The 57671-nt window shown below is 73.4% G+C and carries 46 protein-coding genes, 1 tRNA gene and 1 pseudogene (1 of these 48 running past the window's edge); 28 read left to right on the top strand and 20 right to left on the bottom strand.

The features are described 5' to 3' along the window. The 11 genes from IF88_RS0113710 to IF88_RS0113660 form a co-directional block, all read left to right on the top strand. A protein-coding gene (locus IF88_RS0113710) for a carbohydrate ABC transporter permease (RefSeq protein WP_030710757.1) crosses the window boundary here: on the top strand, positions 1-116 show its 3' end. It extends 826 nt beyond the left edge of the window; the window shows 116 of its 942 coding nt (coding positions 827-942); its start codon lies beyond the left edge, outside the window; the stop codon is at positions 114-116. After that, positions 113-952 carry a carbohydrate ABC transporter permease gene (locus IF88_RS0113705; RefSeq protein ID WP_030710755.1) on the top strand — a complete coding sequence of 280 codons (840 nt, stop codon included), beginning with the start codon at positions 113-115 and terminating at the stop codon, positions 950-952. The genes IF88_RS0113710 and IF88_RS0113705 overlap by 4 nt, the downstream gene beginning before the upstream one ends. Positions 953-957: 5 nt before the next feature. Then, positions 958-2223, top strand: a complete 1266-nt coding sequence (locus IF88_RS0113700) for a 6-phospho-beta-glucosidase (protein WP_030710753.1) — start codon at positions 958-960, stop codon at positions 2221-2223. Further along, positions 2214-3209 carry an N-acetylglucosamine kinase gene (locus IF88_RS0113695; RefSeq protein WP_030710752.1) on the top strand — a complete coding sequence of 332 codons (996 nt, stop codon included), beginning with the start codon at positions 2214-2216 and terminating at the stop codon, positions 3207-3209. Before IF88_RS0113700 ends, IF88_RS0113695 begins: the two co-directional genes overlap by 10 nt. A 209-nt stretch (positions 3210-3418) precedes the next feature. Continuing rightward, entirely contained in the window at positions 3419-4828 is a 1410-nt protein-coding gene (locus IF88_RS0113690; protein WP_420710948.1) for a hypothetical protein, read from the top strand. Positions 4829-4941: 113 nt separating this feature from the next. After that, complete coding sequence (locus IF88_RS0113685; RefSeq protein WP_030710748.1) at positions 4942-5946, top strand: glutamate ABC transporter substrate-binding protein; 1005 nt, start codon at positions 4942-4944, stop codon at positions 5944-5946. 128 nt (positions 5947-6074) lie between these two features. Then, entirely contained in the window at positions 6075-7364 is a 1290-nt protein-coding gene (locus IF88_RS0113680) for a hypothetical protein (RefSeq protein ID WP_030710746.1), read from the top strand. Further along, on the top strand, positions 7361-10489 hold the full coding sequence (locus tag IF88_RS0113675) for a tetratricopeptide repeat protein (RefSeq protein ID WP_030710745.1): 3129 nt from the start codon (positions 7361-7363) through the stop codon (positions 10487-10489). Before IF88_RS0113680 ends, IF88_RS0113675 begins: the two co-directional genes overlap by 4 nt. Before the next feature lie 3 nt (positions 10490-10492). Continuing rightward, the gene (locus IF88_RS47775; protein WP_234323519.1) at positions 10493-12142 is read left to right on the top strand and encodes a protein phosphatase 2C domain-containing protein; all 1650 of its coding nucleotides are present in this window, start codon (positions 10493-10495) and stop codon (positions 12140-12142) included. 33 nt (positions 12143-12175) lie between these two features. Beyond that, entirely contained in the window at positions 12176-13501 is a 1326-nt protein-coding gene (locus IF88_RS0113665; RefSeq protein ID WP_030710741.1) for a VWA domain-containing protein, read from the top strand. A gap of 44 nt (positions 13502-13545) precedes the next feature. Next, positions 13546-14616, top strand: coding sequence for an FHA domain-containing protein (locus tag IF88_RS0113660; RefSeq protein ID WP_030710739.1), 1071 nt, complete (start codon positions 13546-13548; stop codon positions 14614-14616). Here IF88_RS0113660 and IF88_RS0113655 read toward each other — a convergent pair whose 3' ends face one another. Further along, positions 14617-15606 carry a methyltransferase domain-containing protein gene (locus tag IF88_RS0113655; protein WP_030710737.1) on the bottom strand — a complete coding sequence of 330 codons (990 nt, stop codon included), beginning with the start codon at positions 15604-15606 and terminating at the stop codon, positions 14617-14619. Positions 15607-15719: 113 nt separating this feature from the next. Here IF88_RS0113655 and IF88_RS0113650 point away from each other — a divergent pair, with 113 nt between their 5' ends. Continuing rightward, positions 15720-16124: a globin gene (locus tag IF88_RS0113650; protein ID WP_030710735.1), complete on the top strand. Its 405-nt coding sequence runs from the start codon at positions 15720-15722 to the stop codon at positions 16122-16124. Between the two features lie 44 nt (positions 16125-16168). Here the strand turns inward: IF88_RS0113650 and IF88_RS0113645 are convergent, their stop codons facing one another. The 8 genes from IF88_RS0113645 to IF88_RS0113605 form a co-directional block, all read right to left on the bottom strand. Continuing rightward, positions 16169-16891, bottom strand: a complete 723-nt coding sequence (locus IF88_RS0113645; RefSeq protein ID WP_030710733.1) for a hypothetical protein — start codon at positions 16889-16891, stop codon at positions 16169-16171. Continuing rightward, a complete protein-coding gene (locus tag IF88_RS0113640; RefSeq protein ID WP_051836834.1) occupies positions 16888-17406 on the bottom strand; it encodes an acyl-CoA thioesterase in 519 nt (172 codons plus the stop codon). The genes IF88_RS0113645 and IF88_RS0113640 overlap by 4 nt, the downstream gene beginning before the upstream one ends. Positions 17407-17416: 10 nt before the next feature. Beyond that, positions 17417-19081, bottom strand: a complete 1665-nt coding sequence (ettA, locus tag IF88_RS0113635) for an energy-dependent translational throttle protein EttA (RefSeq protein WP_030710729.1) — start codon at positions 19079-19081, stop codon at positions 17417-17419. A 545-nt stretch (positions 19082-19626) separates the two neighbouring features. After that, a complete protein-coding gene (locus tag IF88_RS0113625; protein WP_030710728.1) occupies positions 19627-21114 on the bottom strand; it encodes a bifunctional phosphatase PAP2/diacylglycerol kinase family protein in 1488 nt (495 codons plus the stop codon). Positions 21115-21217: 103 nt separating this feature from the next. Next, positions 21218-22378, bottom strand: coding sequence for a thioester domain-containing protein (locus tag IF88_RS0113620; RefSeq protein WP_234323518.1), 1161 nt, complete (start codon positions 22376-22378; stop codon positions 21218-21220). 188 nt (positions 22379-22566) lie between these two features. Next, positions 22567-22974, bottom strand: coding sequence for a single-stranded DNA-binding protein (locus tag IF88_RS0113615; protein ID WP_030710724.1), 408 nt, complete (start codon positions 22972-22974; stop codon positions 22567-22569). Positions 22975-23073: 99 nt separating this feature from the next. Beyond that, the gene (locus IF88_RS0113610; RefSeq protein WP_051836832.1) at positions 23074-24936 is read right to left on the bottom strand and encodes a GTPase; all 1863 of its coding nucleotides are present in this window, start codon (positions 24934-24936) and stop codon (positions 23074-23076) included. A 4-nt stretch (positions 24937-24940) separates the two neighbouring features. Continuing rightward, positions 24941-26557, bottom strand: a complete 1617-nt coding sequence (locus tag IF88_RS0113605) for a dynamin family protein (protein WP_030710721.1) — start codon at positions 26555-26557, stop codon at positions 24941-24943. 332 nt (positions 26558-26889) lie between these two features. On the opposite strand from IF88_RS0113605, the gene IF88_RS0113600 reads away from it, so the two are divergent. Continuing rightward, positions 26890-26962, top strand: a tRNA-Arg gene (locus tag IF88_RS0113600). Positions 26963-27349: 387 nt separating this feature from the next. Then, a complete protein-coding gene (locus tag IF88_RS0113595; protein ID WP_030710720.1) occupies positions 27350-28690 on the top strand; it encodes a phosphoribosyltransferase family protein in 1341 nt (446 codons plus the stop codon). 21 nt (positions 28691-28711) lie between these two features. Here IF88_RS0113595 and IF88_RS0113590 read toward each other — a convergent pair whose 3' ends face one another. Together IF88_RS0113590 and IF88_RS0113585 are read right to left on the bottom strand one after the other, a co-directional pair. After that, entirely contained in the window at positions 28712-28957 is a 246-nt protein-coding gene (locus tag IF88_RS0113590) for a hypothetical protein (RefSeq protein ID WP_030710719.1), read from the bottom strand. A gap of 76 nt (positions 28958-29033) precedes the next feature. Then, complete coding sequence (locus IF88_RS0113585; protein WP_030710714.1) at positions 29034-29498, bottom strand: phospholipase; 465 nt, start codon at positions 29496-29498, stop codon at positions 29034-29036. A gap of 193 nt (positions 29499-29691) precedes the next feature. Here IF88_RS0113585 and IF88_RS0113580 point away from each other — a divergent pair, with 193 nt between their 5' ends. After that, entirely contained in the window at positions 29692-30174 is a 483-nt protein-coding gene (locus tag IF88_RS0113580; protein WP_030710712.1) for a hypothetical protein, read from the top strand. A 51-nt stretch (positions 30175-30225) separates the two neighbouring features. Here the strand turns inward: IF88_RS0113580 and IF88_RS0113575 are convergent, their stop codons facing one another. Beyond that, entirely contained in the window at positions 30226-30996 is a 771-nt protein-coding gene (locus IF88_RS0113575) for an alpha/beta fold hydrolase (RefSeq protein WP_030710711.1), read from the bottom strand. Positions 30997-31188: 192 nt separating this feature from the next. On the opposite strand from IF88_RS0113575, the gene IF88_RS0113570 reads away from it, so the two are divergent. From IF88_RS0113570 to IF88_RS0113550, 5 genes are all read left to right on the top strand, one after another. Continuing rightward, on the top strand, positions 31189-31602 hold the full coding sequence (locus IF88_RS0113570; RefSeq protein ID WP_030710710.1) for a GNAT family N-acetyltransferase: 414 nt from the start codon (positions 31189-31191) through the stop codon (positions 31600-31602). Positions 31603-31680: 78 nt separating this feature from the next. Further along, the gene (locus IF88_RS0113565) at positions 31681-32943 is read left to right on the top strand and encodes a S8 family peptidase (protein ID WP_234323517.1); all 1263 of its coding nucleotides are present in this window, start codon (positions 31681-31683) and stop codon (positions 32941-32943) included. A 252-nt stretch (positions 32944-33195) separates the two neighbouring features. Continuing rightward, positions 33196-34488, top strand: coding sequence for a hypothetical protein (locus IF88_RS0113560; protein WP_234323516.1), 1293 nt, complete (start codon positions 33196-33198; stop codon positions 34486-34488). 85 nt (positions 34489-34573) lie between these two features. Next, positions 34574-35638: a WxL protein peptidoglycan domain-containing protein gene (locus IF88_RS0113555; protein ID WP_030710705.1), complete on the top strand. Its 1065-nt coding sequence runs from the start codon at positions 34574-34576 to the stop codon at positions 35636-35638. A gap of 60 nt (positions 35639-35698) precedes the next feature. Further along, the gene (locus IF88_RS0113550; protein ID WP_030710703.1) at positions 35699-36865 is read left to right on the top strand and encodes a hypothetical protein; all 1167 of its coding nucleotides are present in this window, start codon (positions 35699-35701) and stop codon (positions 36863-36865) included. Positions 36866-36971: 106 nt separating this feature from the next. Here the strand turns inward: IF88_RS0113550 and IF88_RS0113545 are convergent, their stop codons facing one another. The 4 genes from IF88_RS0113545 to iolC are packed head-to-tail and all read right to left on the bottom strand — an operon-like array spanning position 36972 to position 42164. Further along, a complete protein-coding gene (locus tag IF88_RS0113545; protein WP_030710701.1) occupies positions 36972-38471 on the bottom strand; it encodes a CoA-acylating methylmalonate-semialdehyde dehydrogenase in 1500 nt (499 codons plus the stop codon). A 12-nt stretch (positions 38472-38483) separates the two neighbouring features. Beyond that, entirely contained in the window at positions 38484-40358 is a 1875-nt protein-coding gene (iolD, locus tag IF88_RS0113540) for a 3D-(3,5/4)-trihydroxycyclohexane-1,2-dione acylhydrolase (decyclizing) (RefSeq protein WP_030710694.1), read from the bottom strand. Continuing rightward, the gene (gene iolB / locus IF88_RS0113535) at positions 40355-41176 is read right to left on the bottom strand and encodes a 5-deoxy-glucuronate isomerase (RefSeq protein WP_030710692.1); all 822 of its coding nucleotides are present in this window, start codon (positions 41174-41176) and stop codon (positions 40355-40357) included. Before iolB ends, iolD begins: the two co-directional genes overlap by 4 nt. 7 nt (positions 41177-41183) lie before the next feature. After that, complete coding sequence (iolC, locus tag IF88_RS0113530; protein WP_420710946.1) at positions 41184-42164, bottom strand: 5-dehydro-2-deoxygluconokinase; 981 nt, start codon at positions 42162-42164, stop codon at positions 41184-41186. Positions 42165-42198: 34 nt separating this feature from the next. On the opposite strand from iolC, the gene IF88_RS0113525 reads away from it, so the two are divergent. From IF88_RS0113525 to IF88_RS0113515, 3 genes are all read left to right on the top strand, one after another. Beyond that, positions 42199-43113 carry a sugar phosphate isomerase/epimerase family protein gene (locus IF88_RS0113525; RefSeq protein ID WP_030710689.1) on the top strand — a complete coding sequence of 305 codons (915 nt, stop codon included), beginning with the start codon at positions 42199-42201 and terminating at the stop codon, positions 43111-43113. Positions 43114-43132: 19 nt separating this feature from the next. Further along, positions 43133-44146, top strand: a complete 1014-nt coding sequence (locus IF88_RS0113520) for a Gfo/Idh/MocA family protein (RefSeq protein WP_030710688.1) — start codon at positions 43133-43135, stop codon at positions 44144-44146. Between the two features lie 242 nt (positions 44147-44388). Beyond that, positions 44389-44589: a helix-turn-helix transcriptional regulator gene (locus tag IF88_RS0113515; RefSeq protein WP_030710687.1), complete on the top strand. Its 201-nt coding sequence runs from the start codon at positions 44389-44391 to the stop codon at positions 44587-44589. Positions 44590-44683: 94 nt separating this feature from the next. On the opposite strand, the gene IF88_RS0113510 is transcribed toward IF88_RS0113515, so the two are convergent. Then, positions 44684-46951: an MMPL family transporter gene (locus IF88_RS0113510; protein ID WP_030710685.1), complete on the bottom strand. Its 2268-nt coding sequence runs from the start codon at positions 46949-46951 to the stop codon at positions 44684-44686. Positions 46952-47081: 130 nt separating this feature from the next. Here IF88_RS0113510 and IF88_RS0113505 point away from each other — a divergent pair, with 130 nt between their 5' ends. From IF88_RS0113505 to IF88_RS0113495, 3 genes are all read left to right on the top strand, one after another. Further along, the gene (locus IF88_RS0113505; RefSeq protein WP_234323515.1) at positions 47082-47741 is read left to right on the top strand and encodes a TetR/AcrR family transcriptional regulator; all 660 of its coding nucleotides are present in this window, start codon (positions 47082-47084) and stop codon (positions 47739-47741) included. A 186-nt stretch (positions 47742-47927) separates the two neighbouring features. Beyond that, entirely contained in the window at positions 47928-48161 is a 234-nt protein-coding gene (locus tag IF88_RS0113500; protein ID WP_030710681.1) for a heavy-metal-associated domain-containing protein, read from the top strand. 127 nt (positions 48162-48288) lie between these two features. Beyond that, positions 48289-50586, top strand: coding sequence for a heavy metal translocating P-type ATPase (locus IF88_RS0113495; protein ID WP_030710679.1), 2298 nt, complete (start codon positions 48289-48291; stop codon positions 50584-50586). Positions 50587-51023: 437 nt separating this feature from the next. On the opposite strand, the gene IF88_RS0113490 is transcribed toward IF88_RS0113495, so the two are convergent. Together IF88_RS0113490 and IF88_RS0113485 are read right to left on the bottom strand one after the other, a co-directional pair. Further along, positions 51024-52313 carry a citrate synthase gene (locus IF88_RS0113490; protein WP_030710677.1) on the bottom strand — a complete coding sequence of 430 codons (1290 nt, stop codon included), beginning with the start codon at positions 52311-52313 and terminating at the stop codon, positions 51024-51026. Positions 52314-52495: 182 nt separating this feature from the next. Continuing rightward, the gene (locus tag IF88_RS0113485; protein WP_051836826.1) at positions 52496-54754 is read right to left on the bottom strand and encodes an ATP-dependent RecD-like DNA helicase; all 2259 of its coding nucleotides are present in this window, start codon (positions 54752-54754) and stop codon (positions 52496-52498) included. A gap of 332 nt (positions 54755-55086) precedes the next feature. Between IF88_RS0113485 and IF88_RS0113480 the strand changes: the two are divergent. After that, positions 55087-55590: pseudogene (locus tag IF88_RS0113480) on the top strand (GNAT family N-acetyltransferase); the annotation flags it as partial. Here IF88_RS0113480 and IF88_RS0113475 read toward each other — a convergent pair. Continuing rightward, positions 55496-56476 carry an EamA family transporter gene (locus IF88_RS0113475; protein ID WP_051836824.1) on the bottom strand — a complete coding sequence of 327 codons (981 nt, stop codon included), beginning with the start codon at positions 56474-56476 and terminating at the stop codon, positions 55496-55498. The pseudogene IF88_RS0113480 and the gene IF88_RS0113475 sit on opposite strands and share 95 nt — an antisense overlap. Positions 56477-56558: 82 nt before the next feature. Here IF88_RS0113475 and IF88_RS0113470 point away from each other — a divergent pair, with 82 nt between their 5' ends. Then, positions 56559-57455, top strand: a complete 897-nt coding sequence (locus IF88_RS0113470; protein ID WP_030710667.1) for a LysR family transcriptional regulator — start codon at positions 56559-56561, stop codon at positions 57453-57455. Positions 57456-57671: the final 216 nt, after the last annotated feature.

The raw sequence follows: 57671 nt of genomic DNA, 5'->3' as shown, positions 1-57671 counted from the left end.
AGCGCTTCGACTACGGCACGGCGTGTGTCGTCGCGCTCGTCCTGTTCGCCCTCTCCATGACCTTCACCGCGCTCCTGATGCGGCGCCGTGGCGGACTGATCGGAGCAGGCGAGTGAACGCGCACGCACGCAAGGCCGTACTGCACTGGATCGGCGTCCACGCGCTCGGCGTGGCCGCGGCCCTCTTCTTCGTCCTCCCCTTCGTCTTCATCCTGCTCACCTCCCTGATGGGCGACCGCCAGGCACTCACCCGCGACCTGTGGCCCGACACCTGGGAATGGGACAACTACGCCACGGTGTGGAACACGCCCGGCTTCCTGACCTGGTGGCGCAACACCCTGCTGTACGCCGGACTCGGCACCCTGTTGACCGTGGTCTCCTCCGTGCCCGTCGCCTACGCCCTGGCCAAGTTCCGCTTCCGCGGGCGGCGGCTCTCGCTGCTGCTCGTGATCGCCATGATGATGCTGCCGCCGCAGGTGGTCGTCATCCCCATGTACCTCTTCTGGGCCAAACAGCTCGACCTGTCCGGCACCCTGTGGCCGCTGATCGTCCCGATGGCCTTCGGCGACGCCTTCTCCATCTTCCTGCTCCGCCAGTTCCTGCTGACCATCCCCGACGAGTACCTGGACGCGGCCCGCGTCGACGGCTGCGGCGAAGTGCGCACCCTGCTGCGCGTGGTGCTGCCGATGGCCAAGCCCGCAATCGCCGCCGTCGCGCTCTTCCAGTTCTTCTGCGCCTGGAACGACTACTTCGGCCCGCAGATCTACGCCTCCGACAACCCGGCCGCCTGGACCCTCAGTTACGGACTGGAGTCCTTCAAGGGCGCGCACCACACCAACTGGAACCTGACCATGGCCGCGACCGTGCTGGTCATGGCCCCGGTGATCGTCCTCTTCTTCTTCGCCCAGAAGGCGTTCGTCGAGGGAGTCACCCTGACCGGCGTGAAAGGCTGACGGCAATGAAACTCGCAGTGGTGGGCGGTGGTTCCACCTACACCCCCGAACTGATCGACGGCTTCGCACGGCTGCACGACACCCTGCCGGTCACCGAACTCGTCCTGATCGACCCGGCCACCGACCGCCTCGAACTCATCGGCGGCCTCGCCCGGCGGATCCTCGCCCGGCAGGAACACCCGGGCCTGGTCACCACCACCGCCGACCTCGACGCGGGAGTCGACGGGGCCGACGCCGTCCTGCTCCAGCTGCGCATCGGCGGACAGGCCTCCCGGCTCCAGGACGAGACCTGGCCCCTGGAATGCGGCTGCGTCGGACAGGAGACCACCGGCGCGGGCGGACTCGCCAAGGCGCTGCGCACGGTCCCCGTGGTCCTCGACATCGCCGAACGGGTCCGGCGGACCAACCCGGACGCGTGGATCATCGACTTCACCAACCCGGTCGGGATCGTCACCCGCGCCCTCCTGCAGGCCGGGCACAAGGCCGTCGGGCTGTGCAACGTCGCCATCGGCCTCCAGCGCAAGTTCGCGGCCCTGCTGGACCTGGCCCCCGGCGACATCCACCTGGACCACGTGGGCCTCAACCACCTCACCTGGGAACTGGGCGTGCGCCGCGGCGGCCCGGACGGCGAGGACCTGCTGCCGGGCCTGCTCGCCGCGCACGGGGAGGCGATCGCCGGGGACCTGCGCCTGCCGCGGGCCGTGCTGGACCGGCTCGGCGTCGTGCCCTCGTACTACCTCCGCTACTTCTACGCCCACGACGAGGTCGTACGGGAACTCGGCACGAAGCCCTCGCGGGCCGCCGAAGTCGCCGCGATGGAGCGGGAACTGCTCGCCCTGTACGGGGACCCCGCGCTGGACGAGAAGCCGGCGCTGCTGGCCAAGCGGGGCGGCGCCTTCTACTCGGAGGCCGCCGTGGACCTGGCCGCCTCGCTGCTGGGCGACGGCGGCCCGGCCCTCCAGGTCGTCAACACGTACAACAACGGCACCCTGCCCTTCCTCCCCGACGACGCGGTCGTCGAGGTGCAGGCGCGCGTCGACGCCTCGGGCCCCCGGCCGCTGCCGGCCCCGCGGCTGGACCCGCTCTACGCCGGGCTGGTCTCGCACGTGACCGCGTACGAGGACCTCGCGCTGGACGCGGCGCTGCGCGGCGGGCGCGAGCGGGTCTTCAAGGCCCTGCTCGCGCACCCGCTGGTCGGCCAGTACGACCTGGCCGAGGGACTGACCGACCGGCTCCTCGCGCACAACAAGGAGCACCTGGCATGGGCGTGAACCTCTGTTCCGTCCTGGCGATCGACGCGGGCAACAGCAAGACGGACGTGGCCCTGCTCGGCCCGGACGGCTCGGTGCTGTGCTCCGGGCAGGCCGGCGGCTTCCAGCCGACCCTTACGGGGGTGGCCGCGGCCGTCGACGTACTGGCCGAGGCGATGGCCGACGCCGGGCTGGACCACCGGAAGGGCCGCGGCCTCGGGCCCTGCGCCGAACACGTGTCGGCCTGCCTGGCCAACGCGGACTTCCCGCTGGAGGAGTGGCAGCTGGCGCGCGAGATCAAGCGACGCAACTGGGGGCGCGTGACGGAGGTGCACAACGACACCTTCGCCCTGCTGCGCGCCGGCCTGCCCGTGGGGGCCGAACCGCGCGGCGTCGCGGTGGTGTGCGGGGCCGGCATCAACTGCGTCGGGATGACCCCGGACGGGCGGACCGCCCGCTTCCCCGCGATCGGGCGGATCTCCGGCGACTGGGGCGGCGGGGGCGGACTGGCCGAGGAGGCCATGTGGTTCGCGGCCCGGGCCGAGGACGGGCGGGGCGAGCCGACGGAACTGGCCCGGGCGCTGCCCGCGCACCTGGGCCACGACTCGATGGCCGCGCTGATCGAGGCGCTGCACCTGGGCCGGATCCCGGCGGGGCGGCGGCACGAGCTGACCCCGGTGCTGTTCGCGGTGGCCGCCGCCGGGGACCCGGTCGCCCTCTCGCTGGTGCACCGGCAGGCGGACGAGATCGTGGCCATGGCCTCGGTGGCCCTGGGCCGCCTGGGCCTGCTGCGCGAGGAGGTGCCGGTGGTCCTGGGCGGCAGCGTCCTGGCGGCCCGGCACCCTCAGCTGAACGACCGGATCACGGAGCGCCTCGCCGAACGCGCTCCGCACGCCCGCATCCACGTGGTCACGGCCCGCCCGGTCCTGGGCGCCGCCCTCCTGGGCCTCGACGCCCTCGGCTCCCCACCCCTCGCCTACGGAAAACTCCGTGCCCACTTCGGGTGAACCCGCCCCGGAAGGCCGCCGGTCTGGAACCGTGGCGCTCGTGCGGGCGTATTGACGGTGAAGGGGTGGCGGAGGGCGCCCGCGGGGAGGCATCGTCCCGGATGCGGCACCGGGTGCTGTGGTCGACCAGCACTACGTCCATACTGCTGCGCAGGGGGTGCCTCCCGCCGTTGGCTGGGGGCGACGACAGGACCGAGGGGGAGGTCACGGTGGCGATCACATCACGCGCGCCCGCGCCCGGGGGCGGTGTTGCCGTACCGCCCGCCGGGGCGTCGGCTTCGCCGCCCGACGGGCCGCCCGGGCGGAGCACCGCCTGGGCCGAGGGCGTGGAGCGGCTGCGCGAGGCGGCGACCACCGAGCCGGGCCGGCTGCGGATCATCGGCGCCGCACTGGCCGCCCTGATCGTGCTGTTCGGCACGGTGAGCGTCTGGGAGATCTCCGAGCGGACCACGGCCGCCGACGACGTGGTGGGCCGCAGCCAGCCGCTGAGCGCGGACGCGGCGAGCATCTACCGGTCCCTGGCCGACGCCGACACGACCTCCTCCAGCGGCTTCCTGCTCGGCGCCCAGGAACCGCACGAGGTCCGCCAGCGGTACGAGAAGGACATCGCCAACGCCTCCAAGCTGCTGGTGAGCGCCGCCGCCAACACCGGCGGCAACGAGGACTCCCGCGAGCAGATCGCCCTGCTGAGCGAGCAGTTGCCGCGCTACACCGGCCTGATCGAGCAGGCCCGGGCCACCAACCGGCAGGGGCTGCCGCTGGGCGGCGCCTACCTCCGGTACGCCAACGAGCAGATGACCACCCAGCTGCTGCCCGCCGCGCAGCGGCTGTACGAGGCGGAGACCGGCCGGCTCTACGAGGACTACGACGACGCCCGGTCCTGGCCGCTCGCCTCGCTCGGCGCGGGCCTGCTCGCGATGGCGGGCCTGGTGTGGGCGCAGCGGCGCAACTACCGGCACACGAACCGGGTCTTCAACCACGGGCTGGTGGCCGCGACGGCCGCGTCGGTGGTGGTGCTGCTGTGGCTGGCCGTGGGCCACACGGTGGCGCGTTCCTCGCTGAGTGAAGCGCGGGCGGACGGGCAGGAGTCGATGAAGGTGCTCAACGACGCTCGGATCGCCTCCTTGCAGGCGCGGGCCGGTGAGAACCTGACCCTGATCGCGCGGGGCGCCGTACTGGCGGAGGACAAGAAGTCCGACAAGTACGACGTGGACTTCACGAACAACATGAAGCAGTTGGACGCCGGGCTGGCGACCGCGCTGCGGCTGGCCGACGACGAGGCCGGCCGGAGCCCGGTGAACCGCGCGGTGGACGGCGTGCAGCAGTGGAAGCAGCGGCACACGGCGGCCCGGGAGGCGGACTTGAAGGGCGACTACGAAGCCGCGCTGCCCCAGGTCGTCGGGGACGAGAAGCACAAGGAGAGCAGCGGGGCCGCCTTCGACACGGTGGACGCCTCCCTGGACCAGGCCGTGGCGCACGAGCAGCGGGAGTTCACCCGGGCCGCGCGGGAGGGGCTCGGCGCGCTGGGCGGTCTGGTGACGGGCGCGGCCGCCCTGGTGATCATCGGAGCGGCGGCGGCGGTGCTCGGTATCGGGCGCAGGCTTTCGGAGTACAGGTGAAGGCGATGCGGATACGAGCGAGGCGGGCCGCCGAAGGTCACGAGGGGTACGGGAGCCACGAGGGCCGGGCGGCGCAGGAGGGCCCCGGGCCCGCGGGCGGCGCCGTGTCCGGCATGCGGCTGAGGCGGGCCGCGGGCCGGCTGCGCGGTTGGGGCGGTGTGAGCGCGATGGCCGTCGCCTGTGCGGTGACGGCCGCGGTCGTGCTGCTGCCGCTGGCCCACGCGACGCCCGACACCGGCGGTCCGGCGGTCCGCAAGCCGGCCTCGATGGCGGTGGCCCCGGCCGCGCCGTGGTCCCTGACGGACACCTGCCAGGACCCGGAGGCGAGCCTGCGCCCGTCGGACGTGGACGGCGCCGCCATCGCGCGGATCAAGGCGGCGGGCAAGCTCGTCGCCGGTGTCGACCAGAACAGCTTCCGCTGGGGCTACCGCAACCAGACGGCGGAGGGCAGCCGCCTCGACGGCTTCGACATCGACCTGGTCAAGGCGATCGCCCGGGACATCCTGGGCGACGAGAACGCGGTGATCTACCGGGCCATCCCGACGAGTCAGCGCGTCCCGGCCCTCCAGGAGGGGCGTGTCGACATCGTCGTGCGGACCATGACCATCAACTGCAAGCGGCTGGAGGACGTGGCCTTCTCGACGGCCTACTTCGAGGCCGGGCAGCAGGTGCTGGCCCCCAAGGGTTCGGCGATCACCGGGTACGACACCTCGCTGAAGGACAAGCGGATCTGCTTCGCGACCGGTTCCACGGCGGAGGCGGCGCTGAACGCGCAGTCGTACGGCTCGGTCCCGGTCACCGTGGCCAACCAGCTGGACTGCCTGGTCCGGCTCCAGCTGGGCGAGGTCGACGGCATCATCACGGACAACGCCCTGGCGGCCGGGCAGGCCGCGCAGGACCCCTCGGTGCAGCTGGTGGGTTCGCCCTTCACCCGGGAGTTCTACGGGGTGGCGATGAACAAGGACGCCTCGGACCTGGTCCGCCGGGTCAACAAGGTGCTGGAGAACTACCGCGCGGGCGGCAATGACAGCCCCTGGATGAAGGCGTACCTCAAGCACCTCCAGCCGGTGCTGCCCGGCGTGTCCGCGCCGCCCGCTCCCAAGTACCGGGACGGCTGAGGCCGGTGGCGGTTTCGGGCACGGGGCCGGGCACGGGACCGGACGCGGAGCACGCGGAACGCACGGAGAGGGACACGGAGGCGGCAGCGGAAGCGGAGGCACAGTCGGTGGAGGCGGGTTCGGCAGTGATGGACCGGGACGGCGTCGACCGCGCCCTGGCCAGGCTGGGCGCGGAGCACGAGGCCGTCGAGACCTCGCTGCTCGCCCTCCAGGACCACGCGGGGCGCCGGCTGCTGGAGGGCGCCGCGCTGACCGGGGTCACCAAGGACCGGTGGACGGCCGCCGACGCGGACATCACCCGGCTGTGGACGTACTTCGACGCCTACAGCGGGGCCCTGACGGCCGCCCGGCAGGTCCGGGAGCGGCGCCGCTGGCCGAACCGCGAGGACCTGATCGAGCTGACGGAGCGGCTGCGCGGGCCGGGGGTGCTGATCGCGGGGGCGGCGGCGGAGGGTGTCGCGCTGGCGGAGCGGCTCTCGCTCGCGGAGCTGGTGGCGCGGATGAACGATCTGTACGCGCGTTCGCTGGACGTGGTGGTCGCCGCGGACGCGGTGTGGTCGGCGCTGCCCGCCCGGATCGACCTGCTGGCCGCGGAGCTGCACCGCACGCGCTCGCTGGCCCACTCGGTGGGGGTGCGCCCGGGCGAGCACCCGTCGGGCGACGACCTGGAGGACATCACGGCCGAGCTGGCCGAGCTGCGGGCGCAGGTGATCGCGGACCCGCTGGCGTTCTGGCTGCCGGCGGCGGGGAGCGCGGCGCCGGGTGGTGGCCGTCCGGACACCGCGCGCTACGACCGGGCGGCGCTCGCGCTGGAGGACGTACGCCGTGAGGTCGAGGCGGTCTTGGACGTGCGGCAGGACGCCGAGCAGCGGCTGATCAGCCTGCGGGACGTGCTCTCGCGCGCCGACCGGACGCTGGCGGAGGCGCGGACGGCGCGCGGTGAGGTGCTGGCGAAGATCGCCGCGTCCGAGGTGCCGGCGGTGAGCGGGCCGCCGACGGTGCTGCAGGAGCAGCTGGCGGCGGCGGCCGAGCACCGGCGTCAGTCGCGCTGGCACCGGCTCTCGCCGCTGCTGGAATCCCTGGAGGTGCGGGCCGAGGAGGAACTGCGGCGGGCTCGTGAATCGTTGACGGCCGTGACGGCGCCACTGGCGGTGCGGGCCGAGCTGCGGGGGCGGCTCGACGCGTACAAGGCGAAGGTGGCCCGCCACGGAATGGCGGAGGATCCGGTGCTGGTCGAGCGGTACGACGCGGCCCGCCGGATGCTGTGGAGCGCGCCCTGCGATCTGCGGGCCGCCGAGCAGGCCGTCCTGCGGTATCAGCAGGCGGCGGCGGAGTCGCTGGTGCCGCAGCAGGCGAGGCAGGAAGATCATCGACCCGAGCAGTTCCGGCCCGAGGGGCCGGGGAAGGAGGACGCATGAGTCTGGTCGGAACCGCGTGCGTTCGCCCCGGCTGCCCGGGGACGTACGAGGACATGGGCGGCGGCGAGCTGTACTGCGACACCTGCGGGCTGGCGCCGATCGGCTCGGTCGCGGCGGGTGCGGACGATCTGGTGTCGCCCCCGACGGGGATGACGAGCGCGGCCCGGGGTTCGCTGGGATCCGGCGGCTCCCGTGGGTCTCGTGGGTCGATGGGGTCGCAGGGCTCGCACGGCTCGGCGCGGTCCTCGGCCTCGGCCCGCTCCTCCCGGTCCTCGTCCTCCCGTCGCTCGGTGTCGGGTCGGTTGTCGCGGTCCCTGCCGGGGACGGTGTCCACCCGGTCGGTGTCGGTGCGCAGTTCGGGCTCGGCGGCGTCCTCGGGGCGCAGCCGGCTGGGAGCGGGGCTGGTCAACGTTCCGGAGGTGCCGCGTCCGGATCCTTCGGCGGCGGTCCTGGAGAACCCGGAGGTGCCGGAGCGCAAGCGGTTCTGCTCGCGCTCGGACTGCGGGGCCCCGGTGGGCCGCTCCCGCGGGGACCGGCCGGGCCGGACGGAAGGGTTCTGCACGAAGTGCGGGCACCCGTACTCCTTCGTGCCCAAGCTGAACCCGGGCGATGTGGTGCGCGGCCAGTACGAGGTGGCGGGCTGCCTCGCGCACGGCGGTCTCGGCTGGGTGTACCTGGCGGTGGACCGGGCGGTCGCGGACCGGTGGGTGGTCCTGAAGGGCCTGCTCGACACGGGCGACCAGGACGCGATGGAGGCGGCGATATCGGAGCGGCGCTTCCTCGCGGAGATCGAGCACTCGAACATCGTGCGGATCTACAACTTCGTGGAGCACCTGGACCAGCGGACCGGTTCGCTGGACGGGTACATCGTCATGGAGTACGTCGGCGGCAAGTCGCTCAAGGAGATCGCCAACGAGCGGCGGCGGCCGGACGGGCGGCGCGATCCGCTGCCGGTGGAGCAGGCGTGCGCGTACGGGATCGAGGCGCTGGAGGCGCTGGGCCACCTGCACAGCAGGAACCTCCTGTACTGCGACTTCAAGGTGGACAACGCGATCCAGCAGCAGGACCAGCTGAAGCTGATCGACATGGGCGCGGTGCGCCGGATGGACGACGAGGAGTCGGCCATCTACGGCACGGTGGGCTACCAGGCGCCGGAGGTCGCGGAGCTGGGCCCGTCGGTCGCCTCCGACCTCTACACGGTGGCGCGGACGCTGGCGGTCCTGACCTTCGACTTCCAGGGCTACACGAACGTGTTCGTGGATTCGCTGCCGGACCCCGAGCACATCGAGGTGTTCAGACGGTACGAGTCCTTCTACCGGCTGCTCGTCCGGGCGACCGACCCCGACCCGGGGCGGCGGTTCTCCTCCGCGCAGGAGATGGCGGACCAGCTGACGGGCGTGCTGCGCGAGGTGGTCGCGCTCCAGACGGGCCGGCCGCGGCCGCAGCTGTCGACCCTCTTCGGCCCGGAGCTGCGCGTTCCGGACACTCGGCTGTTCGCCGACGCCCCGGGCACGGTCGTGTCCCGGCTGGGCCACCGCCCGCTCGCCTCCCGGCGGGGTGGCGGGCTGTTCGGGGTGCTCGGCCGCGGCCCGGCCCGTCCCACGGGAGCGCACTCGCCGGGCGGCGCGGCCCTGCCCGCCGGGGCCTCCGGCCCGCAGGGCCACGCGCTCACCGGTGGCACGCCGCCGGGCGGGACGCCCCTGCCCGGAGCGGCGCCCGCCGGGGCCTCCGGCCCGTGGGGACCCGCGCACAGTGGGACGGCTGTGCCCGCCGGCAGCCGGGCCGGGCTGCCCGGTACCCCGCCGGGCGGCGTCTCCCCGCCCGCGGGAGCGCCCGCCGGTGGCGTGACCCCGTACGGCTCGGGTTCCGTCCCGGCCGGGGCGCCCGGGCCGTGGGGGCAGCCGCACCTCGGCGGTCCCGCGCCCACCGGCGGCCCGGCCGGTACGGGGACGCAGGCGCCCGGAGCGGTGGGAGGCCCGGCCTCGGCGTCGCCCGCCGGGGGCGCCGGCCCGTGGGCGGCCGCGCCCTTCGGCGGGACGCCCGCGGCCGGGCCGGCCGGGGCTCCGGTCCCGGCGCTCGGGACCACCGCCACGCACGTGGCCGGGGCGGCCGTGCCGCGGGCCCGGCAGGCACCGGGCCCGGGGCCCGTACCGGCCCCGGTGTCCCCGGCCGCTCCCACCGCGGCGGCGGCCCCGGCGGGAGCGACCACCCTGGACGCCCGCGACACCGCGCTGGCGCTGCCCGTGCCGCTGGTGGACGCGGGCGATCCGAACGCGGGTTTCCTGACGGGTCTGCTGGCCTCCGCGCCGGGCGACCTGCTGAGCGCGCTGGCCTCGGCGCCCGCCGACTCGGCCGAGCTGCGGCTGCGCGAGCTGCGGGCCCGGCTGGAGCTGGGCGAGCTGTCCTCGGCCGGGCGCACCCTGGCGGAGCTGGAGGCCCGGCATCCGGACGACTGGCGGGTGGTGTGGGCCCGCGGCATCGCCTCGCTGGCCATCGGTGACAACGAGATCGCGGCGCTGTCCTTCGACGCGATCTACGACGCCTTCCCGGGCGAGCCCGCGCCGAAGCTGGCCCTCGGGCTGTGTGCGGAGGTGCTGGGGCAGCTGGACAACGCCGCCGAGTACTACCGGCTCGTGTGGATCACCGACCCGGGGTTCGTGAGCGCGGCCTTCGGGCTGGCCCGGGTCCAGCTGGCCGCCGGTGACCGGGACGGAGCCGTGCGGACGCTGGAGTCCGTACCGGAGGCGTCCATCCACTACACCGCCGCCCGGGTGGCGGCGGTACGCGCACGTCTGCACGACCGGTCCCCGCAGGAGGCGCTGCTGGCCGACCTGGCGGCGGCAGCCGACCAGGTGGAGGCCCTGCGGCGGTTCGGGCTGGACCCGGAGCGGCGGGAGCGGCTCGCGACGGAGGTTCTGGGCTCGGCCCTGGACTGGGTACTGTCGGGTAGCCGGGGTTCCGACCCCGGCCGGACCTCGCTGCTCGGCAGTCAACTGGACGAGCGGGGCCTGCGCTTCGGACTGGAGCGCTCGTACCGCGTCCTCGCACGGCTTGCGCGGCGTGGCGAGGAGAGGATCGAACTGGTGGAGCGGGCAAACCGTTTCCGTCCCCGGACGTGGGTGTGAGTGATGTCGATGCATCGGCTGTCGGGCTGCCCCAGCTGCGCGGAACCCCTGGAGGAGGGTGACCGTTTCTGCGGCGTCTGCGGCTACGCCGTGACCGCCCCTCCCCCGGGTGCGTCCGCGGACCATCCGACCAGGCCCATCCCACCGGCCCCGCCGGCCGTCCCCGCGGGCGGCTACGGGACCCCGGCGCCCGGCGCGCACCACGACGGCGCCGCCGAACCGGCGCCCGGCTGGGGCAGCGTGGCCGCGGCCGCGCCGACGCTCGTCGACGAGCCGGCCGGCTGGAGCGCCGCCACGTCGGAGCCCGGGCTCCTGCCGCACCCGGGCCCGGCCGAGGCCGCGTACGGGAGCCCGGGCCACCAGGGCCCGTACGGCACCGGCACGCCCCCGGAGGGGACCGCGTGGGAATCGGACGACGGTCCGTACGCCCCCGGGTCCGCCCCGGAGCAGGGGTACGTCGGCCGGCCCCGCGGCAGCGCCGCGGACGGACCCGAGCCGGCGCCGGACGGCCCGTCCGGGCCCCGGCCCTCCGGCCCGCAGGGCTGGGCGGACGGCGCCGAGACCCGCCACGACCGGCCCGGCGGCAGCCCCGGCACGCCCGCGGAGGAGACGCCCTGGGCCACGGGCGAAGCCCCGTACGAGACAGCCCCGTACGAGGCGGCACCCTACGAAAACGGGTCCCAGCCGGGTGCGGCGGCCGGCGGCAAGACCTGCGTCGCCTGCCGGGCCGGACACGTGGACACCGACGGGTACTGCGAGCACTGCGGGCACGCACAGCCCCGGGAGCGGGACCACCTCGAAGAGGAGCTCGGGAGCGTCGCCGCCGTCAGTGACCGGGGGCTGCGCCACCACCGCAACGAGGACTCCTTCGCCGTGGCGGCCACCGCCCTGCCCGACGGGTCCGCCGCCACCGTGGCCATCGTCTGCGACGGCGTCTCCTCCGCGAGCCGCCCCGACGAGGCCTCGGCCGCCGCGGCCGGCGCCGCCAACGAGGCGCTGCTGGAGGCGCTGCCGCGCGGCGCCCACCCGCAGGAGGCCATGCACGAGGCGATCCTGGCCGCCGCCGCCGCGGTGAACGCCCTGGCCCCGGAGACCCCGGGCGCGCAGAACGCGCCTGCCTGCACCCTGGTGGGCGCGGTCGTCAGCGGCGGCCTGCTGACCATCGGCTGGGTGGGCGACAGCCGTGCGTACTGGGTGCCCGACGACCGTGCGGCGCTGCCGCGCCGGCTCACCGAGGACGACTCGTGGGCCGCGCAGATGGTCGCCGCCGGTCTGATGGGCGAGGCCGAGGCCTACGCGGACGTCCGCGCGCACGCCATCACCGGCTGGCTGGGGGCCGACGCGTACGACCTCGAACCGCACACCGCGACCTTCAAGCCCGACCACCCCGGGGTGGTGGTGGTCTGCACCGACGGACTGTGGAACTACGCGGAGTCCGCACGCGAGATGGCCCAGGTGCTGCCCGCCGACGCCGCGACCCGCCCGCTGCACAGCGCGCAGGTCCTGGTGGGGCACGCCCTCGACGGCGGCGGCCACGACAACGTCACCGTGGCCGTGGTGCCGTTCGCCACGCACCCCGAGCAGCAACCGGAACCCGATGCGGAGCCGGGCCCGGCAGCACGACCGGAACCGGAAGCGCGCCCGCAGGTCTGACCCGCCTGCCCAAGCCACCTAGGAGTCCCACCGATGGCGAATTTCGCCAAGCCGAGCGCCCCGCGCTTCACCGTGGAGGTGTACCAGAACGAGTTCCTCCCCGAGGGCGGGCGGGACGTCCACGCCATCGTCACGGTCACCGCCACCGGGGGTGCCGCGGCCACCCGGGCGGCGGCCGCCGACGGCACGGCCGCCGTCGTGATCATGGTCGACTGCTCGGGGTCCATGGAGTACCCGCCGGAGAAGATGCGGGGCGCCCGCGAGGCCACGGCGGCGGCCGTCGACACCCTGCGCGACGGCACCGCCTTCGCCGTGATCGCCGGTACGCACGTGGCCAAGGAGGTCTACCCGGGCCAAGGCCGCCTCGCCGTGGCCGACCCGACGACCCGGGCCCAGGCCAAGGAGGCCCTGCGCGGGCTCAGCTCCGGCGGCGGCACCGCCATCGGCACCTGGTTGCGGCTCGCCGACGGCCTGCTGCGCGGCTCGACGGCCGTCATCCGGCACGGCATCCTGCTCACCGACGGCCGCAACGAGCACGAGGAGCCGGGCGTCCTCCGGGCCACCCTCGACGCCTGCGCGGGCCGCTTCACCTGCGACGCCCGCGGGGTGGGGACCGACTGGGAGGTCAAGGAGGTCACGGGCATCGCGAGCGCGCTGCTCGGCTCCGCCGACATCGTGGCCGACCCGGCGCACCTGACCGAGGACTTCACGCGCATGATGGAGAACGTCATGGGCAAGGAGGTCGCGGACGTCGCCCTGCGCCTGTGGACCCCGGTCGGCGCGGAGATCCAGTACGTGAAGCAGGTCGCGCCCGCCGTGCAGGACCTGACCGACCGCCGCGTCGCGGCGGGCCCGCGCGCCGGCGACTACCCGACCGGCTCGTGGGGCGACGAGTCCCGCGAGTACCACGTGTGCGTGCGCGTCCCGGGTGCGGCCGTCGGCCAGGAGATGCTCGCCGCCCGCGCCACGCTCGTCCTGCCGGGAGCGGCGGGCGGGTCCGAGACCGTTCTCGCCCAGGGCCTGGTGCGCGCGGTGTGGACGACCGATCTGGCCGCGTCCACCGCCATCAGCCCGCAGGTCGCCCACTACACCGGGCAGGCGGAGCTGGCGCAGGCCATCCAACAGGGCCTGGAAGCCCGCAAACTGGGCGATGTCGATGGCGCCACGGCCAAACTGGGACGCGCCGTACAACTGGCGAGCGCCTCCGGGAACGCCGACACAGCCAAGCTCCTGGCGAAGGTGGTGGATGTCGTGGACGCCGTGGCGGGTACTGTGCGGCTGAAAGCCAGGGTCGCCGATGCCGACGAGATGACTCTTGAAACGCGATCGACGCAGACCGTCCGAGTGAAGAAGTCCTGAGACCTGACGTGAAGACGCAGGGAGAAGAAGGGGGAAGCGCCGCCATGCCGACCTGCCCGAACGGGCACCAGTCCGCCTCCGACGACTGGTGCGAGGTCTGCGGCCACCGCATGGGTGCCCCGGAGGGGCCTCCCGCGGTGCCCTCCTACGGCTACGGTTTCCCCCCGACCGCCGGTGAGCCGACCGCCCAGGCCGAGCTCTGCCCCCAGTGCCGGACCCCGCGCGAGGCCATGGCCCCGTTCTGCGAGGAGTGCCGGTACAACTTCCTGACCCGTTCGGCGACCTCGTACGCGCCGCCGGCGCCGGACGCGGGCCCGCAGCCGACGGGTGCGGGCGCCGTTCCCGGTCCTGGTGCTGGTCCCGGTCCGGGCCCTGGTCCCGGTCCGGGTCCGGGCCCCGGTGGTACGCCTCCGCCGCCCGTGCCCGCTCCCGGGAACTACTCCCAGGACCACTTCGAGTACCAGGGCTCGCGGCCGTCCCGGGTCAACCGGCCGGCCGAGCCGCTCCAGCGCGAGGACGACTGGCTGCTGCCGCCGCCCGCGCACGAGCAGCCGCGGGAGTACCAGCAGCCCGCGCAGCCCCAGTACCAGCAGCAGCCCCCGCCGCAGCAGCGGGAGTACCAGCAGGAGTACCAGCAGCAGGCCCCGCCGCAGCAGCACTACCAGCAGCAGCCTCCGCCTCAGCAGCACCAGCCCTTCCCGCCCCAGGGCGGCGCCTGGTCCGCGACGATCGGCCCCGACCGCTCGTACTTCATGGCGATGATGCAGCGCAGCGGCCCCGAGGCGGCCGGGCTCAACCTGCCCGCCTACTCCCCGGAGCAGCATCTTCCGCTCTCCGGCGGCCAGATCACCATCGGGCGCCGCCGCGCCTCCACGGGCGAGTCCCCCGACATCGACCTGTCGGTGCCGCCGGAGGACCCGGGCGTCTCCCACCAGCACGCGGTCCTCGTCCAGCAGCCCGACCTCAGCTGGGCGGTGGTGGACCAGAACTCCACCAACGGCACCACCATCAACGGGGGCGAGGAGCCGATCCAGCCCTACGTCCCGGTCCCGCTCGCCGACGGCGACCGCGTCCACGTGGGCGCCTGGACCACGATCACCATCCGCCGCGGCTGATCACGCCTCCCCCAGGGGCCATACGTAGGGCCCCTGGGGATCGTCGAGCCAGGACCACTGGCCCTCCGGACTGACCGAGACCCCGAAGCGCTCGCGGGCCGGACGGCCCTCGCTGCGCCACAGGTCCAGGGCCTCGCGGGGGTGCAGTACGCCTGCGGTGAGCACGAGCATGAACTGGAACCGCTCGTTCTCCACCAGCTCGTACGGGATCCCGTACGTCGTCCCGCCCGGCTCGGGCGGCGGCGAGGCGGTGGCCCCGCGCAGCGGGACGAAGTACGCCGAGGTGTGCAGGAAGCGGCCCTCCGCGAAACCGGCGTCCCGCACCGTGAGCGCGATCAGCCCGGTCGACAGCGGGGCCAGGATCCGCGCGCCCGGCCGGCACTGGCCGAGCCAGGCGTGCGGGATCAGCGGCAGCGTGCAGGTCACCATGATCCGGTCGAAGGGGGCCCGGGAGGGGCAGCCGCGCGCGCCGTCCCCGGTGACCACGGCCGGATGGTAGCCGAGCCGGGCCAGGTGCGCCCGCGCGGACTCGGTGATCTCCTCGTCCAGGTCCACGGTGGTGACGTGCTCGTCGCCGAGCCGGTGGCAGAGCAGGGCCGCGTTGTAGCCGGTGCCCGCGCCGATCTCCAGGACGTCGTCGCCGTCGCGCACGTCGAGGGCGTGCAGCATTTTCGCCATCAGGGAGGGCTGGCTGCTGGAGGAGACCAGCCGGCCGTCGCGCAGCCGGGTCGCCAGCGGGGTGTCGATGTAGACCCCGCGCAGCCAGCGGGCCCGGCGTTCGGGGTCGGGGTCCTCGGCCCAGAGCCGCTCGTGGCCGGCGCCGCGGCCGGTCCAGAAGTAGGGGACGAAGACGTGCCGGGGCACGGCGGCGAACGCCGCCCGCCAGCGCGGATCCTCCAGCACCCCGGCGGCGGTCAGCTCCCGCACCTGGGCGGCGTGCGCGGTCTCCCGCAGATCGCGCGTCTCGGTGCGTGCGGTGTGTGCGCCCATGCCTCCACTGTCCTGCGCATGGCCTTCGCGTGCGAACGCGCGGCCCCTGCCGGCCGCCGTGGAAGAGTCCTAGGACCCCGGTCCTCCGTCCGGGTGTCTGAGACGATGGTCAGGTGAATGAGATTCCGCGGGGCACGGTTCAGGAGCAGACCTTTTACGAGCAGGTGGGCGGGGAGGACACCTTCCGCCGCCTCGTCCGGCGCTTCTACGAGGGGGTCGCCGAGGACCCGCTGCTGCGCCCGATGTACCCGGAGGAGGACCTGGGCCCCGCCGAGGAACGGTTCACGCTGTTCCTGATCCAGTACTGGGGCGGGCCGACCACCTACAGCCAGCACCGCGGGCACCCGCGCCTGCGGATGCGGCACGCGCCGTTCCAGGTGGACGCTGCGGCGCACGACGCCTGGCTGAAGCACATGCGGGTCGCCGTGGACGAGCTGGGCCTGGCGCCGGAGCACGAGGCGCAGCTGTGGAAGTACCTGACGTACGCCGCCGCCTCGATGATCAACACGGCGGGCTAGGGCCCGGCCGGGCCCGCGGGCCGACGGTCAGACCGGGCGGACGGTCAGACCGGGCGGACCTGGAGGGCGCCCAGGCCGCCGGTGGCGCCGGGGCGGCGGGTGGCGACGGAGCCGTACGGAGTGCGCAGCCGCAGCCAGCTCCCGGCGGCGAGCAACGCCACGGGGTCGGGGGCGGCGGGCGCGGGGGCTGCGGGCGCGGAGGCGGGCACGGCGGTCCGTACCGGCCGCAGGAACCCCAGGGACTGCGCGGCGTGGACGACGCGCAGCGGAAGCTCGGTGTCGCCCAGGGTGCGGGACCAGATCTCGCGGCCGATGCGGTCGCGCTCGGACCGGGTCCGGTGCTGCGCCGGCAGGGCCTCGTCGCGGGCGCGGAACTCGGCGACGGCGGCCGCCACGGCCTCGCCCATCTCCCGCGGGCCGGGCAGCCCCGGCAGCTGCCGCCAGCCGCCGCGGGGCGGGAGCACCCCGGTCCAGGGCGGTCCGGTGACCGGCCCGGGCACGGTGGCCGCGGCCGAGGCCTCGTCCACGGACTCCAGGAGCTCGCCGGCGGACACGGTCAGGTCGAGCGGGGTGGCGACGGGCGCGGCGAGCCGCACCGTACGGATGGCCAGGACCTCGAAGGACGGTGGCCGTCCGAAGACGCCGAGCGCACCGCCGCCCGCCTGGAGGCGGACGGCGGCGGCGCGGTCGTAGTGCACCAGCCGGCCCAGGAAGGCGGTGAGGTCCGCCGCCTCCCCGGAGTCGGCGAAGCGCAACTGGTCGTTCATGCCGCGAGGCGTCCTTCCCGGCGGTCGCCGGAAGCGGAGGCGGACGCGGAGGAAGAAGCGGAAGCAGACGCACCCGCCGACGCGGCCACGGGCTCGTCGAGGTACTCCTCCAGGAAGCGCCTCTCCTCGGCCGTGATGCGGCGGGGCCGCCCCGCGGCGAGGTCGTAGGGCACGACCACGGTCTCGGCGCGCACGTAGACCGTCTCGGGCGCGTCCTCGGTCGCCTCGTCCTTGACCTCGTAGCGGATGGTCAGGGACGCGGCGCCTATCCGGGTCACCCAGGACTCGATGAGGACCGGCTCGTGACGGTGCACGAGGGGCAGCTTGTAGTCGATCTCGTGACGGGCCACGACGGAGCCGCCCGTGAAGGATTCGCTGCCCTCCCCCGGCGCGAGGCGGAACATGAAGTCGATCCGCGCCTCCTCCAGGTAACGGAGGAAGACGACGTTGTTGACGTGCCCGAAGGCATCCATGTCCGCCCAGCGCAGGGGGCACCGGTAGTGGTGTCTGGCCATGACGGCTACCTCAGCCTCGGGTGAGCTTCTTGTAGGTGGCACGGTGCGGGCGGGTGGCGTCCGCACCGAGACGCTCGACCTTGTTCTTCTCGTACGACTCGAAGTTGCCCTCGAACCAGTACCACTTGGACTCGCCCTCGTACGCCAGGATGTGCGTGGCGACTCGGTCGAGGAACCAGCGGTCGTGGGAGATGACCACGGCGGCACCGGGGAATTCGAGCAGGGCGTTCTCCAGGGAGGAGAGCGTCTCGACGTCGAGGTCGTTGGTGGGCTCGTCGAGGAGCAGCAGGTTGCCGCCCTCCTTGAGCGTCAGCGCCAGGTTGAGGCGGTTGCGCTCACCACCGGAGAGAACGCCGGCCGGCTTCTGCTGGTCCGGGCCCTTGAAGCCGAAGGCGCTGACGTACGCGCGGGACGGCATCTCGACCTGGCCCACGTTGATGTAGTCCAGCTCGTCCGACACGACCGCCCAGAGGGTCTTCTTGGGGTCGATGTTGGCGCGGGACTGGTCGACGTACGAGATCTTGACGGTCTCGCCGATCTTGACGGAGCCGGAGTCCGGCGCCTCCAGGCCCTGGATCATCTTGAAGAGCGTGGTCTTGCCGGCGCCGTTGGGGCCGATGATGCCCACGATGCCGTTGCGCGGGAGGGTGAAGGACAGGTCGTCGATCAGCACCTTGTCGCCGAAGGCCTTGGAGAGGTTGTTGACCTCGACGACGATGGAACCGAGGCGCGGGCCCGGCGGGATCTGGATCTCCTCGAAGTCCAGCTTCCGCATCTTGTCCGCCTCGGCCGCCATCTCCTCGTAGCGGGCCAGACGGGCCTTGGACTTGGTCTGACGCCCCTTGGCGTTGGACCGCACCCACTCCAGCTCTTCCTTGAGGCGCTTCTGGCGCTTCTCGTCCTTGCGGCCCTCGACCTTGAGACGGGTGGCCTTCTTCTCCAGGTAGGTGGAGTAGTTGCCCTCGTACGGGTGCGCGCGGCCGCGGTCGAGCTCGAGGATCCACTCGGCGACGTTGTTGAGGAAGTAGCGGTCGTGGGTCACGGCCACGACGGCGCCCTTGTACTGGGAGAGGTGCTGCTCCAGCCAGTTCACCGACTCGGCGTCGAGGTGGTTGGTGGGCTCGTCGAGGAGGAGCAGGTCCGGGGCCTCGATCAGCAGCTTGCAGAGCGCGACGCGGCGCTTCTCGCCACCGGAGAGGTTGGTGACGGGCCAGTCGCCGGGCGGGCAGCCCAGGGCGTCCATGGCCTGCTCCAGCTGGGCGTCGAGGTCCCAGGCGTTGGCGTGGTCCAGGTCCTCCTGGAGCTTGCCCATCTCGTCCATGAGCGCGTCGGTGTAGTCGGTCGCCATCAGCTCGGCGACCTCGTTGAAGCGCTTGAGCTTGCCCATGACCTCGGCGGCGCCGTCCTGCACGTTCTCCAGGACGGTCTTCGACTCGTCGAGCTTGGGCTCCTGCATGAGGATGCCGACGGTGAAGCCGGGCGTGATGAAGGCATCGCCGTTGGACGGCTGCTCCAGGCCCGCCATGATCTTCAGAACGGTGGACTTACCGGCACCGTTCGGGCCGACCACACCGATCTTCGCGCCGGGCAGGAAGTTCAGGGTGACGTCATCAAGAATCACCTTGTCGCCGTGCGCCTTGCGCGTCTTGCGCATGGTGTAGATGAACTCAGCCAAGAGAAACCGTCCGGCAGATCGATGGTGGGCAGATACACCCCATCTTGCCGTACGTCCATACCCGCGGGCGAATGGGTAGGTCAGACCCCCCTGAGCTGGGGCGCGGCCCGGGGTCGGCGCGCGGTGGGCTGCGCGCTACGGGCCACGGCCGGTGACCGGCCGGGTGGACCGGTGTGTCGAGTCCCGACTTTCCGGGTGTGGGGCGCGATGGAGTGACGACGCCTGATCGCCACCCTCCTGGCCGGCGGAGCAGCCTCGCTCACCTCCACCTCCACCGCCTTCGCCGCTCCCACCACGACCACCGCAAACGTCACCACCGACACCGACACCGACACCGACACCGACACCGACAGCCTCGCGCACCGTCAAGACCATCACCAAGACTCCCAGGACCGTGAAGACGATCCACAAGACGCCCAGGACCGACAGCGAGTGGGAGAACGTCATGTGGTCGGCGGATCGCGAGATGAGCAAGGTCCACAACGAACTTTGAGGGTCGGGTGCTCGGCGGGCTGCTCCTGGGCGGGGGCGGCGCGGTGGCGGGGTCAGCGGGGGCGGTAGATCGTGAGGGCTTCCGGGAGTTCGTCGATGACCAGGGCGGTGGGGGCTTCGGCGTATTCGCCGTCGTAGGCGAACGGGGTGCCCGGGGGGATGTCGCCGATCCGGAGGCTGCGCAGGCGGGTGGCGGTGTGGACCGGGGAGCGGCTCAGGGGGCCCGCGAGGGCGGCGGCCAGGAGGCGGGGGCCGGGGCGGCCGCCGCCGTAGACGATCCGGAGGTCGAGCAGGCCCTCGCCGAGGCTGTCACGGCGGCGGGGGGTGGGGCCGGTGCCGTGGTAGGTGCCGTTGCCGGCGAAGAGCAGCCACACGCTCCGGGGCCGCCCGGCCAGCCGCAGCCGTACGGGCCGCTGGGAGCGCAGTACCCGCCAGGCCGCCAGCAGCGCCGCGGGGCCGCCGCCGATGCGCGGGCCCCAGCGCAGCCGGTGGCCCAGCAGCTCCGGGTAGGCGCCGATGCTGAAGTTGTTCAGGAAGTAGCCGGGCTCCGCGGCCGGGCCTTCCCCGGAGCCGGGGGAGAAGCGGCCCACGCCGACGCGGACGGCGTGCCCCTCGGCCACGGCGCGGCAGGTGTCCTCGCTGCCGACGAGGCCGAGGTCCATGGCGAAGTGGTTGAGGGTGCCGCCGGGGAACACGGCCAGCGGTACCCCGGCGCGCAGGGCGGCGGTGGCGGCCGCGTTGATCGTGCCGTCGCCCCCGCAGACCCCGAGCACGGCGGCCCGCCCCGCCGCCGCCGTCAGGGCGGGGACCAGCTCCTCGCCCGCGCACTCGATCACCTCGGCTTTGGGGAGCCGGGTGCGCAGGAGGTCGAGCCCCGCTTCGGCGGCCGTTCCCGACCCGGTGTTGACCACCACGGTCAGCCCGGCCCCGTCGGGCAGCGCGGGCGCTCCGGCGGCCGCCCGTTCGTCGCCCGGCACGACCCGCGCCTCCTGTACGTTCCGCGCGAGGCGGCGTACGACTCCGGCCGCGGCCACCCCCAGCGCCGCGCCCGCGACCACGTCGGAGGGGTAGTGCACCCCGGTGTAGACGCGGGAGAACGCCACGGATGCGGCCACCGGGGCCAGCGCCGCCGCCCAGCCCGGAGACTCCAGTGCCAGTCCTGCGGTGAAGGCGAACGCCGACGCCGAGTGCCCGGACGGGAAGGAGGTGGTCTGCGGCTGCGTCGCCAGCCGCCGCACGGCGGGCACCCCGTCCAGCAGCGGGCGCGGCCGGCGTACGGACCACTTGCCGACGGTGTTGATGGTCGCGGAGGCCAGCGCGAGCGAGGCGACCGCGCGCCCGGCCGCCTTGCGGCCCTTGGTTGAGCCGAAGACGGCGATCGCCGCGGCGGCCCCGCTCCACAGCACGCCGTGGTTCGCGGCCCGCCCGAGCCGGGGCAGCACCCGGTCGGCCCCGGGCCAGTGCCGCCGGGCCACCACGTCGAACAACTGCCGGTCCCATCGGGCGACGACACCCTGCCAGGTCAGTTCCTGATCAGCCATCCCCTGCCCCTACCCGGGGCGGCGGATCCGAATCGGCCCCGGCGGCCACCCGGCCCAACGGGCCCAACGGGCCGCCCGAGCACCCTTCAGGGCCCGAGGAGGCTTACGCCCCGTCCTCCTCGTCCAGCGGACGCTTGCGCAGCAGCAGGACCACCAGACCGCCCAGGACCACCAGGCCCACCGCCAGGGAGGCGATGACCGGGGTGGCCGCCGAGCTGCCGCTGGTCGCCAGCCGCTCCTCGTCCGGGGAGGTCGTCGGGACGGCCGTCGACGGCGCGCCCAGCGCCACCGCGTCCGAGCCGGCGGCGGTGCCGGCCTCGGCCACCGGGGCCGGCGGCCACAGCGCCGTGGCCGTGGCGGCGGCCACGGACTCGCTGGAGCCCGCCACGATCTGCGCCTGCGCGGGCACCTCGCCGCTGAAGACCCGCCCGACCGGCACCTTGGTCGCGCCGTGGACGGTGACCGAGGCCGTGCCGTCGGGGGTGCCCGCGGGCACCTCGAAGTACAGCCGGCTCCCGTTGACGGCGGTGTCCACGGGCGCCCCCTCGGCGTCCACCACCCGCACCCCCATCGCGACGGCCGCCGCGTCCGGGACGACCGACACGCTCCGCGCCCCGGTCCGTACGGTCACCGGGCCGAGCCGGGTGCCGACCGGCCCCGACACGTCGCCGGGGTCCAGCCCCAGCGAGGCCGGCGGCTCCGGCAACTGCCCGGCCGCCCGCTGGAGGTAGTCGGCCAGCTTCTCCGCCGCCGGATCGGCGGCCTCGACCTGCACCCCGTCCGCCAGCCGCCAGATCGCCACCTGGGTGCCGGCCGCCGCGCTCTCCGCGGTGAGCGCCCCGGCACCGGCGGCCTCGGCGAGCCCGGCCAGATCGTTCAGCTGCGGGTAGGAATGCTCCAGGACCCAGCGGATCCGGCCCGCCTCCCGGTTGCCGGCGAGCGGGCTGCCGGCCCAGCCGCTCTCGGTGTAACGGGACTGCGGCTGGGCGTTGCCCGCCACGCCGACCCCGTACGTCTGGAGCATCCCGCCGCCGTCGACCCGCATCTCATAGAGCCCGGCCGGGATCTGCCGGACCGATCCGTCCCCGGAGCGCAGGACCGCCTGCCCGAACGTCTTGAGTCCGTCCAGCACGGCGCTCGCGCCCTCCGGTGCCCGGGGCGCCACCGGGTCGGAGTCGGCGGCGGCCCGGGCGGCGGGTGCGGCGGCGAGGGCCGCGGCCAGCAGGGCCACCGCCAGCGGCCGGCGCGCGGAGCCCCGTACCACGGCGGGAGGTTCGAGAGGAGCGGGCACGGCTGCGGAGCGAGGCGCGGAGCCGGCATCGGCGCGAGGCGCGGCGCCGGCGGCGGGTTCAGGAGCGGAGGATGCGGGAACGGCAATCGACACAGTCTTCCCCTTCGGGCCAAAGACCCAGGTGCCCGTGAGTACCGGGGAATCCTAACCGCCTCGAACACTCAGACCACCGCCGCCTTCTGAGTGGCCATCAGTGGGGTGTCCGTTCGCACCACGCGCCGAAAGGCCGCCGTGCCGCGGTTCAGGTCGTGCCCGATGGCGGTCGCGTCGATCTCCGCGGACACCCACCGCTTGCCGTCTGTGTCGGGCGGGTCCTCCCGCACGCGCAGCCGCCCGTGCACCACCAGCGGTTCGCCGACCGATACGGAACCGGCGAGATTGACGGCGAGCACCCGCCGCGCCCACACCGTGTAGAAGCTGGTGGCCCCGTCCGCCCACGCCTCCTTGCGCCGGTCGAAGTACCTCGGCGTCACCGCGAAGCGGAAGCGCGCCGACGGACCGTTCACCGTCTCCTTGTAGTCGACCTGCGTGGCCACGCAGCCCACCAGCGTCACCTGGGTGTCGTTCATCCCTGCCGCCCTCCCCCGTCGTCCGTGCCCGTGCGGTCCATCCGTACGAGCTACGAGCCATGCTGGGGCAGGCCGCGGATCCCCGCTCCGGCCTGTGGATTACTGGCGGGTTGTGGACAACCTGCTCCCCCCTGCGGCAACCGTGGCGTACTGCTCGCGCACCTCGCGGTAGCGCAGCAGCTCCGCCGCCACCGGTTCCAGCACCCGGGCCCGCCCGCATCCGGCCGCCGCCTGCCGCAGCCTGCGCTCCGCGTCCTGCCCGTACCGGCGCGCCGGGCCCCGGGCGGCGATCGAGCAGGCCCATTCCACGAGGGGCCCGCCGATGATGCCCGCCACCATCAGCAGCACCGGCGGCAGCAGCTTCGGCTCCAGGACCCCGACGATCTGCCCGACCAGCCAGAGCCCGCCGTAGATCTGCACGAGCGTCATGGCCGCCTGGCCCAGCACGGCGGCCGGCCACCACGTGGGCCGCGGCGGTTTGGCGGTGGGCACCGCGACCGCCGCACCGAGCGTCACCGCGATCTCGTCGAGCGCCTCCGGGAGCCTTTCGGCGCCGCGCACCGCGGTCTCCCGGACCGCCTGCGCCCACGGTTCGGGCAGGCCCGCCACCGCCTCGTCGGCGACCACCCGTACGGCCTGTTCCACCCGCTGACGCGCGGTCACCTCCTGCTCGACCGGGGCCGGCGCGACCGTCTGGCCGCGGCTGCCGATCGCCGCCAGCGCGGCCAGACCCGCCAGGGAGCGCGGGGCGCGCCGGCTCTCGTACCACCGCCACAGCCGCAGCCACGGCGTCCCGCAGGCCTTGCCCGCGTTGCGCCGCCAGGCGCGCTCGGCGGCGAGTCCGGCCGCGTACGCCCCGACCGCCTCGGCGAGGCGGTCCTCGAACTCGGCGCGCGCCGCCTCGCCGATCTCCGGCCCGGAGTGCCCGTCGGCGACGTAGAGCGGCCGCAGGCGCACGGCCGCGCGGTCGACGTCGGCGGAGATCCGCCGGGTGGCGGCGCCCCTCTCCTGGGTGAACTGTCCGAGGAGTTCGCGCAGTTCCCCGACGCCTTCCCCGGTCAGCGCGGAGAGCCCGAGGACCGTGGCGCCGGGCTCGCCGTGTTCGCCGAGCGCGATGCCGTCGTCGTCGAGGAGCCGGCGCAGGTCGTCGAGGACGAGGTCGGCGGCCTCGCCGGGCAGCCGGTCCACCTGGTTCAGCACGACGAAGGTCACCTCCGCGTGCCCGGCCAGCGGGCGCAGGTACCGCTCGTGCAGGACGGCGTCCGCGTATTTCTCCGGGTCCACCACCCACACCACGGCGTCGACCAGCGCCAGGACGCGGTCCACGTGGTCCCGGTGCGCGCCGACCGCCGAGTCCAGGTCGGGCAGGTCGACGAGGACCATCCCGCGCAGGGCCTCCGCCTCCGAGGTCTCGCGGGGGCGGCGGCGCAGCCGTCCCGGGATCTCCAGGCGGTCCAGCAGTCCGGCGGCCCCGTCCGACCAGCTGCACGCGATGGGCGCCGCGGTGGTCGGGCGGCGCAGCCCGGTCTCGGAGATCTGCACCCCCGCGAGTGAATTGAAGAGTGTGGACTTGCCGCTTCCGGTGGCTCCGGCGATGGCGACGACCGTGTGCTGCGGGGAGAGTCCGCGGCGCGCAGCCGCCTCGTCGAGGACCCGCCCGGCCTCGGCGAGGGTCTTTCCGTCGAGCCTGGTCCGGGACAGCCCGACGAGCTGGCGCAGCGCGTCGAGGCGCAGGCGCAGGGCCTGCGCCTCGGGGCTGAGCGGGGGCGCGGGCGACTTGCCGCCGTCGCTGCCGGCGCCGGAGACGGCCCGTACGAGCGCGTCGTCGCCGATGTCGTCCTCTTCGGACCCGCCGGTCCCGTCGGCTCCGTCCTCCTCGATCCCGCGGGCGGCCCGGGGGCGCGAGCGCGCGATGAGTCCGTCGTCCCAGCGGTCGTCGGTGCGGTCGGTCAGGGCGGTCACCGCGTCACCTCTCCTTCTGCAGTACGGACAGCGCGGCGATCAGCTCGGCCTGTGGTTCCGGGCTCACTTCGAGCGCTTCGAGCGGGGCGAGCCGGCGGTCGCGCTCGGCCCGCAGCACCTGGTCGAGGTGGTCGCCGACGAGTTCGCCGCCCCGGTCGCGCAACCGCAGGGCGGCCTGGGCGCCGATGCGTTCGGCGAGCTTCTCCCCAGCGGGCCGGGCCCGTTTGCCGCCGAGCAGGGCGGCGACCAGCAGGGCCGCGACGCCGTCGGGGTCGGGTGCGGGCTGCTTGTCGAGCTTGGCGACCTCTTCTTCGGCGAGTTCCTCCAGTACGCGCCGCCAGCGCCGGACGGCCATGCCGATGCGTTCGCCCGCTTCCCTGTCGGGCGCGGGCAGGGCCACCGCTCCAGCGGCGGGCTCGCGCCGCCAGGCCTCGGCGATCCGCTCGTCGGCGGCGGCGACGGCACACTGGAGCAGTGCCGCGAGGGACTCGGCGAGGGAGTCGAGCAGTTCGTCGGGGGTCGTGTCGAGCGGGTAGCCGCGCCACCGGGTCAGCGCGTCCCCGGCCAGTACGGCGCCGTGGTCGAGGCGGCCCCGGACCCGCTTGCCCTCGCGCCGGTACGCGTCCTCGACGGCCGAGGTCAGCCGTACGGCGGCGGCGTGCTGGGCGGCGACGGCGGAGGCGAGTTCCGGCATCCGCCGGCCGAGGGAGTCCAACGCGCCGAGCGCGGTCCGCCCGACGGCGTACTGCCGGGCGGCCGGGTCCTGGGCGTGGTGGGCGAGCCAGGCGTACAGCGGGGCGACGGCGCTGGCCGGCAGCAGCCCGCCCCCGCCGGCCGATTCGGGCAGTTCCGGCACGGTGAAGCGCGGTACGTCGCCCAGCCCGGCCTTGGTGAGCAGGGCCCCGTACTGCCGTGAGACCTCGGCGAGCACCTGGTGCGGGACCCGGTCGAGGACGGTGATGAGGGTGGCCTTGTACTGCTTGGCGGTGCGCAGCAGGTGCCAGGGGACGGCGTCGGCGTACCGCGAGGCGGTGGTGACCATCACCCAGACGTCGGCGGCGCAGATGAGTTCGGCGGCGAGCGTCCGGTTCTCGACCACGAGGGAGTCGATGTCGGGGGCGTCGAGGAGGGCCAGCCCCCGGGGCAGGGTGGAGACGGTCTCGATGCGCATCTCGCGGGTGGCGTGGGTGTGGCCGTAGCCGCGGTCGCGGGGCCGGGCCCGCGACTTGGCCGGGGGCTCCTCCTCTTCGTGGGGCACCCAGACGCGCATCAGGTCGGGCAGCACGCGCATTCCGGCGAACCAGTGATGGTCGTCCGGGTGGCAGACGAGCACCGGCGTGCGCGTGGTCGGGCGCAGTACCCCGGCTTCGCTGACCTGCCGTCCGACGAGGGAGTTGACGAGGGTGGACTTACCGGCCCCGGTGGACCCGCCGACGACGGCGAGCATCGGCGCCTCGGGCGCCTTCAGTCGGGGTACGAGGTAGTCGTCGAGCTGCGCGAGCAGCTCGGCTCTGGTCTGGCGGGCGCGCGGGGCGCCGGGCAGGGGCAGCGGCAGACGCACGGACGCGACCCGGTCGCGCAGGGCGGACAGGGCATCGAGCAGCTGAGGCCGAACATCCAAGGTCACCACATGCGAAGAATGCCCAATTTAGGACCATTTTTGAAGCTTATACGTCCTCTGCGCGCCGACCGCGACTCCAGTGGGACATTCTGGGCACGACGGACGAGTGGGGCGCAGGCATAACGAGTGCACAACACCAAGGGCGCCGCGGCGCAAAAGCGATGCGAGAATCGCACCTGCCTGCGATTATCGGGACCGCTTCACGGAACCTCCACATCGTGGCCCGCGAGTGAAGCAACCGGGACAAGGCGGCCGGAGCCCTATCCTTGACCCGGCACGGACCGCAGTCCCACCCCCACCAGGGGCTCCAGGCCCACCACGGCCACCTTCCGGCCCCCGTAGCTCAGTGGATAGAGCAGGTGCCTTCTAAGCACTTGGCCGCAGGTTCGAGTCCTGCCGGGGGCACTCTTTCCGCACCACCCGAGCCCTCCCTTCGCGGAGGGCTTTCGTGCAGGTCAGGGCGGTTCTCCGGGGCCGGCTGGGTCGCCGGGCGGACCGGGCGCTCCTACGGGGACGAGGACGCCCCCGGTGGCTCGGCGACGTCTGGTGACCAGGACGAAGGTGACCGGCCATGGCCAGGAATCACCCGTTCCGGGGGGTGGTATCGCCGGGCCGCCGCACCCGCCCAACTCCCCGCGGAGAAGGCCTCCCTCGTCGGGAACGCGGCACCTCCGGCGGCACCCCCGACCACCCCTGGCCCGCGCCGGTGCCCACCGGGGCGGAGTAGCGTGGTTTTCGTGGCGTGGTTGTCGTGACGTGGTTGTCGTCTCCCCTCGTTTGGGGGTGAACCCCGTGCTGTTCCTCCATCGCACGGATGCGGGTGAGCGTCTCGCCGAGGCGCTCCGTCACCTGCGGGGGGAGGATCCCGTCGTCCTGGGCCTGCCCCGCGGCGGCGTGCCGGTGGCCTTCCAGGTGGCGCGGGCGCTCGGCGCCCCGCTCGACGTGATCGTGGTCCGCAAGCTGGGCGTCCCGTACCACCGCGAGCTGGGCTTCGGGGCCATCGGCGAGGGCGGCGTACGGGTCATCAGCGAGGACATCGTCCGCAGCAGCCGGCTCCGGCCGCAGGACCTCGCCGCGGTCGAGCACGCCGAGGAGGCGGAGCTGGCCCGGCAGGCGCGGAGGTTCCGCGGCGAGCGGCCGCGGGTGGCCCTCGCGGGCCGCACCGTGATTGTGGTGGACGACGGGATCGCCACCGGGGCCACGGCCGTGGCCGCCTGCGAGGTCGTACGGGCGCAGGGCGCGGCGCGGGTGGTGCTGGCCGTGCCCGTGGCGCCGCCGGACGCGGTCGCCCGGCTGAGCACCAGCGCCGACGAAGTGCTGTGCCTGTCCGCGCCGCCCGCCTTTCGCGCCGTCGGCGAGTGGTACGAGGACTTCTCCCAGACCCCCGACGAGGAGGTCGTCGCCCTGCTGGCGCGGGCGGCGGCCGCTCCCGGACCCGGACCCGGACCCGCTCCCGGACCCGCTCCCGGACCCGGCGCGGACGTCCGGGCCACCGCGGTCGAGGTGGACGCCGGCGGCCTCGCCCTGGCCGGGGACCTCGCCCTGCCGGAGGGCGCCGGGGCGGTCGTGGTGTTCGCCCACGGCTCGGGCAGCAGCCGCCGCAGCCCGCGCAACCGCGCGGTGGCGGCGGACCTGAACCGGGCGGGGCTCGGCACCCTGCTCTTCGACCTGCTCACGCCCGCCGAGGAGGCCGACCGGGCCAACGTCTTCGCCATCGAGCCCCTGGCTGGCCGGCTCGCGGAGGCCACCCGCTGGCTGCGGCGCCGTGTGCCCCTGCCGATCGGCTACTTCGGGGCGAGCACCGGGGCCGCGGCGGCGCTGTGGGCGGCCGCGCAGGCCGCGGAGGCCCCGGACGGCGACGCAGACGCCGGGATCGGCGCCGTGGTCTCCCGAGGCGGCCGGCCCGACCTCGCCGGCCCGCGGCTGGCCGCCGTACGGGCGCCCACGCTCCTCGTCGTCGGGAGCCGGGACACGACGGTGCTCGACCTCAACCGCGGGGCCCAGCGCGCATTGCGCTGCGAGAACCGGCTGGAGATCGTCCCCGGAGCCACCCACCTCTTCGAGGAGCCGGGCGCCCTGGACGAGGTGGCCGCCCTGGCCCGGGACTGGTTCGTCCGGCACCTGGTCCGGTAGCCCCGCCGGCCGGGGGCCCCGTCAGCCGAAGCGGCCCTCGGCGTAGTCCGCCGTGCGGGGGTCGGAGGGGGTGGAGAACATGGCCGGAGTGGGGCCGTGTTCGACGATCTGGCCGGGGGTGCCCTGCTCCGCCGGGAAGAAGGCGCACTGGCCGGAAACGCGGGCCGCCTGCTGCGTGTTGTGGGTGACGATCACGACGGTGACCTCGTCGGCCAGGTCGCGGATGGTCTCCTCGATGCGGCGGCTCGACGAGAAGAGGAGGCGCACGCGGCGCCCGGGCGACCGCGCGCCCCGGCCTGCGGGTCGCGCGGCCCTTGTGATCCCTGGGGAACCACGGAGATCGCTACGAGATTCCGAGGAGCCTGACCGCCTGGTAGTACGTCCACGCGGTGCCCTCGCAGGAGCTCTTGCGGCCGCCCGAGTACTGGGCGCACACCCGCTTCATGTCCGCGTGGAACGCCTGGTCCACCCGGGCCTTGGCGGCCGGAAACAGCCCTGCCGCCCGGTGGTTGCGGTAGCCGAAGTCGTGACGGGCGCAGGCCGCGGCGAAGGGGAAGCCGAAGGGGTTGTCCGGCGAGGAAGTGCACTGGTCGGTCGACCAGTCGAAGCCGTACGCCGCCCACGCGTCCCGGTGCTCGCGCGCGTCGGCCCACGCGTGGTAACTGGCGGCGCTGGGCTGCGTCCAGCGGCTCAGCACCAGCGGTTTGTCGGCCGGGACCTCCGGCGCGGCCCAGGCGGCCGGCGCGAGGGCGAGCACCGCGGTGGCGGCGGCGGTGGCGAGAGCGGGGACGAGGCGGCGACGGCGCATGGAAGGTCCTCGGGGCCGGGGCGGACGGATCACCTCCGGCCAACTCCCGCGGACGCCGCCCGGTTACTGCGCGCCCGCCCGGCCCGACCCGGCGCCCCTCCCAGGTATGAGACCGGATAAGACTTCCGGCCCACGCGCGGTTCGTCCTGCGGAGGGACGCGCGAGGAGCGCCTCCCGGCAGAGACTGGACGGTATGAAACGCCGCCCGCTCGTCGTCGCCGCCGCCACGGTGGGAGTCCTCGCCACCGCGGCCTTCGCCCTGCCCAACCTGCCGCCCAACCCCGTCACCGACACGATCGACCAGCGGGTGTACAAGGAGAAGGGCCGGCGTTTCGCGACCGCCGCCGACGCGCCGCCGCGCACGAAGTCCGGGTTCGCGCTGCCGTCCTGGATACCCAGGGACGCCACCGACGTCCGCATACGCATGCGCACCAACGGCGAGGCCCGGATGATCCGGTTCACCCTCGGCGCGACGCCGCTCGACGGCCCGCAGTGCAGCGCGGGCTCGCCGAAGCAGCTGAACGCGCCGGATTTGCACGCCAAGTGGTGGCCGGGCAGCCTCCGGGCCGAGGTGCGCTCCGAGTGCCGGGACGCCCACCAGTACCAGGTCGCGGTGCGTGGCAAGCGCGTCTACGCCTGGACCGACGGCACCCCGTCCCCGGCCGGCGGGAAGTAGGCCGCCTCGGCGGACTTCACGGGTCCGGAAGGAGCCCGGCCGCCCGGCCGCCTATCCGTGGGCCAGCGCGGTCGCGGTGGCGCGGGCGAAGCCGTCGGGGTTGTCCAGCATGATGTTGTGCCCGCAGTCGGGGACCGGCACCACCGCCACACCCGCCGCCTCCAGGGCCTCGGCGCCTGGGAGCGGGCCGTCCGCCTCGGGCAGCAGGTAGCTGCGCGGGATCCTCAGCTCCAGCAGCAGCTCGCGCATGGTCGGCGTGGTGCCGGCGACGAGGTGGACGGCCGTGCGGTGGAGGGCCGTCCGGTCCGCGAGCCGCATCGTGGACCACCAGTGCGCGCCGACCCGGTCACGCACCTCGGCCCAGCCGCCGGCCAGGAACTCCTCCTCGGTGTAGGCGGCGATCCCGCTGCTGCCGGCCGTACCCGGGACGCGCGGCAGGGGATCGAGGTTGGCGTCGACGAGCACCAGCCGGGACACCAGGTGGGGATGGCGGTCGGCGAGCACGATGGCCACGGATCCGCCCATGCTGTGCGCGATCAGCTCGGCGCCTTCCACCCCGGCTTCGACGAGGGCGGCCGCGAGCGTGTCGGCATGCGCTTCGAGGGTGTACTCGAAGCCCTCGGGCCTGTCGCTGTGCCCGTGGCCCAGCAGATCGACCAGCAGGGAGCGCCGCCCCGCCAGCAGCGGATGCGTGGCGCTCGCCGCGAAGTAGGCCGGCGAGGTGGCCCCGAGCCCGTGCACGTACACCCGCGCCGGCTCCTCCCCCGGCAGCTCGACCCAGCGGATCCGGTCCTCTTCCGGAGTGACGACGGCACTTCTCACGAGACTCCCCCTCAGTTGTCCGACGGAAGGGCCACGCTAAGGGCTGTCCCTTTCCGGGAGCCGGGACCGGGACGGTCGCCGGGCGCGGCGCCGGCCGGTGCCGCAGCCGTCCGGTCGGGAGTTTCCGGCCGCCCGCCGCGCCGCGCCGGACTTGGACTCACCATCCGTCACGCGCGCATTATCGTGGCCGGCATGGACATCCGCCGGGCCCTCACCCCCGCCGAGCTCTCCGCCGCAGAATCCCTCCTCGACGGGCCGGCCCGCGAGGAGTGGTCCGAACGCTTCCTCGCCGCCCCGGGGCACGTGATGCTCATCGCCTACGTCGACGGCGTGCCCGCGGGAATGGTCTCCGGCATCGAGATGAGCCACCCCGACAAGGGCACCGAGATGTGCCTGTACGAGCTGTCCGTGGACGAGGGGTACCGCCGCCGCGGGATCGGCCGCGCCCTGACCCTGGCCCTCGCCGACGAGGCGAAGGCCCGCGGCTGTTACGGCATGTGGGTGGGCGTCGACACCGACAACGAGGCCGCCCTGGCCACCTACGACGCCGCCGGCGCCCGCGACGAGGGCGTCTTCGCGATGCGCGGCTGGCCCCTCACCCCGTAGCCCGCGCGGCGGCGTGTCGTGCGCCCACTCGGCGCACCCTCCGCGCGCCCGCGCCGCCGCTCGCCGAGCATCGGCCGCATGACCGCATTCGTCCCGCTCCTTCCCGCCGCCGTCGCGCTCCTCGCGGCGGCCACCACGGCCGCCGCCCTGCCAACGCACCCCGCCGCCTCCGCCTCCGCCGAATCCCCCGTCGCCCCCTACGTCGTCGTCCTCAAGGACACCAGCTCGCGCGCCCCGACCCGCGCCCTGGCCGCCGAGGCCGCGGACTCCGGCGACGAGGTCGGGCCGGTCTACGAGGCCGCCCTCAACGGCTTCGCCGTCCGCACCACCGCCGCCCGGGCCGCCGCCCTGGCCGCCGACCCCCGGGTGGCCTCCGTGGAGCCGGACGCGGAGTTCCACACCAGCGCCACCACCCCCGGCGCCACCACCACCGGCACCACCACCACCACCGCCACCGCCGACACCCCTGCCGCCCCCGGCGCGCAGCCGCAGTCCCAGGCGTCCGCGCCCTGGCCGCTGGACCGCATCGACCAGCGCGAGCTCCCGCTCGACGGCTCGTACACGTACTCCACCAGGGCCGAGGGCGTCACCGTCTACATCGTCGACACCGGGATCAACACCCTCCACCAGGAGTTCGGCGGCCGCGCCCGGTTCGGTTACAACGCGGTGTTCCTCGGGAGCTCCCGCGACTGCAACGGGCACGGCACGCACGTCGCGGCGACCGTGGGCGGGGAGACGTACGGGGTCGCGAAGGGGGTCTCGCTCGTCGGGGTGAAGGTGGCCGACTGCCGCGGCTCCGGGAGCCTGTCGGCCATCCTCAAGGGCCTCGACTGGGTGGTGAAGGACGCGGCGAAGGCCCCGCGTACCCCGGCGGTGGCCAACATGAGCATGGGCGGCACCCCCAGCCACGCCCTCGACGCGGCGGTGATCCGGGCCGTGGCCTCCGGGATCACCTTCACCGTGGCCGCGGGCAACGACGGCAAGGACGCCTGCGTGGGCTCCCCCGCCCGTGTCCCGCAGGCGATCACGGTCGGCGCGACCGACGCCGCGGACCGGCGCGCTCCGTTCTCCAGTCACGGCCCCTGCGTGGACCTCTCGGCCCCGGGCGTAGGCGTCACCTCGGCCTGGAAGGACTCCGCCACGGCCACCGCCCGCGCCTCCGGCACCTCGATGGCCGCCCCGCACGTGGCGGGGGTCGCCGCGCTCGTCCTGGCGCGCGGTACGGCGCGCACTCCCGCCCAGGTGTCCGAGGCGCTGCTGCGCGACGCCGTGCCCGACCGGATCACCGCGCTCCCGGCCGGCACCCCGAACCGGCTGCTCCACGTCCCCGCCGAGCCCTAGTCCCCCCGCTCAGCCGGCACACCCGGCACACCCGGCGCACCCGGCACTGCCGGCGCGCACCCCGACCAGTCGGTATCCGATGGGCCATCAGACCGTCCCTGATGGCCCATCAATTTCTGTGTGCTTCGGGCGAAAGCAAGTCATTGACTTCTCATCACCGCGACGCGTCAATATCGGCCACCGCACCGGCTCGGCCTCCCCCACACAGCGGGTGGGGGGAGGGGTTCGTCATGACGAAGGAGTCGCGACCCAGTGAGTACGAGAATGCTCAGACGAAGAGTGCTGGCCGGGGCGGGAGCCCTGTCTCTGGCCCTGACGGGCGGCGTGGTGGGCCTGGCGGGCTCCGCGCAGGCCGCGACGAAGACCACCGCCGTCTTCGAGAACTGCGATGCCCCGGCGCCGCAGCCGGACGGCTCGGGTAACCAGAACTGGACGGTCACCCTGCCCGACGGAGCCAAGGCCGGCGACGTCGTCCCGATCACGATCGACCCGGGCGCGAGCCCGCTGATCCCCGGGTTCTCCGTCACCACGGTGAACACCTCCAAGATCACTCTCAAGGTCGGGACGACCACCCAGGTGGTCACCAGCCCGCCCGAGACCGTCAGCGTCGTGGCCGGGCAGCCGCTCGACCCCAAGGCCTTCTCCGGAACGATCAAGATCCCGGACGGCACCGAGGGCACCACGGTCAACGTCGCGCTCGATCTCGCGGTGACCGACGCGGACCTCTCCGGTTCGGTCTTCACCACCACCTGTACCCCGGCGCCCCGCCCGAGCGCCCCGCTCGGCTCGGTCGCGGTCGAGGCCCTGCCCAAGGACCCGATCACGACGAAGCTGACGCCCAACAGCGGCCCGGCGGGCCAGGAGGTCGTCGTCAGCGGCGCCAACATGCCGCCCGGCGCCGTCACCTGCTCCGCCCTGCTCGCGGGCACGCCGACCGGTGACAACGGCACCGGCACCGCGGACGCCGCCGGCGTGGCCACCTGCACCCTCACGGTCACCAGGAAGGCCGACGCGATCAAGATCAACGGTGCGACCACCTCCAAGCCGTTCGTGTTCGTGGAGGAGCAGGCCGGCGTCAAGAACCCGGTCGACGTCGAGGTCCTCCCCGGCCCGCTGGCCCTCGGCCCGAAGGACGGCCAGCCGGCCGTCAGCTTCGGCTCGGTCACCATCAACGGCAAGGCCCAGTCGGTGGTCGGCGTCTTCAACGCCGCGACCGTCCAGGACTTCCGCGGCGGCTCGCTCGGCTGGGACGTGACGGCAACGCGTACGCCGTTCCTGAACCAGGCCACCGGCCACTCGATGGCGAAGGCGCAGATCGGCATCCAGCCGTCCTGCACCGTGACCAACCCGGACAGCCCGAGCACCTGCACCGCGGGCACGCCCGGCGCGATCTCGGACGTGCCCATGAAGGTGGCCTCCCAGGCCGCCGGCGGGGACGAGTTGACCGGCGGTGAGTTCGCCGTGGGCGGCGCCGGGATGATCCAGCTCCCGCCGTTCATGTTCGCCGACACCTACCAGACGGTCGTGACCTTCTCGATCGCCTGACCCGTACGGCCCGCTCCACCAGGGTGGTGCGGCGCTCCGGCGCCGTACCACCCCTTCCCCTTCCGGCGCCGACTGGAGACCGCCCATGCGCACCCGCAGCCGTACGCGTAGCCGCACCCGCACCCCTCTCCACGGTCTGCTCCACGGCCTGCTCCTCGGCCTGCTGCTCCTGGGTGCGGGCCTGCTCCCGGCCGGCGCGGCGAGCGCCGCGGACAACGGCACCTGGGGGGTCTTCCCCACGCCCGCGGCCGGTGCGGCGATGACCGACCGCGCGTACTTCTTCCACCAGGGCACGGCCGGGACCGTCCTCGGCGACAGCGTGACGATCCTCAACTCCTCCGACAAGGACCTGACGTTCCAGGTCTTCGCCACCGACGCGATGAACACCCCGGCGGGCGGCGCCTTCGCGCTGCTCCCGGTGGAGACCAGGCGCAAGGACGTCGGCGCGTGGATCGCGCTGCCGCCGGAGACCGCGGGCACCGTCACCGTGCCGGCCAAGGGCCGCAAGGACATCCCGTTCACCGTGAAGGTCCCGGCGGACGCGACGCCCGGTGACCACGTCGGCGGGATCGTCGCCCTGAACACCGCCGTGGAGGGCGTGCAGCAGGACGGCAAGGTCCAGGTCGGGGTGAAGCGCTCGGTGGGCGCCCGGCTGTACTTCCGGGTTCCCGGGCCCCTGACTCCGGGGCTGAGCGTGGAGGACGTGCGGATCAGCCGGTCGGCGCCGCTGCTGCCCTGGATCCGGAACGCCCGCGCCACGGTCTCGTACACGCTGGTCAACCGCGGCAACGTGGTCGTCGAGCCCAACGTGGCGGTCTCCGCCGAGGGCCTGTTCGGGCGCCGGGTGCTGGACCGGCCGGCCCGCGAGCTGAGGCTGACCCTGCTGCCGGGGCAGCGCGTCGAGCTGACCGAACCCTGGCCGGACGCCCCGCAGTCCGACTGGGTGACCGTCAGGATCACGGCGGGCGCGAGCGCCCACCCCGATCTGGTCTCGCGGTCCGAGAGCGACTTCATCGCCGTCCCCTGGGCGGCCGTGGGCCTGTTCCTGGTCGGGGCGGGCGCCGGGGTCACCCTGTGGGTGCTGCGCCGCCGGCGCCGTACGGAACACGAACAGGTCGAACCCGCCCCGGACTTGGCTCAGGCGCGCTGACCGGCGAAGGTGTCCCAGGGTGACGGTATTCGGCCATCACCCTGGGGGGAGGCACCTTCGATGGAACGACAGCACGGCGACGCGGCCAAGGGCACGGGTCTGCTGACCCGCATCGCGCGCGCGCTGGGCACGGGCACCGCCGTCTATCTCCCGGGCGACGGCTGGATCCGGCTCACCCTCCCGCTCGACGGCGGCGGCCCGGCCCCCGTCACGGTGGACGTGATCGCGGACACCGGACGGGCGCCGCGCGGGATCGCGTACCTGCTGCCCGGCGGCGGGCTGAACTTCGCGGCGGAGTTCTTCACCCCGGGCGGCCCGGACGGCCACAACCTCGCGCACGAACTGCGCGGCCGTGGCCTGCTCGTGGTCGGGGTCACCCCGCGCGAGGACGCGGCGGCCGCCGCCGACATCACCGCCGACTGGGGGCTCGCGGCGCACCGCCGGGACCTGGCCCGGGTGGTGGGCGCGCTGGACTCCGTACTGGGCCTGCCCTACCGGTACGCCGGGCACTCCGCCGGAGCCGCCCTCGCCTTGGACGCGGCCGCGTACGACACCTCGCCGCGGCTGCGCCGGGTGCTCGTCCTGGACACCACCGGCCCGTACACCGGAGACCTGGCGGTGCGCGCCGCCGATACGCGGGACGCGTACGCCACCCAGCTCGCGCAGGGCGTCCACATCGTCGATCCGGGACTCGCGGCCGTGATCGCCAAGGCGGTGGCCGATCCGGACGGCGTCTCCCCGGCGCCCTGGCCGCCGGACCCGACCCGGCGCTTCACGCACGCCGGGCTCGCCCACTTCGCGCTGATCCGCACGGCCGCCCTCCCGGGACCGGCGAACTGGATCTACGCCCAGGGGCACAGCGCCGGGACCTACACCTTCGGCGCCACCCCGGCCGAGGACCGGTACGCCCTGACCCACACCCCGCTGGCCACCTGGCACGCGGCGACCGCCGCCCTCGGGAGCGGGCTCCTGCCGACCGCGCTGATGCGGGACCTCGCCGCGGTCTGGGCGGGCGACGACGCCACGTACCGGATCGCCTGGGACCGGATCCGCGCCGAGGTGGCCTGGGTCAACACCGGACTGGGCCGCGGTGACCACCCCCGCGGCGCGGAGCTGATCCGCGCCGCCGGCAACGACCGCGTCGCCTTCACGGTGGTCCCGGGCTACGGCCACGGCGACGCGGTCTGGGGCGCGGGGGCGGCGAAGGACGTCTGGTCGCTGCTCTGAAACGCGGCTCACCCCCCGCGGTGAGGTGTGCGGGGGGCGAGCCGGGCCTACGGCGCCTGCGCGCGATCAGCGGTCAGCGTCGGCGGGCAGCGGTCAGGGTCGGCGGTCAGTGGTTGCGGGGGAAGCCCAGGTCCACGCCGGCCGGCGCGTCCGAGGGGTCCGGCCAGCGGGTCGTGACGACCTTGCCGCGGGTGTAGAAGTGGATGCCGTCGTTCCCGTAGATGTGGTGGTCGCCGAAGAGCGAGTCCTTCCAGCCACCGAAGGAGTGGTAGCCCACCGGCACCGGGATCGGGACGTTGACGCCGACCATGCCGGCCTCGATCTCCAGCTGGAAGCGGCGGGCGGCGCCGCCGTCGCGGGTGAAGATCGCGGTGCCGTTGCCGAACGGCGAGGCGTTGATGAGCGCCACGCCCTCCTCGTAGGTCTCCGTGCGCAGCACGCACAGCACCGGCCCGAAGATCTCGTCGCGGTAGGCGTCGGAGTCGGTCTTCACGTTGTCGAGCAGGGAGAGGCCGATCCAGTGGCCGTTCTCGTTGCCCTCGACCGTGTAGCCGGTGCCGTCGAGGACCACGTCGGCGCCCTGGGCGGCCGCGCCCTTGACGTACGAGGCGACCTTGTCGCGGTGGGCGGCCGTGATGAGCGGGCCCATCTCGGAGGTCGGGTCGTTGCCGGGGCCGATCTTGATCTTCTCGGCGCGCTCGCGGATCTTGTCGACGAGGGTGTCGGCGATGGAGCCGACGGCCACGACCGCGGAGATCGCCATGCAGCGCTCGCCGGCCGAGCCGTAGGCGGCGGAGACCGCCGCGTCGGCGGCCGCGTCCAGGTCGGCGTCCGGGAGCACCAGCATGTGGTTCTTGGCGCCGCCCAGGGCCTGCACGCGCTTGCCGTTGGCGGAGGCGGTGGTGTGGATGTGGCGGGCGATCGGGGTCGAGCCGACGAAGGAGACGGCCGCGATGTCGGGGTGGGCCAGCAGCGCGTCGACGGCCACCTTGTCGCCGTGGACCACGTTCAGCACGCCCGCCGGCAGACCGGCCTCGCTCGCCAGCTCGGCCAGCTTGTTGGAGGCCGACGGGTCCTTCTCGCTCGGCTTGAGGATGAAGGTGTTTCCGCAGGCCACGGCCAGCGGGAACATCCACATCGGCACCATCGCCGGGAAGTTGAAGGGGGTGATGCCGGCGACGACGCCGAGCGGCTGGCGGATGGCGGAGACGTCGACCCGGTTGGAGACCGAGGTGGACAGCTCACCCTTGAGCTGGGTGGTGATCCCGCAGGCGAGCTCGACAATCTCCAGGCCGCGCGCGACCTCGCCCAGCGCGTCGGAGTGGACCTTGCCGTGCTCGGCGGTGATCAGCTCGGCGATGGCGTCGCGGTTGGCGTCCAGCAGGGCGCGGTAGGCGAACAGCACCTTGGTGCGGGCGGCCAGCGAGGACTGGCCCCAGCTCAGGTAGGCCTCCTTGGCGACCTGTACCGCCGCGTCGACCTCCTCGGCCGAGGCGAGCGCGACCTGCGTGGTGACCTCGCCGGTGGCCGGGTCGGTGACCGGGCCGTAGTTGCCCGACGCGCCCTCGACGGTCTTGCCACCGATCCAGTGGTTGACGGTCTTCATTGCCTTGCTCCTTCACAGATGGCGACGTCGCTGCGCGGCTTGCCGGTCGTACTCTTCACGGGCCTGGGCCGCCGCCTTGCGGGTCGCGGTCTCGGCCACAGGAACATCCCACCACGCCTGTGCCGGGGGTGGGCCCGACACAGTGTCGGGCGTTCGGGTCTGTGTGTAGACACATGTGGGACGCGTCGCCGAGCGGGCCTCGGCGAGGGCTTCGCGCAGGTCACGTACCGTGCGGGCGCGGATCACGGCCATTCCGAGCGAGGCCGCGTTGGCCGCCAGGTCCACCGGAAGGGGATCCCCCGTGTACGAGGCGTCGGGCGCACGGAAGCGGTATCCGGTGCCGAAGCCCTCACCGCCGACCGCCCCCGACAGGCCGCCGATGGACGCGTAGCCGTGGTTGTCGAGGATCACCACCTTGATCGGGACGCCCTCCTGGACGGCCGTGACGATCTCGGTCGGGTTCATCAGGTACGTCCCGTCGCCGACCAGCGCCCACACCGGCCGGCCGGGCGCGGCCATCCCCACCCCGATCGCGGCCGGGATCTCGTAGCCCATGCAGGAGTACCCGTACTCGACGTGGTACTGGTCCGCCGACCGGGCCCGCCACAGCTTGTGCAGGTCACCGGGGAGCGATCCGGCCGCGTTGATCAGGATGTCGGTGCCGTCGACCAGCCCGTCGAGCAGCCCGAGCACCTGGGCCTGGGTGGGCGGGAGTTCCTCGTCGGCCGCGGACACGGCGTACGCGTGGTCGACGCGGCCCTCCCACGCGCTCCTGCGCCCCGCGTACGCGCTCTCGTACGCCGGATCCACCCGGTACCCGGCGACCGCCTCCCGGAGCTCGTCGAGCCCCTCGCGCGCGTCGGCGACCAGCGGGCGGGCGGCGAGCTTGTGGGCGTCGTACGGGTCCAGGTTGAGGCCGATGAACCGGACGGCCGGATTCTGGAAGAGGGTCGCGGAGGCGGTGGTGAAATCGGTCAGCCGGGTCCCGGCGGCGATCACCAGATCGGCCTCCCGGGCCAGTTCGTCGGCGGTGGCGGTGCCGGTGTGGCCGATCCCGCCCACCTCGGCCGGGTGGTCGTACGGAAGCACGCCCTTGCCCGCCTGTGTGACGGCCACCGGGATCCCGGTGGCGTCCGCGAAGGCGGCGAGGGCGGCCTCGGCCCCGCTGTGCCGGATCCCGCCGCCGGCGACGATCAGGGGGCGCGCGGAGCCGCGTACGGCCGCGGCGGCCGCGGCGAGCTCCGTGCGGTCGGGCCGGGGGCGCCGTACGCCCCACACGCGCTCGGCGAAGAACTCCTCGGGCCAGTCGTGGGCCTGCGCCTGCACGTCCTGCGGCAGCGCCAGGGTGACGGCGCCGGTCTGGACGGGATCGGTCAGCACCCGCACGGCTTGGAGGGCGGCCGGGATCAGGGCCTCGGGGCGGGTGATCCGGTCGAAGTGGCGGGAGACGGGCCGCAGGGTGTCGTTGACCGACAGGTCCCCCGCGTACGGGACCTCCAGCTGCTGGAGCACGGGGTCGGCGGGCCGGGTCGCGAAGGTGTCCCCGGGCAGCAGGAGCACCGGGATCCGGTTGATCGTGGCGAGGGCGGCGCCGGTGACGAGGTTGGTGGCGCCGGGCCCGATGGAGGTGGTGACGGCGTGCGTGGAGAGCCGGCCGCGCTGGCGGGCGTACCCGACGGCGGCGTGCACCATGGCCTGCTCGTTGCGCCCCTGGAGGAAGGGCATGGCGTCCGGCCCGGCCTCCAGCAGCGCCTGGCCGATCCCGGCGACGTTCCCGTGCCCGAAGATTCCCCAGGTGGCGGCGATCAGGCGCTGCCTCTGGCCGTCGCGCTCGGTGTACTGACGGCCCAGGAAGCGTACGAGCGCCTGGGCGACGGTGAGCCTCACCGGTGGGCCTCCTCTGAGGGGAAGGGGAGCCGGGGGTCGACGTCCTGGCCGTCCCAGCTGCGGCGGATCCAGCCGTGGTCGGGGTGGTCCCGGATCAGCCACTCCCGGGTCTCGTCCGGCCCGGCCATCACGTTCAGGTAGTACATGTCGTGCCCGGGGGCGGCGATGGACGGCCCGTGCCAGCCGTCGGGGATCAGCACCGCGTCGCCGGTGCGCACCTCGGCGAGGACGTCGGTCTTCCCGGCGGGGGAAGGCGAGACCCGCTGGTAGCCGAGCCCGGGGGTGTCCCCGTGCGGGGCGATCTCGAAGTAGTAGATCTCCTCCAGGCGGGACTCCTCGCCGGGGTGGTCCTCGTCGTGCTTGTGGGGCGGGTACGAGGACCAGTTCCCGCCGGGGGTGAGCACCTCGACGGCGATCAGCCGGTCGGCGGGGAACACCCCGGCCGCCGCGAAGTTGTTGACCTGCCGGGAGCACTGCCCCGCGCCGCGCAGCTCCACGGGCACCCCGCCTGCCGGGCCGTACCGCGCGGGCAGCCGCCGCCGGCAGCGGGCCCCGGCGAGCGCGAACCGCCCGCCGGCGGCCGAGCGGATTTCCGCGTGCGCGTCCCGGGGCAGGTACACGAAGTCGGTGGGGCCCCGGAACACCCCTGTCCGCCCCCGCAGTTCGAACACCTCCGGTTGACCGTCGGGGGCGGAGCCCCGGCAGCGGACCTCGCATCCGCCCGCGAGCGGGAGCACGATCCACTCCGCCTCCCCGCACTCGTACGCGTACACCTCGCCCGGCTCAAGCGCCAGCACGGTCAGCCTCGTCCAGGACATCCCCCACTCAGACACCACCGGCACGCCCCAACACCTCCTCCACCTCGTGCGGGAACGGCATCGCGGTCGAGCACGCCAGCCGCGAGGCGACGATCGCCCCCGCAGCGTTCGCGTACCGCACGACGCGGCCCAGCTCCCACCCCGCCAACAAGCCGTGGCACAGCGCGCCCCCGAACGCGTCCCCCGCCCCGAGCCCGTTCACCACCCGGACGGGGACCGGCGGCACCTGCGCCACCGTCCCGTCGCGGTGGACGGCCAGTACGCCCTCCGGGCCCCGTTTGACCACGGCCAGTTCCACTCCGGCGGCGAGCAGCGCCCGCGCCGCCCCGTACGGCTCGGACTCGCCCGTGGCGATCTCGCACTCCTCGGCGTTGCCGACGGCCACCGTCGCCGACGCGAGCGCCCTCTCGTAGTACGGCCCGGGCTTCTCCCGCCACAGCATCGGCCGCCAGTCCAGGTCGAACACCGTCGTCCCCGCCTTGGCCCTGGCCTCCAGCGCCGCGAGCGTCGCCGCCCGCGAGGGCTCCTCGCTCAGGCCGGTGCCCGTCATCCAGAACACGCGGGCCGCCCGTACCGCCTCCAGGTCCACCTCGTCCGGGGCGATCTCCAGGTCCGGGGCCTTCGGCAGCCGGTAGAAGTACAGGGGGAAGTGGTCCGGCGGGAAGATCTCGCAGAAGGTGATCGGCGTGGGCAGGCCGGTCACCTCGGTCGCCCACCGGTCGTCCACCCCGAACCCCCGCAGCTCGGAGCGCAGATACGTGCCGAAGGGGTCCGCGCCGGTCCGGGTGATCACCGCCACCCGCCGTCCCAGCCGGGCGGCCGCGACGGCCACGTTGGCCGGGGAGCCGCCCAGGAACTTCCCGAAGGTCTCCGCCTCGGCCAGTGGTACGCCGGTCGTCAACGGGTAGAGATCCACCCCGATGCGGCCCATCGTGATCAGGTCGAACGCGAACGGATCGTCGGTGCCGGTCACAGTCAGTCCTCCCACTCGTCTCCCTCGTCTCCCGCCTAAGGTGGCCGCTATGACGTCCTCCCCGCCCGCGTTGACCCGTATCCGCATCGGTTCGGCTCCGGACTCCTGGGGTGTCTGGTTTCCCGACGACCCCCGGCAGACTCCTTGGGAGCGTTTCCTCGACGAGGTCGCCGACGCGGGGTACGAGTGGATCGAGCTCGGCCCCTACGGCTATCTGCCCACCGATCCCGCCCGACTCGCCGAGGAAACGGCCAAGCGCGGACTGCGGGTCTCGGCCGGAACCGTCTTCACCGGACTCCATCACGGGCCCGCCGTGTGGGAGGACACCTGGGAGCACGTGTCGCGGATCGCGGCGCTGACCCGGGCCATGGGCGCGGCCCATCTCGTCGTCATCCCCTCCTTCTGGCGGGACGACAAGACCGGGGAGGTGCGGGAGGACCGCGTCCTGACCCCGGCGCAATGGCGTGAACTGACCTCCCAGACCGAGCGGCTGGGCCGGGAGGTCCAGGACCGGTACGGGCTGCGGATCGTCGTCCACCCGCACGCCGACACCCACATCGACACCCCGGAGAACGTGGCCCGCTTCCTGGACGCGACCGATCCCGGCCTCGTCTCGCTCTGCCTGGACACCGGGCACTACGCGTACTGCGGCGGCGACAGCGTCCGGGCGATCGAGACGTTCGCCGAGCGGATCGGCTACCTCCACCTGAAGCAGGTGGACCCGCGGATCCTCGCCGAAGTCCTCGCGGAGGAGCTGCCCTTCGGGCCGGCCGTGGGCCGCGGGGTGATGTGCGAACCGCCGTCGGGGGTGCCCGCGCTGGAGCCCGTACTGGCGGCGGCCCAGCGGCTGGGCGTGGACCTGTTCGCCATCGTGGAGCAGGACATGTATCCCTGTCCGCCCGACCAGCCGCTGCCGATCGCCCGGCGTACCCGTGCCTACCTGCGCTCCTGCGGCGCCCGCTGACTCCCGGAGGGAACACGACATGACCAGCACGCTCGGCATCGCCGTCATCGGCACCGGGAAGATGGGCGCCGACCACGTGCGCCGGATCGGGCGGACCGTGGGCGGGGCCCGGGTGGCGGCCGTGGCCGATCCGGACGGGGACCGGGTCAAGGAGGTCGCGGGCACCCTCGACGGGGTGAGCGCGCACACCGATCCGGCGGCCGCGATAGCCGCGCCGGGGGTTGAGGCCGTACTGATCGCCTCCCCGGGCCCCGCCCATGAGGAAGCGATCCTCCACGCCCTGGAGCGGAAGCTTCCGGTGCTGTGCGAGAAGCCGCTGACCCCGGACCCGGCGGGTGCACTGCGCGTCATGGAGGCCGAACGGCGGCTGGGCCGGCGTCTGGTGCAGGTGGGCTTCATGCGGCGGTTCGACGCGGAGTACGAGCGGCTGAAGGAGCTGCTGGACGCGGGCGGGATCGGGCGACCCCTCTTCCTGCACTGCCGGCACCGCAACGCCTCCTCGCCGTCCTTCTTCACCAGCGACATGCTCATCAGCGATTCGGTGGTGCACGAGGTGGACGCCGCGCGCTGGCTGCTGGGGCAGGAGATCACCGCGGTGACCGTGCTCTCCCCCCGGCCCACGGCCGCTGCCCCCGAGGGGCTGCGGGATCCCCGGATGGTGCTGCTGGAGACCTCCGGCGGGGCCGTCGTCGACGTGGAGATCTTCGTCAACTGCGGATTCGGCTACCAGGTGCAGTGCGAGGCGGTCGGCGAGGCGGGCAGCGCCCGGATCGGCGACGGCCACGCGATGGTGGTCCAGTCGGCGGGCCGGTGGGGCGGCGAGATCGTCCAGGACTTCACGGTGCGCTTCGCCGACGCCTACGACCGGCAGCTGCGGCGCTGGGTGGCCGCGGCCGCGCGCGGCCGGGTGGCGGGTCCGGACGCCTGGGACGGCTATGCGGCGGCGGCCGTCTCCGAGGCGGGCCTCGCGGCCGCGCGCAGCGGCGTACGCACCCTCGTGGAGCTGGCGGAACGGCCGGCGCTGTACCGCTGATCCCGCCCCGCCCCGCAAGCGACCCCTGTGCCGCATCTGTCACAGGGGTCACCCTTGTGTCACGCATATCCGCGTTACGCGGGTTTTCCGTCACAGGCGGTCGACAGCCCCTCCCCTGCCGTCACCCCACGTCGTTCCCCGGGCAGAACCCGAGTGATCGTCAGTGATCGTCACTGTCCACGCGTCGGCTCCCCCGACGGCCTCCCGGCCGACTCTGCCGTGTGGACAAGGAGGTGTCCCGCATGAGCGACCGACAGCTGTGGTCGTACAAAGAGATCGCCGCTCACATCCGGGTCCAGCCGGACACAGTGCGCTCCTACCGCAAGCACGGCCTGCTCCCCCCACCCGACCATGTGGAGGGCGGCAAGCCGTACTGGTACGCCGACACCGTGCGGGCCTGGGTGGCCCGCCGCCCCGGCAACCGGGGGCGCCGCGAGGACTGACACCTCCCCGGTGCGGGACGCGGCCACCCGGGCCCCGCCCCGTACCCCCGGCCCTGCCTGACCGGTCACCCCTGACCGGCCCGCAGGCCTCCGGCTAGGCGGTCCCGGCGGCCACCCTCTCCGGCTCGGAATCCGGCTTCGGCTCCGACTTCGGCTCCGCCGCCGGCTCGGCCGCCGTCGGCAGGGACTCCCCCTCGCTCAGTCCGAACCTCTCGTGCAGCCTGCGCAGCGGGCCCGGCGCCCACCATGTGGCCTTCCCGGTCAGCTTCATGACCGCCGGGACGAGGAGACTGCGTACGACCATGGCGTCCATCAGCACCGCCAGCGCGATCCCGAGCCCCAGCATCTTGGTGTTGGTCACGCGCGAGGTGCCGATGGCCACCATCACCACGGCCAGGATCACGGCCGCCGCGGTGATCAGCCCGCCGGTGCGCGCCAGGCCGGTGCGCACGGCTCCCTCGTGGTCCCCGGTCCGGTCGTACTCCTCCTTGATCCGGGATATGAGGAACACCCCGTAGTCCATGGAGAGTCCGAAGGCGATGCAGAACATCAGGACCGGCAGGTTGGTCTCGATGTCGCCGGTGGAGGTGAAGGAGAGCAGTCCGGAGAGGTTGCCCTCCTGGAAGACCCACACCACCGCCCCGAACATCGCGGTCAGGCTCAGGGCGTTGAGCAGGACCGCCTGGACCGGTATGAGCACGCTCCCGGTGAGCAGGAACACCAGCAGCAGCGTGGCGAGCACCACCACGGCCAGCGACAGGGGCAGCTTGCCCGCTATCGCCTTCTGCGCGTCGACGAGCCGTGCCGCCTCGCCGGTCACGGAGGTCCGGAAGTCCGCGTCCACCCCGCGCACCTCGCCGACCAGGTCCTGGGCCTGCTGCCCCACCGCCTCACCCTCGGTGGTGAGCGAGAAGTAGGCGTACCGCGCGGTGTTCGCGGAGCTCACCGGCCCGTCGACCCGGACCACTCCGGGCAGGAGGGCCAGGCGTTCCCGGTAGGCGGCGAGCTCGGCGGGCCCGGCCGCGTCCTCGGTGAGGACGGTGAGCGTTCCGCCGGGGCTGCCCGGGAAGGAGTCCCGGATCTGCTGCTGGACCACATGCGACTCCGCGGTCTTCGGCAGCTGCCGGTCGTCCACCGTGCCGAACTTCACGCCGAGGAAGGGCAGTCCGAGCAGCAGCAGTCCGGCCGTGGTGGCCACCGCGAAGACGGGAGCCCGGCGCATCACCAGAAGGGCCGCTCGCGCCCAGCCCCGCCCCGGTTCGGCCGAGACCTCGGCCGGCCGCCTGCGCCGCCACAGCCTGCGCAGGTCGAATGAGTTGACCCGCTCGCCGAGCAGCACCAGGGCGGCGGGAAGCAGGATCAGCGCGGCCGCCGCGGCGAGCAGGACCACCGCCACGCCGGCGTAGGCGAAGGAGCGCAGGAAGTACATCGGGAAGAAGAGCATCGCCGAGAGCGAGACCGCGACGGTCAGCGCCGAGAAGAGCACCGTGCGCCCGGCGGTGCGCAGGGTGGCCCCGACGGCGGCCACCGGGTCCCGTCCGGCGGCGAGTTCCTCGCGGAACCGCCGGACGATGAACAGGGCGTAGTCGATGGCGAGCCCGAGCCCGAGCGCGGTGGTGAGGTTCTGGGCGAAGACGGAGACGTCGGTGAACTCGGTGAGGCCCCGCAGCACCGCGTTGGTGCCGAGGATGGCCACGATGCCGACGCCGAGGGGCAGCAGGGCGGCGACGGCGCTGCCGAAGACGAGGATGAGCAGGACGAGGGTGACCGGCAGCGCGATCATCTCGGCGCGCAGCAGATCCTCCTGGATGGTGGTGGTCACTTCGCGCTGGACCGCGACCGGCCCGCCGAAGGAGACCCGCACCGGGCCGCGCTCGCCCCGGTAGTGCGGGTCGATCCGGTCCAGCACCGCGGTGGTGGTCTTCTCGTCGCCGAGGACCCGGGCGGCGATGAGGGCCTGCCGGCCGTCCTCGGAGCGCAGGGTGGGCAGCTGCGTGCGCCAGTAGGAGCCGACGCCGACGACTCCATGCTCGGCGGCGAGCTGCGCCGTCAGCCGCTCCGCCTCGGCCGCGACCGCGGGATCGTCCACGCCGGCGGTTCCCGGACCGGCGTCGACGAGCAGCAGCAGATTGGGCTGGGAGGCCGGGAACTCGCGCTCCAGGGCCTCGGCGGCGTAGGTGGACTCGGCGCCCGGGTCCTCCCAGCCGCCGCTGCCCATCCTGTCGGCGGCGCCGCCGCCCGCGAACACGGCCAGGGCCGTGACCACCAGGGCGAGCAGCAGCGAAAGCCGTGGCCGGGCCGTGACGAACCGGGTCCACCTGCCGCTCTCCCCGGACGACGGCGGATTCTTGACTTCGGACATCACTCGGTGTCCCCTTCACCGTGATTGCCAGGCCAAATAGACTGGCAAACACGAGCAGTCGCTCGCGTTTCTCCAGAATGCGAGCGCCCACTCGCGTTTGTCAATCGCCCCAGGGAAGCAAGGGATGGGAATGCCGGGGACACCTAAGGGCAAAACAACCGAAACCGGTGAAGCCGCCGCACCGCGCCGCCGCCAGGCGCGGGGCGAGCGTCGGGTCTCCCAGCTCCTGGCGGCCGCCGCCGGGGTGTTCTGCCGTACGGGCTACGCCGCGGCCAGCACCAACGCCATCGCGCGCGAGGCCGGCGTCTCGCCGGGCACGCTCTACCAGTTCTTCCCGAACAAGGAGGCCATCGCGGTCGAGCTCGGCGGGCAGCTGCTCCAGCAGGCCCACGAGATGCACGGGCAGGCCTTCCTGCCCGAGAACCTCCAGCGGCCGCTGCCGGAGCTGCTGGACGCCGTCCTGGACCCGGTCATCGCCTTCAACTGCGAGAACCCGGCCTTCTGGGCCCTCATGCACGGCTCCGGCATCCCGGGCTCCATCGACCAGGAGCACTGGAAGCTGCACTCCAGCCTGCTCTCCCGGATCGAGGGCGTGCTGCACACCTTCTGCCCGGAGTCCGGGCCCGCCGAGCTCGCCCACGCCTCGAACATGATCCTGGGCATCTTCAAGGCCTCGCTGGACCTGATCCTGGCTCACGAGGGTGCCGAGCGCGAGGCGTACATCGCGGAGCTGAAGACCGTCCTGCTGCGCTACCTCGACCCGATGGTCACCACGCCCCACTCCGGCTGAGTCGCTCCTGAGTCACTCCGGCTGACCGACTCCGGCCCGGCCCCGCCACCGGCTTCGACCGGCCCACTGGGCGTCGAGGCTCGCTTTCATACCCCCCAGGGGTATAGTCTCGAAGAGTCGGGAGGACGGTGGACCCATCGGCCGCCCCTCCCGGTGACCGGACACGCCCCTGAAGAGGAGAACGACATGAGCGCCGAGACGGACACCCAGACCACCGCCGTCTACCGGGTGACCGGCATGACCTGCGGCCACTGCGAGGGCGCGGTGACCAACGAGATCTCCGCCCTCGAGGGCGTCAGCACGGTCAAGGCCGTCGCCGCGACCGGCGAGGTCACCGTGGTCTCCGCCGCCCCGCTCGCCGACGAGGACGTCCGCGCGGCCGTGGACGAGGCCGGCTACGAGTTCGCCGGACAGGTCTGAGCCGCCCCCTCCTTCGGCAGCACCCGCGGCGGCCCGCACCACCCCAGCACCCGCGGTACCCCGCCGGGCCGTGCCGGCCAGCTCATACTGGTCCCGTACGGCCCGGCCATCCCCCTGGAGCCGGAACATGAGCAGCACAGTGCACGACGGACCGATAACGGCGGTCGAACTCTCGATCGGCGGGATGACCTGCGCCTCCTGCGCGGCCCGCATCGAGAAGAAGCTCAACCGGATGGACGGCGTCGAGGCGACGGTGAACTACGCCACCGAGAAGGCCCACGTCTCCTACACCGGTGACGTGCAGGTCACGGACCTGATCGCGACCGTCGTCAAGACCGGCTACACCGCCGAGGAGCCCCCGCCGCCCCCGCCGCCCGCCCCGGCCCCCGCGGAGGACTCCGCAGGGACGCAGGCGCAGGACCAGGCCCTGGCATTGGCCCAGGCCGAGGCACCCGACCCGGTGCTGGCCGCGCTGCGCCGGCGGCTGCTGGTCTCCGCCGCGCTCGCCCTGCCCGTCGTGCTGCTGTCGATGGTCCCGGCCCTGCAGTTCGACAACTGGCAGTGGATCTCGCTGACCCTCGCCGCCCCCGTCGTCGTCTGGGGCGGCCTCCCCTTCCACAAGGCCGCCTGGACCAACGCCCGGCACGGCGCCGCCACCATGGACACCCTGGTCTCGGTCGGCACGCTGGCCGCCTTCACGTGGTCGCTGTGGGCCCTGTTCTTCGGCCACGCCGGGATGCCGGGCATGCGGCACGGCTTCGACCTCACCATCTCCCGTACGGACGGTTCCTCCGCCCTCTACCTGGAGGTCGCCGCCGGCGTCATCGGCTTCATCCTGCTCGGCCGCTACCTGGAGGCCCGCTCCAAGCGGAAGGCGGGCGCGGCCCTCAAGGCCCTGCTGGAGCTCGGCGCCAAGGACGTCACCGTCCTGCGCGCGGGCCGGGAGGTCCGCGTCCCGGTGAGCGCGCTCGCCACCGGCGACCGCTTCGTCGTCCGCCCCGGCGAGAAGATCGCCACCGACGGCACGGTCGTCGAGGGCAGTTCCGCCGTGGACGCCTCCATGCTGACCGGCGAGTCCGTCCCCGTGGAGGTGTCCGTCGGGGACTCCGTCACCGGAGCCACCGTCAACGCCTCCGGGCGGCTGGTCGTCGAGGCCACGCGGGTCGGCGCCGACACCCAACTGGCCCGGATGGCCCGGATGGTGGAGGAGGCCCAGAACGGCAAGGCCGAGGTGCAGCGCCTCGCCGACCGGATCTCCGGGGTCTTCGTGCCCGTCGTACTGGTCCTCGCGCTCGGCACCTGGGTCAGCTGGCTGCTGATCACCGACGACCCCACCGCCGCCTTCACCGCCGCCGTGGCCGTCCTGATCATCGCCTGCCCCTGCGCCCTGGGCCTGGCCACCCCGACCGCGCTGATGGTCGGTACCGGGCGGGGCGCCCAGCTCGGCATCCTGATCAAGGGACCCGAGGTGCTGGAGTCCACCCGCCGCGTGGACACCGTCGTCCTGGACAAGACCGGCACCGTCACCACCGGCCGGATGACCCTCACCGGCGTCCACGCCGCCGAGGGTGTCGACGAGCACGAACTCCTGCGCCTGGCCGGGTCCCTGGAGCACGCCTCGGAGCACCCGATCGCCCGGGCCATCGCCACCGCGGCGGCCGAGAGGGCCGGCGCCCTGCCGGTCCCGGAGGGCTTCGAGAACCTCGCGGGCCTCGGCGTCCAGGGCGTCGTCGACGGACACGCCGTGCTGGTCGGCCGCGAGCAGCTGCTCGCCGACTGGTCGATCGCGCTGCCGGCCGGGCTCGCCGCGGCCAAGGCGGCCGCCGAGGCCGAGGGCGCCACCGCGGTCCTGGTGGCCTGGGACGGGGCGGCGCGCGGGGTGCTGACCGTGGCCGACGCGGTCAAGGAGACCAGCGCCGAGGCGGTCGCCCGGCTGCGGGCGCTGGGCCTCACCCCGGTGCTGCTGACCGGCGACAACAAGGCCGTCGCCGAGACGGTGGCGCGCGAGGTGGGCATCGACGAGGTGATCGCCGAGGTGCTCCCGCAGGACAAGGTGGACGTCGTACGCCGCCTGCAGGCGCAGGGCCGTACGGTCGCCATGGTCGGCGACGGTGTCAACGACGCGGCGGCGCTGGCCCAGGCGGACCTGGGGCTCGCCATGGGCACCGGCACCGACGCGGCCATCGAGGCCGGGGACCTGACCCTCGTACGGGGCGACCTGCGGGTGGCGGCGGACGCGATCCGGCTCTCCCGCCGGACCCTGGCCGTCATCAAGGGCAACCTGTTCTGGGCCTTCGGGTACAACGTGGCGGCCCTGCCGCTGGCCGCCGCCGGCCTGCTCAACCCGATGATCGCGGGGGCCGCGATGGCCTTCTCCTCGGTCTTCGTGGTGACCAACAGCCTCCGGTTGCGCTCCTTCCGCTAGTGGGCCTCCTCCGCACCACGCACACAGTTCCTTCACGGGAGACGCAGATCACAGTGACCGCAACGTAACCATCCGGGGTCGTCACGGGTCTAATGGGGCGATGCCAAGAACGTCTTGGGGGACGTTCGACGGAAGCCCTGGGGGACTTCTGTGGCATCAGCCGGCCGGGACACGTGCCCGCGGGAGGCTTTGAGCGGCCCTCCCGATCAGAACGGGTCCCGGCACACTGACGCCCCGACTCGGGTCCCGTGGGGGGAATCCGTTTCGGGGAAAAGGAAAGCGCCCCGACCGTCGACCCGTGGGGGGATCGACGGCGGGGCGCTTTTCGTACGCCTGGGGGTTACCTGCGGTGCTGCCCGCGCGGCCGCACGCCGCGCGGTGGAGAGCCTCGGGTCAGAGGGACTCGGTCAGCGAGCCTCGGGTCAGCGAACCTCGGTTCAGCGGGACTCGACGGGCACGAAGTCGCGCAGGACCTCGCCCGTGTAGATCTGGCGCGGGCGGCCGATGCGGGAACCCGGCTCCTTGATCATCTCGTGCCACTGGGCGATCCAGCCGGGGAGCCGGCCGAGCGCGAAGAGCACGGTGAACATCTCGGTCGGGAAGCCCATGGCCCGGTAGATCAGACCGGTGTAGAAGTCCACGTTCGGGTAGAGGTTGCGCGAGACGAAGTACTCGTCGGCCAGCGCGTGCTCTTCCAGCTTGAGCGCGATGTCCAGCAGCTCGTCGCTCTTGCCGAGCGCCGAGAGGACGTCGTGCGCCGCCGCCTTGATGATCTTCGCCCGGGGGTCGAAGCTCTTGTAGACACGGTGTCCGAAGCCCATGAGGCGGACGCCGTCTTCCTTGTTCTTCACCTTGCGGATGAAGGCGTCCACGTCGCCGCCGTCGTTCTTGATGCCTTCCAGCATCTCGAGGACGGACTGGTTGGCGCCACCGTGCAGCGGACCCCACAGGGCCGAGATGCCGGCGGAGATCGAGGCGAACATGTTCGCCTGCGAGGAGCCGACCAGGCGCACGGTGGAGGTCGAGCAGTTCTGCTCGTGGTCCGCGTGCAGGATCAGCAGCTTGTCGAGCGCCGAGACCACGACCGGGTCCAGGTCGTACTCCTGGGCCGGCACGGAGAAGGTCATGCGCAGGAAGTTCTCGACGTAGCCGAGGTCGTTTCGCGGGTAGACCACCGGGTGGCCGACCGACTTCTTGTAGGCGTAGGCCGCGATCGTCGGGAGCTTGGCCAGCAGCCGGATCGTCGAGAGGTGGCGCTGCTTCTCGTCGAACGGGTTGTGGCTGTCCTGGTAGAACGTCGACAGCGCGCTGACCACGGAGGACAGCATCGCCATCGGGTGCGCGTCCCGCGGGAAGCCGTCGTAGAAGCGCTTCACGTCCTCGTGGAGCAGCGTGTGCTGGGTGATCTCGTTGCGGAACGACGCGAGCTGGTCGACGGTCGGCAGCTCACCGTTGATCAGCAGGTACGCGACCTCGATGAAGGTCGAACGCTCGGCCAGCTGCTCGATCGGGTAGCCGCGGTAACGCAGGATGCCCTGCTCACCGTCGAGGTAGGTGATCGCGGACTTGTAGGCCGCGGTGTTGCCGTAGCCACTGTCCAAGGTGACGAGCCCGGTCTGGGCCCGCAGCTTCGAGATGTCGAAGCCCTGGTCACCGACGGTGCTCTCGACCACCGGGTAGGTGTATTCACCGTCCGCGTACCGGAGTACTACAGAGTTGTCGCTCACGTCATCCCTCACCGACGTAGTGCCTCTTCTTCGAGGTGCCCTGACTGCCTCTACCTTCCCCCATTTGGCGCAGGAGAGTGCACTCGGGGTCGGCCTTTGGTGCTTTCGACGGCACTGAGTGCCGTCAAGCTGCTCATCCTGCCCCCTCCGCACCGGTGGTGGAACCCCAAATGATCGATCATCTAGGTGATGTTTCCCACCGGTATCCGGCCGGACAGCCTGGGTGCGACCGCCGTGTACCTCCTGCCTGCGGAAACGGTACGCACCGCCTGGCCGAGGGCCTTGCGGGACCCGACGAGGACGACCAGTTTCTTGGCCCTGGTCACCGCCGTGTAGAGCAAGTTGCGCTGGAGCATCATCCAAGCCCCGGTGGTGACCGGGATCACCACCGCGGGATATTCACTCCCTTGGGAACGGTGGATGGTGACGGCGTACGCGTGGGCCAGCTCGTCGAGCTCCGCGAACTCGTACCCGATCTCCTCGTCCTCCTCCGTACGCACCGTCAGGCGCTGTTCGTCCACGTCGAGCCCGGTGACCACGCCGACCGTGCCGTTGAAGACGCCGTTCGCCCCCTTCTCGTAGTTGTTGCGGACCTGGGTCACCTTGTCGCCCACCCGGAAGACCCGGCCGCCGAACCGCTTCTCCGGCAGGTTCGGCCGGGCCGGTGTCATCGCCTGCTGGAGCAGCCCGTTGAGGTTCCCGGCGCCGGCCGGGCCGCGGTGCATGGGCGCGAGCACCTGGACGTCCCGCCGCGGGTCGAGCCCGAACCGGGCCGGAATCCTGCGCGCCGCCACGTCCACGGCGAGCACCCCGGCCGCCTCGGTGTCCTCCTCCGCGAAGAGGAAGAAGTCCGGGAGCCCGTCCGTGATCGGCGGCAGCCCGGTGTTGATCCGGTGGGCGTTGGTGACCACCCCCGACTGCTGGGCCTGCCGGAAGATCCGGGTGAGACGGACCGCGGGCACCGGGCCGCCCTCGGCCAGCAGGTCCCGCAGCACCTCCCCGGCGCCGACCGAGGGCAGCTGGTCCACATCACCGACCAGCAGCAGGTGCGCCCCCGGCGCCACCGCCTTGACCAGCTTGTTGGCCAGCAGCAGGTCCAGCATCGAGGCCTCGTCGACCACGACCAGGTCCGCGTCCAGCGGCCGTTCCCGGTCGTACGCCGCGTCCCCGCCCGGTTTGAGCTCCAGCAGCCGGTGCACCGTGGAGGCCTCGGCCCCGGTCAGCTCGGACAGCCGCTTCGCCGCCCGGCCGGTGGGCGCGGCCAGCACCACCTTGGCCTTCTTGGCCCGGGCCAGCTCGACGATCGAGCGTACGGTGAAGGACTTTCCGCAGCCGGGACCGCCGGTCATGACGGCGACCTTGCGGGTCAGCGCGAGCCTGACCGCGTCCCGCTGCTCGGGGGCGAGCGTGGCCCCGGTCCGCCCGGCGAGCCAGCCCAGGGCCTTGTCCCAGTCCACGTCCCGGAACGCAGGCATCCGGTCGTCCTCGGCGTTCAGGAGCCGGCGCACCTGCCCCACCAGCGACAGCTCGGCCCGGTGGAAGGGCACCAGGTACACGGCGGTCAGCGGATCCGGCCCGCCCTGCGGATCCGGTACGGGCTCCCGTACGACCCCTTCCGGATCGGCGGCGAGCTCGGCCAGGCAGTCGATCACCAGCCCGGTGTCCACCTGGAGCAGCTTGACCCCGTCGGCGATGAGCCGGTCCTCCGGCAGGAAGCAGTGCCCCTGGTCGGTGGACTGGGACAGGGCGTACTGGAGGCCGGCCTTCACCCGCTCGGGGCTGTCGTGCGGGATGCCGACGGCCTGGGCGATCCGGTCGGCGGTGAGGAACCCGATGCCCCAGACGTCGGCGGCGAGCCGGTACGGCTGGTTCCGCACCACCGAGATGGAGGCGTCCCCGTACTTCTTGTAGATGCGGACGGCGATGGAGGTGGAGACGCCGACGCCCTGGAGGAAGACCATGACCTCCTTGATGGCCTTCTGCTCCTCCCAGGCGGCGCCGATCAGCTTCGTCCGCTTGGGCCCGAGTCCGGGCACCTCGATCAACCGCTTCGGCTCGGCCTCGATGACGTCGAGGGTGTCCGTCCCGAAGTGCTCCACGATCCGGTCGGCGATCTTCGGTCCGATGCCCTTGATCAGACCCGACCCCAGATACCGGCGGATGCCCTGGATGGTCGCGGGCAGCACGGTCTTGTAGTTCTCCACGGTGAACTGCCGGCCGTACTGCGGGTGGGAGCCCCAGCGGCCCTCCATGCGCAGCGATTCGCCGGGCTGCGCGCCCAGCAGCGAGCCGACCACGGTGAGCAGGTCACCGCTGCCGCGGCCGGTGTCGACGCGGGCGACCGTGTACCCGCTCTCCTCGTTGGCGTAGGTGATGCGCTCCAGCACCCCCTCGACCACCGCCAGTTGCACCGGAACCACCCGTGCCCCGTCTGTTGCCATGCCCCGACGCTACCGGGCCGCGCCGACAACGCGTCAGGCCTGTGGACAGCGCGAAGGGGGTCCCGCCTCGCGGCCGGACCCCCTCACGGTTACCCCTCCCGTGTCGGACTTCCCGATCCCCCCAGATCCCTCCCCGGAAGTGCCGACGCACCATACGACCCGCGATACCCCCGCACGGTTGCATCCGGAGCCACAGCTTTGCTTTTCCGTTACCGGACGCCTACTCAAGGTGCCGCCAAATCACCTCACAAGTAGCGTTTCCGCGGCGGCCTGGGCGGCATGCTCGGCCAGTAACCGTTCGGGGGCCGCCCCCCTAGAGTTGGGCCATGGCTGAGAGCGTGCGGCTGCGGGACCCGGAGCCGGGTGACCTGGGGTGGATCGTGCAGCGCCACGGCGCGCTGTACGCCGCCGAGTACGGCTGGAACAGCGACTTCGAGGGGCTGGTCGCCCGGATCGTCGCGGACTTCGCCCAGGACCACGACCCCTATCTGGAACGGGTGTGGATCGCGGAGCTGGACGGCCGCCCGGTCGGTTCGGTGATGTGCGTGCGCGAGGACGGCGCCCCCGGCACCGCCCGGCTCCGTCTGCTCCTCGTCGACCCGGAGGGCCGCGGCCGCGACATCGGCTCCCTGCTCGTCGGCACCGTCGTGGCCTTCGCCCGCTCGGTCGGCTACCGCGAGCTGGTGCTGTGGACCAACGACGTGCTCACCGAGGCCCGGGAGCTCTACCTGAAGGCCGGGTTCACCCTGATCGCGGAGCGGCCGCACCGCTCGTACGGAGTGAGCCTGACGGGACAGGACTGGCGGCTGCCCCTCCAGGAGGGCTCCCCGCGCTGACGCCCGAACCGACCCCCGTACGGTTCGAGGCGCGCGCGGGGGCCAGCGAGGTAAGGGCGACACCGCCGACCAGGAGTACGGCCGCCAGCCAGCGCAGCCCCGAGACGGACTCCCCCAGCACCAGGGCCGCCGAGGACATCCCGAAGACCGGCACCAGCAGCGAGAACGGCGCCACCGCGGAAGCCGGATAGCGGCGCAGCAGGTAACTCCAGGCGACGAAGCCGAAGACGGTGGACACCCAGGCGACGTAGCCGATGACGGCCACTCCGGACCAGTCCAGGGACCGCAGCGCGGCCAGGTCCCGCTCGGGCCCCTCGAACACCAGGGACAGCGCGAGCAGCGGCAGCACCGGGACCGTGCACACCCACACCATGAAGTTCAGGGCGTCGGGCGGCGAGGCCTTGCGGGTCAGCACGTTGGACACGCCCCAGCAGGCGGCGGCCGCCACGACCAGCGTGAAGCCGAGCACCGGCCCGGAGGTCCCGCCGTCCACCGCGGCGACCGCGATCCCGGCGAACGCCACGGTCATGCCGAGCACCCGTACCCGGCCGGGCCGTTCGCGCAGCACCACCGCGGCCAGCGCGGCGGTGAAGACGGCCTGGATCTGGAGCACCAGTGAGGACAGCCCGGCGGGCATCCCGGCGTCCATGCCCGTGAAGAGCAGGCCGAACTTGGCGACGCCGAGGGCGATCCCGACCCCGATGATCCATTTCCAGGCGGTCTTGGGCCGCCCCACGAAGAACACGGCGGGCAGGGCGGCGACCAGGAACCTCAAGGCGGACAGCAACAGCGGCGGGAAATGATCCAGCCCGATCTCGATGACGACGAAGTTGAAGCCCCAAACGGCGGCGACGAGCACGGCGAGTGCGGTGTGTACGGGACGCATGCCCCCACCATCGTCGCCCCGACCATGTAGCACCAGCGCGAATCACTACCGCGGTCAATGAAGCAGTGCTTATGATAGCGACATGCTCGATCTTGCCCGGCTGCGCGCCCTGCACGCCGTCTCCGTCCACGGCTCGGTCGCGGGCGCGGCGGCCGCCCTCGGCTACACCCCCTCCGCGGTCTCGCAGCAGATCTCCAAACTGGAACGGGAGACCCGCACCACCCTGCTGGAGCGGCGCGGGCGCGGGGTCGCGCTCACCGAGGAGGCCCGCCATCTGGCCGACACGGCACAGCAGTTGCTGGCGATCGTGGAACACGCCGAGACCACCCTGGAGGAGCGGCGCGGGCAGCCGAGCGGGCTGCTGACGGTGGCCGCCTTCGCCTCGGCGGCGCGCGGGCTGCTGCCGGGCGTCCTGGCCGATCTGGCAGCCCGCCACCCCGCCCTCGAAGTACGCCTGACCGAGGTGGACCCGCACCTGTCCGTCGACCTGGTGGCGCGGGGCGTCACCGATCTGGCGGTGGCCCACGACTGGGACATCGCCCCGCTGCCCGCGCCCGAGGGGATCGAGCAGGCGGTGATCGGCGACGACCTCTGCGACCTGGTCGTCCCGGCCGGCCACCCCTTCACCACGCGCCGGACCGTCCAGCGCGGCGACCTCGGCGGCGAGCGCTGGGTCTGCCAGCCGCCCGGCCGGGTCTGCCACGACTGGCTGGTACGGACCCTGCGCGCGGCCGGCTTCGAACCCGACATCGCGCACGTGGCGGAGGAGAACCACACCATCGTCGCCCTGGTCGCGGCCGGCCTCGGCGTCGCCGTCGTACCCCGCCTGGGCACCGGAACCCTCCCGCCGGGCGCGGTGGCGGTCCCCCTGGAACCGGGCCCCGTACGCCGCCTGTACGCCCTGTGGCGCACCGGCGCCGCCCGCCGCCCCGCCATCACGGAGGCCGTAAAAACCCTCCAGTCCCACTGGCCCGCCTAACCCCACGCCCCGGCACGGCCGGGCACGCACCGAACCGTTCCGTCGGGGCCACACCGGGCGGTTTGGGCGGGGCCGGGTGTGTGTCGGGGTGATCCCCGCAGGGCGTCGAACGCAAGGTGCCCAGACCCTCCGACCCCCCGCCACGTTCGGCGCCCGAGGAGCTGTCTCTTATACACATCTCCGAGCCCACGAGACGTAGAGGAATCTCGTATGCCG

It is taken from the genome of Streptomyces sp. NRRL F-2580 (genome assembly GCF_000720115.1).
GTDB lineage: Bacteria > Actinomycetota > Actinomycetes > Streptomycetales > Streptomycetaceae > Streptomyces.
Note: the sequence above shows the minus strand (reverse complement) of the source record. Positions and strands in the feature narration are given on the sequence as shown.

Bases quoted from the DNA above. Each gene is read 5' to 3' on its own strand.
- IF88_RS0113700 (WP_030710753.1), top strand. From the start codon at position 958: ATGAAACTCGCAGTGGTGGGCGGTGGTTCCACCTACACCCCCGAACTG.
- IF88_RS0113695 (WP_030710752.1), top strand. From the start codon at position 2,214: ATGGGCGTGAACCTCTGTTCCGTCCTGGCGATCGACGCGGGCAACAGC.
- IF88_RS0113685 (WP_030710748.1), top strand. From the start codon at position 4,942: ATGCGGCTGAGGCGGGCCGCGGGCCGGCTGCGCGGTTGGGGCGGTGTG.
- IF88_RS0113680 (WP_030710746.1), top strand. From the start codon at position 6,075: ATGGACCGGGACGGCGTCGACCGCGCCCTGGCCAGGCTGGGCGCGGAG.
- IF88_RS0113675 (WP_030710745.1), top strand. From the start codon at position 7,361: ATGAGTCTGGTCGGAACCGCGTGCGTTCGCCCCGGCTGCCCGGGGACG.
- IF88_RS47775 (WP_234323519.1), top strand. From the start codon at position 10,493: ATGTCGATGCATCGGCTGTCGGGCTGCCCCAGCTGCGCGGAACCCCTG.
- IF88_RS0113665 (WP_030710741.1), top strand. From the start codon at position 12,176: ATGGCGAATTTCGCCAAGCCGAGCGCCCCGCGCTTCACCGTGGAGGTG.
- IF88_RS0113660 (WP_030710739.1), top strand. From the start codon at position 13,546: ATGCCGACCTGCCCGAACGGGCACCAGTCCGCCTCCGACGACTGGTGC.
- IF88_RS0113655 (WP_030710737.1), bottom strand. From the start codon at position 15,606: ATGGGCGCACACACCGCACGCACCGAGACGCGCGATCTGCGGGAGACC.
- IF88_RS0113645 (WP_030710733.1), bottom strand. From the start codon at position 16,891: ATGAACGACCAGTTGCGCTTCGCCGACTCCGGGGAGGCGGCGGACCTC.
- IF88_RS0113640 (WP_051836834.1), bottom strand. From the start codon at position 17,406: ATGGCCAGACACCACTACCGGTGCCCCCTGCGCTGGGCGGACATGGAT.
- IF88_RS0113625 (WP_030710728.1), bottom strand. From the start codon at position 21,114: ATGGCTGATCAGGAACTGACCTGGCAGGGTGTCGTCGCCCGATGGGAC.
- IF88_RS0113615 (WP_030710724.1), bottom strand. From the start codon at position 22,974: ATGAACGACACCCAGGTGACGCTGGTGGGCTGCGTGGCCACGCAGGTC.
- IF88_RS0113585 (WP_030710714.1), bottom strand. From the start codon at position 29,498: ATGCGCCGTCGCCGCCTCGTCCCCGCTCTCGCCACCGCCGCCGCCACC.
- IF88_RS0113580 (WP_030710712.1), top strand. From the start codon at position 29,692: ATGAAACGCCGCCCGCTCGTCGTCGCCGCCGCCACGGTGGGAGTCCTC.
- IF88_RS0113570 (WP_030710710.1), top strand. From the start codon at position 31,189: ATGGACATCCGCCGGGCCCTCACCCCCGCCGAGCTCTCCGCCGCAGAA.
- IF88_RS0113565 (WP_234323517.1), top strand. From the start codon at position 31,681: ATGACCGCATTCGTCCCGCTCCTTCCCGCCGCCGTCGCGCTCCTCGCG.
- IF88_RS0113555 (WP_030710705.1), top strand. From the start codon at position 34,574: ATGCGCACCCGCAGCCGTACGCGTAGCCGCACCCGCACCCCTCTCCAC.
- IF88_RS0113550 (WP_030710703.1), top strand. From the start codon at position 35,699: ATGGAACGACAGCACGGCGACGCGGCCAAGGGCACGGGTCTGCTGACC.
- IF88_RS0113545 (WP_030710701.1), bottom strand. From the start codon at position 38,471: ATGAAGACCGTCAACCACTGGATCGGTGGCAAGACCGTCGAGGGCGCG.
- iolB (WP_030710692.1), bottom strand. From the start codon at position 41,176: ATGTCCTGGACGAGGCTGACCGTGCTGGCGCTTGAGCCGGGCGAGGTG.
- IF88_RS0113525 (WP_030710689.1), top strand. From the start codon at position 42,199: ATGACGTCCTCCCCGCCCGCGTTGACCCGTATCCGCATCGGTTCGGCT.
- IF88_RS0113520 (WP_030710688.1), top strand. From the start codon at position 43,133: ATGACCAGCACGCTCGGCATCGCCGTCATCGGCACCGGGAAGATGGGC.
- IF88_RS0113515 (WP_030710687.1), top strand. From the start codon at position 44,389: ATGAGCGACCGACAGCTGTGGTCGTACAAAGAGATCGCCGCTCACATC.
- IF88_RS0113510 (WP_030710685.1), bottom strand. From the start codon at position 46,951: ATGTCCGAAGTCAAGAATCCGCCGTCGTCCGGGGAGAGCGGCAGGTGG.
- IF88_RS0113505 (WP_234323515.1), top strand. From the start codon at position 47,082: ATGCCGGGGACACCTAAGGGCAAAACAACCGAAACCGGTGAAGCCGCC.
- IF88_RS0113500 (WP_030710681.1), top strand. From the start codon at position 47,928: ATGAGCGCCGAGACGGACACCCAGACCACCGCCGTCTACCGGGTGACC.
- IF88_RS0113495 (WP_030710679.1), top strand. From the start codon at position 48,289: ATGAGCAGCACAGTGCACGACGGACCGATAACGGCGGTCGAACTCTCG.
- IF88_RS0113485 (WP_051836826.1), bottom strand. From the start codon at position 54,754: ATGGCAACAGACGGGGCACGGGTGGTTCCGGTGCAACTGGCGGTGGTC.
- IF88_RS0113475 (WP_051836824.1), bottom strand. From the start codon at position 56,476: ATGCGTCCCGTACACACCGCACTCGCCGTGCTCGTCGCCGCCGTTTGG.
- IF88_RS0113470 (WP_030710667.1), top strand. From the start codon at position 56,559: ATGCTCGATCTTGCCCGGCTGCGCGCCCTGCACGCCGTCTCCGTCCAC.